At 35.3% G+C, this 57,671-nt stretch carries 59 protein-coding genes and 2 tRNA genes (2 of these 61 cut by a window edge); 53 read left to right on the top strand and 8 right to left on the bottom strand.

The genetic code is table 11. The features are described from left to right. From F5ESL0237_RS06220 to F5ESL0237_RS06205, 4 genes are all read left to right on the top strand, one after another. Positions 1–66, top strand: the final stretch of a protein-coding gene (locus F5ESL0237_RS06220) for a hypothetical protein (RefSeq protein WP_122024920.1). The gene continues 246 nt to the left of window position 1, outside the view; only the last 66 of its 312 coding nucleotides appear in the window; its start codon lies off the left edge, out of view; it ends in the stop codon at positions 64–66. Positions 67–102: 36 nt separating this feature from the next. Further along, a complete protein-coding gene (locus F5ESL0237_RS06215; protein ID WP_122024919.1) occupies positions 103–411 on the top strand; it encodes a hypothetical protein in 309 nt (102 codons plus the stop codon). Further along, on the top strand, positions 404–1,498 hold the full coding sequence (locus F5ESL0237_RS06210; RefSeq protein WP_158592432.1) for a restriction endonuclease subunit S: 1,095 nt from the start codon (positions 404–406) through the stop codon (positions 1,496–1,498). Before F5ESL0237_RS06215 ends, F5ESL0237_RS06210 begins: the two co-directional genes overlap by 8 nt. A gap of 348 nt (positions 1,499–1,846) precedes the next feature. Continuing rightward, entirely contained in the window at positions 1,847–2,035 is a 189-nt protein-coding gene (locus tag F5ESL0237_RS06205; RefSeq protein ID WP_122024917.1) for a hypothetical protein, read from the top strand. A 215-nt stretch (positions 2,036–2,250) separates the two neighbouring features. On the opposite strand, the gene F5ESL0237_RS06200 is transcribed toward F5ESL0237_RS06205, so the two are convergent. From F5ESL0237_RS06200 to rpe, 3 genes are all read right to left on the bottom strand, one after another. After that, a complete protein-coding gene (locus F5ESL0237_RS06200) occupies positions 2,251–3,276 on the bottom strand; it encodes a LacI family DNA-binding transcriptional regulator (protein WP_090092403.1) in 1,026 nt (341 codons plus the stop codon). 67 nt (positions 3,277–3,343) lie between these two features. After that, entirely contained in the window at positions 3,344–3,838 is a 495-nt protein-coding gene (gene rpiB, locus F5ESL0237_RS06195) for a ribose 5-phosphate isomerase B (protein WP_122024916.1), read from the bottom strand. 2 nt (positions 3,839–3,840) lie between these two features. Continuing rightward, positions 3,841–4,491 carry a ribulose-phosphate 3-epimerase gene (gene rpe, locus F5ESL0237_RS06190; protein WP_122022170.1) on the bottom strand — a complete coding sequence of 217 codons (651 nt, stop codon included), beginning with the start codon at positions 4,489–4,491 and terminating at the stop codon, positions 3,841–3,843. A 366-nt stretch (positions 4,492–4,857) separates the two neighbouring features. Here rpe and F5ESL0237_RS06185 point away from each other — a divergent pair, with 366 nt between their 5' ends. The 4 genes from F5ESL0237_RS06185 (at position 4,858) to F5ESL0237_RS06170 (ending at position 8,540) form a co-directional block, all read left to right on the top strand. Further along, positions 4,858–5,811 carry a sugar phosphate isomerase/epimerase gene (locus tag F5ESL0237_RS06185; protein ID WP_233551944.1) on the top strand — a complete coding sequence of 318 codons (954 nt, stop codon included), beginning with the start codon at positions 4,858–4,860 and terminating at the stop codon, positions 5,809–5,811. A 33-nt stretch (positions 5,812–5,844) separates the two neighbouring features. Next, positions 5,845–7,218 (top strand): PTS transporter subunit EIIC, encoded by a 1,374-nt coding sequence (locus F5ESL0237_RS06180; RefSeq protein ID WP_122024914.1) that lies wholly within the window; start codon positions 5,845–5,847, stop codon positions 7,216–7,218. A gap of 68 nt (positions 7,219–7,286) precedes the next feature. Beyond that, on the top strand, positions 7,287–8,039 hold the full coding sequence (locus tag F5ESL0237_RS06175; RefSeq protein ID WP_122024913.1) for a DeoR/GlpR family DNA-binding transcription regulator: 753 nt from the start codon (positions 7,287–7,289) through the stop codon (positions 8,037–8,039). A gap of 15 nt (positions 8,040–8,054) precedes the next feature. Next, positions 8,055–8,540, top strand: coding sequence for a PTS glucose transporter subunit IIA (locus F5ESL0237_RS06170; RefSeq protein WP_122024912.1), 486 nt, complete (start codon positions 8,055–8,057; stop codon positions 8,538–8,540). Between the two features lie 272 nt (positions 8,541–8,812). On the opposite strand, the gene F5ESL0237_RS06165 is transcribed toward F5ESL0237_RS06170, so the two are convergent. Continuing rightward, complete coding sequence (locus tag F5ESL0237_RS06165) at positions 8,813–9,436, bottom strand: hypothetical protein (protein WP_122024911.1); 624 nt, start codon at positions 9,434–9,436, stop codon at positions 8,813–8,815. A 176-nt stretch (positions 9,437–9,612) separates the two neighbouring features. Beyond that, complete coding sequence (locus tag F5ESL0237_RS06160; protein ID WP_122024910.1) at positions 9,613–10,914, bottom strand: APC family permease; 1,302 nt, start codon at positions 10,912–10,914, stop codon at positions 9,613–9,615. 210 nt (positions 10,915–11,124) lie between these two features. On the opposite strand from F5ESL0237_RS06160, the gene rbsK reads away from it, so the two are divergent. The 7 genes from rbsK (at position 11,125) to alr (ending at position 17,984) form a co-directional block, all read left to right on the top strand. Further along, complete coding sequence (rbsK, locus tag F5ESL0237_RS06155) at positions 11,125–12,036, top strand: ribokinase (protein WP_122025072.1); 912 nt, start codon at positions 11,125–11,127, stop codon at positions 12,034–12,036. 36 nt (positions 12,037–12,072) lie between these two features. Continuing rightward, entirely contained in the window at positions 12,073–12,981 is a 909-nt protein-coding gene (locus F5ESL0237_RS06150; protein ID WP_122024909.1) for an L-lactate dehydrogenase, read from the top strand. Positions 12,982–13,162: 181 nt separating this feature from the next. Then, complete coding sequence (locus tag F5ESL0237_RS06145) at positions 13,163–13,411, top strand: type B 50S ribosomal protein L31 (RefSeq protein ID WP_090092385.1); 249 nt, start codon at positions 13,163–13,165, stop codon at positions 13,409–13,411. A 120-nt stretch (positions 13,412–13,531) separates the two neighbouring features. Then, on the top strand, positions 13,532–14,899 hold the full coding sequence (gene murF / locus F5ESL0237_RS06140) for a UDP-N-acetylmuramoyl-tripeptide--D-alanyl-D-alanine ligase (protein ID WP_122024908.1): 1,368 nt from the start codon (positions 13,532–13,534) through the stop codon (positions 14,897–14,899). A 9-nt stretch (positions 14,900–14,908) separates the two neighbouring features. Continuing rightward, the gene (locus tag F5ESL0237_RS06135) at positions 14,909–16,408 is read left to right on the top strand and encodes a DEAD/DEAH box helicase (protein WP_122022160.1); all 1,500 of its coding nucleotides are present in this window, start codon (positions 14,909–14,911) and stop codon (positions 16,406–16,408) included. Positions 16,409–16,483: 75 nt separating this feature from the next. Then, on the top strand, positions 16,484–16,837 hold the full coding sequence (gene acpS / locus F5ESL0237_RS06130) for a holo-ACP synthase (protein WP_122024907.1): 354 nt from the start codon (positions 16,484–16,486) through the stop codon (positions 16,835–16,837). 1 nt (position 16,838) lies between these two features. Beyond that, complete coding sequence (gene alr, locus F5ESL0237_RS06125) at positions 16,839–17,984, top strand: alanine racemase (RefSeq protein ID WP_122022158.1); 1,146 nt, start codon at positions 16,839–16,841, stop codon at positions 17,982–17,984. Positions 17,985–18,029: 45 nt separating this feature from the next. On the opposite strand, the gene cbpA is transcribed toward alr, so the two are convergent. Further along, positions 18,030–18,737, bottom strand: coding sequence for a cyclic di-AMP binding protein CbpA (gene cbpA, locus F5ESL0237_RS06120; protein ID WP_090092378.1), 708 nt, complete (start codon positions 18,735–18,737; stop codon positions 18,030–18,032). Between the two features lie 227 nt (positions 18,738–18,964). Between cbpA and pth the strand changes: the two genes are divergently transcribed. The 17 genes from pth (at position 18,965) to F5ESL0237_RS08535 (ending at position 35,724) form a co-directional block, all read left to right on the top strand. Continuing rightward, positions 18,965–19,531, top strand: coding sequence for an aminoacyl-tRNA hydrolase (pth, locus tag F5ESL0237_RS06115; RefSeq protein WP_090092376.1), 567 nt, complete (start codon positions 18,965–18,967; stop codon positions 19,529–19,531). Between the two features lies 1 nt (position 19,532). Then, positions 19,533–23,024, top strand: a complete 3,492-nt coding sequence (mfd, locus tag F5ESL0237_RS06110) for a transcription-repair coupling factor (protein ID WP_122024906.1) — start codon at positions 19,533–19,535, stop codon at positions 23,022–23,024. Positions 23,025–23,040: 16 nt separating this feature from the next. Continuing rightward, positions 23,041–23,283 (top strand): RNA-binding S4 domain-containing protein, encoded by a 243-nt coding sequence (locus F5ESL0237_RS06105; protein WP_118896006.1) that lies wholly within the window; start codon positions 23,041–23,043, stop codon positions 23,281–23,283. A 79-nt stretch (positions 23,284–23,362) separates the two neighbouring features. Then, positions 23,363–23,749 (top strand): septum formation initiator family protein, encoded by a 387-nt coding sequence (locus tag F5ESL0237_RS06100; protein ID WP_122022155.1) that lies wholly within the window; start codon positions 23,363–23,365, stop codon positions 23,747–23,749. Continuing rightward, positions 23,746–24,111, top strand: coding sequence for a S1 RNA-binding domain-containing protein (locus F5ESL0237_RS06095; protein ID WP_122024905.1), 366 nt, complete (start codon positions 23,746–23,748; stop codon positions 24,109–24,111). Before F5ESL0237_RS06100 ends, F5ESL0237_RS06095 begins: the two co-directional genes overlap by 4 nt. Then, positions 24,101–25,360, top strand: a complete 1,260-nt coding sequence (gene tilS / locus F5ESL0237_RS06090; RefSeq protein WP_122022153.1) for a tRNA lysidine(34) synthetase TilS — start codon at positions 24,101–24,103, stop codon at positions 25,358–25,360. The genes F5ESL0237_RS06095 and tilS overlap by 11 nt, the downstream gene beginning before the upstream one ends. 102 nt (positions 25,361–25,462) lie before the next feature. Next, positions 25,463–27,643 (top strand): ATP-dependent zinc metalloprotease FtsH, encoded by a 2,181-nt coding sequence (ftsH, locus tag F5ESL0237_RS06085; RefSeq protein WP_122024904.1) that lies wholly within the window; start codon positions 25,463–25,465, stop codon positions 27,641–27,643. Positions 27,644–27,688: 45 nt separating this feature from the next. Next, positions 27,689–28,555 (top strand): Hsp33 family molecular chaperone HslO, encoded by an 867-nt coding sequence (gene hslO / locus F5ESL0237_RS06080; RefSeq protein ID WP_122024903.1) that lies wholly within the window; start codon positions 27,689–27,691, stop codon positions 28,553–28,555. Positions 28,556–28,672: 117 nt separating this feature from the next. Beyond that, positions 28,673–29,296 (top strand): histidine phosphatase family protein, encoded by a 624-nt coding sequence (locus tag F5ESL0237_RS06075; RefSeq protein ID WP_090092363.1) that lies wholly within the window; start codon positions 28,673–28,675, stop codon positions 29,294–29,296. A 106-nt stretch (positions 29,297–29,402) separates the two neighbouring features. Beyond that, on the top strand, positions 29,403–30,425 hold the full coding sequence (dusB, locus tag F5ESL0237_RS06070; protein ID WP_122024902.1) for a tRNA dihydrouridine synthase DusB: 1,023 nt from the start codon (positions 29,403–29,405) through the stop codon (positions 30,423–30,425). 20 nt (positions 30,426–30,445) lie between these two features. Further along, entirely contained in the window at positions 30,446–31,984 is a 1,539-nt protein-coding gene (gene lysS / locus F5ESL0237_RS06065; protein WP_122022149.1) for a lysine--tRNA ligase, read from the top strand. A gap of 275 nt (positions 31,985–32,259) precedes the next feature. After that, positions 32,260–32,433 carry an adenine-specific methyltransferase EcoRI family protein gene (locus F5ESL0237_RS06060; RefSeq protein ID WP_233551942.1) on the top strand — a complete coding sequence of 58 codons (174 nt, stop codon included), beginning with the start codon at positions 32,260–32,262 and terminating at the stop codon, positions 32,431–32,433. Between the two features lie 327 nt (positions 32,434–32,760). Then, positions 32,761–33,708, top strand: coding sequence for an ATP-binding cassette domain-containing protein (locus F5ESL0237_RS06055; RefSeq protein ID WP_122022148.1), 948 nt, complete (start codon positions 32,761–32,763; stop codon positions 33,706–33,708). After that, a complete protein-coding gene (locus F5ESL0237_RS06050) occupies positions 33,695–34,378 on the top strand; it encodes an ABC transporter permease (RefSeq protein WP_233551940.1) in 684 nt (227 codons plus the stop codon). The genes F5ESL0237_RS06055 and F5ESL0237_RS06050 overlap by 14 nt, the downstream gene beginning before the upstream one ends. 67 nt (positions 34,379–34,445) lie before the next feature. After that, positions 34,446–35,213, top strand: coding sequence for an ABC-2 family transporter protein (locus F5ESL0237_RS06045; protein WP_233551937.1), 768 nt, complete (start codon positions 34,446–34,448; stop codon positions 35,211–35,213). A gap of 21 nt (positions 35,214–35,234) precedes the next feature. Beyond that, entirely contained in the window at positions 35,235–35,399 is a 165-nt protein-coding gene (locus F5ESL0237_RS08405; RefSeq protein ID WP_158592404.1) for a hypothetical protein, read from the top strand. Positions 35,400–35,589: 190 nt separating this feature from the next. Beyond that, positions 35,590–35,724, top strand: a complete 135-nt coding sequence (locus tag F5ESL0237_RS08535) for a site-specific integrase (RefSeq protein WP_233551660.1) — start codon at positions 35,590–35,592, stop codon at positions 35,722–35,724. Between the two features lie 144 nt (positions 35,725–35,868). Here F5ESL0237_RS08535 and F5ESL0237_RS06035 read toward each other — a convergent pair whose 3' ends face one another. Then, positions 35,869–36,681 (bottom strand): DUF2785 domain-containing protein, encoded by an 813-nt coding sequence (locus F5ESL0237_RS06035; protein ID WP_122024900.1) that lies wholly within the window; start codon positions 36,679–36,681, stop codon positions 35,869–35,871. A 155-nt stretch (positions 36,682–36,836) separates the two neighbouring features. Between F5ESL0237_RS06035 and F5ESL0237_RS06030 the strand changes: the two genes are divergently transcribed. The 5 genes from F5ESL0237_RS06030 (at position 36,837) to rpoC (ending at position 47,632) form a co-directional block, all read left to right on the top strand. After that, positions 36,837–36,908, top strand: a tRNA-Gly gene (locus tag F5ESL0237_RS06030). 43 nt (positions 36,909–36,951) lie between these two features. Continuing rightward, positions 36,952–37,025, top strand: a tRNA-Pro gene (locus F5ESL0237_RS06025). A gap of 582 nt (positions 37,026–37,607) precedes the next feature. Then, a complete protein-coding gene (locus F5ESL0237_RS06020; protein ID WP_122024899.1) occupies positions 37,608–40,103 on the top strand; it encodes an ATP-dependent Clp protease ATP-binding subunit in 2,496 nt (831 codons plus the stop codon). A 209-nt stretch (positions 40,104–40,312) separates the two neighbouring features. Then, positions 40,313–43,954: a DNA-directed RNA polymerase subunit beta gene (gene rpoB / locus F5ESL0237_RS06015; protein WP_122024898.1), complete on the top strand. Its 3,642-nt coding sequence runs from the start codon at positions 40,313–40,315 to the stop codon at positions 43,952–43,954. Positions 43,955–43,969: 15 nt separating this feature from the next. Then, the gene (gene rpoC / locus F5ESL0237_RS06010; protein ID WP_122022141.1) at positions 43,970–47,632 is read left to right on the top strand and encodes a DNA-directed RNA polymerase subunit beta'; all 3,663 of its coding nucleotides are present in this window, start codon (positions 43,970–43,972) and stop codon (positions 47,630–47,632) included. 48 nt (positions 47,633–47,680) lie between these two features. Here the strand turns inward: rpoC and F5ESL0237_RS06005 are convergent, their stop codons facing one another. Beyond that, complete coding sequence (locus F5ESL0237_RS06005) at positions 47,681–48,367, bottom strand: A24 family peptidase (RefSeq protein ID WP_122022140.1); 687 nt, start codon at positions 48,365–48,367, stop codon at positions 47,681–47,683. Between the two features lie 180 nt (positions 48,368–48,547). Here F5ESL0237_RS06005 and rpsL point away from each other — a divergent pair, with 180 nt between their 5' ends. The 16 genes from rpsL to rplX all read left to right on the top strand — a co-directional run. Then, positions 48,548–48,955, top strand: a complete 408-nt coding sequence (gene rpsL, locus F5ESL0237_RS06000; protein WP_090092326.1) for a 30S ribosomal protein S12 — start codon at positions 48,548–48,550, stop codon at positions 48,953–48,955. A 14-nt stretch (positions 48,956–48,969) separates the two neighbouring features. Next, complete coding sequence (gene rpsG, locus F5ESL0237_RS05995) at positions 48,970–49,440, top strand: 30S ribosomal protein S7 (protein WP_090092325.1); 471 nt, start codon at positions 48,970–48,972, stop codon at positions 49,438–49,440. 21 nt (positions 49,441–49,461) lie between these two features. Further along, positions 49,462–51,555 (top strand): elongation factor G, encoded by a 2,094-nt coding sequence (gene fusA, locus F5ESL0237_RS05990; protein WP_122022139.1) that lies wholly within the window; start codon positions 49,462–49,464, stop codon positions 51,553–51,555. Between the two features lie 436 nt (positions 51,556–51,991). Further along, positions 51,992–52,300, top strand: coding sequence for a 30S ribosomal protein S10 (rpsJ, locus tag F5ESL0237_RS05985; RefSeq protein ID WP_046327486.1), 309 nt, complete (start codon positions 51,992–51,994; stop codon positions 52,298–52,300). Positions 52,301–52,325: 25 nt separating this feature from the next. Then, positions 52,326–52,955, top strand: coding sequence for a 50S ribosomal protein L3 (gene rplC, locus F5ESL0237_RS05980; protein WP_122022138.1), 630 nt, complete (start codon positions 52,326–52,328; stop codon positions 52,953–52,955). Between the two features lie 14 nt (positions 52,956–52,969). Further along, on the top strand, positions 52,970–53,602 hold the full coding sequence (rplD, locus tag F5ESL0237_RS05975; protein WP_122024897.1) for a 50S ribosomal protein L4: 633 nt from the start codon (positions 52,970–52,972) through the stop codon (positions 53,600–53,602). Continuing rightward, entirely contained in the window at positions 53,599–53,904 is a 306-nt protein-coding gene (rplW, locus tag F5ESL0237_RS05970; protein ID WP_090092319.1) for a 50S ribosomal protein L23, read from the top strand. The genes rplD and rplW overlap by 4 nt, the downstream gene beginning before the upstream one ends. 15 nt (positions 53,905–53,919) lie before the next feature. Next, on the top strand, positions 53,920–54,756 hold the full coding sequence (gene rplB / locus F5ESL0237_RS05965; RefSeq protein ID WP_090092317.1) for a 50S ribosomal protein L2: 837 nt from the start codon (positions 53,920–53,922) through the stop codon (positions 54,754–54,756). Between the two features lie 18 nt (positions 54,757–54,774). Beyond that, positions 54,775–55,053, top strand: coding sequence for a 30S ribosomal protein S19 (gene rpsS / locus F5ESL0237_RS05960; RefSeq protein ID WP_090092316.1), 279 nt, complete (start codon positions 54,775–54,777; stop codon positions 55,051–55,053). Between the two features lie 19 nt (positions 55,054–55,072). After that, a complete protein-coding gene (gene rplV / locus F5ESL0237_RS05955) occupies positions 55,073–55,426 on the top strand; it encodes a 50S ribosomal protein L22 (RefSeq protein WP_090092314.1) in 354 nt (117 codons plus the stop codon). Positions 55,427–55,439: 13 nt separating this feature from the next. Further along, positions 55,440–56,111 (top strand): 30S ribosomal protein S3, encoded by a 672-nt coding sequence (gene rpsC / locus F5ESL0237_RS05950; protein WP_090092312.1) that lies wholly within the window; start codon positions 55,440–55,442, stop codon positions 56,109–56,111. After that, the gene (rplP, locus tag F5ESL0237_RS05945; RefSeq protein ID WP_090092311.1) at positions 56,111–56,551 is read left to right on the top strand and encodes a 50S ribosomal protein L16; all 441 of its coding nucleotides are present in this window, start codon (positions 56,111–56,113) and stop codon (positions 56,549–56,551) included. Before rpsC ends, rplP begins: the two co-directional genes overlap by 1 nt. Further along, positions 56,541–56,738 (top strand): 50S ribosomal protein L29, encoded by a 198-nt coding sequence (gene rpmC / locus F5ESL0237_RS05940; RefSeq protein ID WP_090092309.1) that lies wholly within the window; start codon positions 56,541–56,543, stop codon positions 56,736–56,738. Before rplP ends, rpmC begins: the two co-directional genes overlap by 11 nt. Before the next feature lie 18 nt (positions 56,739–56,756). Then, positions 56,757–57,023 (top strand): 30S ribosomal protein S17, encoded by a 267-nt coding sequence (gene rpsQ, locus F5ESL0237_RS05935; RefSeq protein ID WP_090092308.1) that lies wholly within the window; start codon positions 56,757–56,759, stop codon positions 57,021–57,023. A gap of 31 nt (positions 57,024–57,054) precedes the next feature. Next, positions 57,055–57,423, top strand: a complete 369-nt coding sequence (rplN, locus tag F5ESL0237_RS05930) for a 50S ribosomal protein L14 (protein WP_090092306.1) — start codon at positions 57,055–57,057, stop codon at positions 57,421–57,423. Positions 57,424–57,440: 17 nt separating this feature from the next. Further along, positions 57,441–57,671, top strand: partial view of a 50S ribosomal protein L24 gene (gene rplX / locus F5ESL0237_RS05925; protein ID WP_090092305.1) — the 5' portion only. 18 nt of this gene lie beyond the right edge of the window; only the first 231 of its 249 coding nucleotides appear in the window; the start codon lies at positions 57,441–57,443; the stop codon falls past the right edge of the window.

Below are 57,671 nucleotides of genomic sequence, written 5' to 3'. Positions count from 1 at the left end.
CCTAATGATTTGTTTTCTGGAAAAGCGTCAGTTCAAGTTGCTATTTATGTATTTAAGGTTGCTTAACCACATAATGAAGATAATTTAGTTACTTTTGTAGATATGCCTGAAGATGGTTACACGTGTCAAAATCGTAAAAAATCTAATTTACGTGATACAGATCATGCAAAGGAAAGATATGCTGAAGTTGAAGCGATTATCTTAGGTAAAAAAACAAAAACAAACTATTATACTAAGGAAAACGGTAAAGTTGTTCGTGATACTATTAATTTGAAAGGTCAAGATTGGACTTTTAGACAACATCAAGTAATTGATACGACACCTACGGAAAAAGATTTTAAAAAAGTAGTCGCAGAATATTTAAGCTGGAAAGTAAGTAATTTGCTGAAAGATGGTACTAAAAATGATTGAGTTTAAAAAAGTAAAGATTTCAGAAGTACTAGAAAAAGTTGATGTATCTAACGTTGAAGGAAATGCACATGAATATCCTAGTACTCCGGATAAAATTAATGATACCCCCTTACTTGCAGCCGGAATTTATAATCAAGGATTAGCACGATATGCGCCCAAAGATAAGTGCTCAGTAATTTTAAGTAATGTAATTAGCGTATCGGCTAATGGTGCTAATAGTGGGGCTGTTTTTTATCAAAGTGAACCTTTTTCAATTTTGCAGGATGCGTATGTAGTGAAAATTAAAAATCATGTTTTTGACAATAAGGAGCAAGGACTTTACATTACAGGTGCATTACACAAATCAATCTATGCAAGCCATAGCTGGACAAATAAAGCTATATGGAATCGAATAAAAGAGCAATATATTACTTTGCCATTTACAGACAATGAGCTGGCATGGGAATATATGGAAGATCAAGTGAAGGCACTTGCTAACTATTTAACTGTTACTGGCTTAGATAATTATGAATTAACAGGTGAAGATAAAGAAGTATTAGCATATAAGCCTAAGTTTAAAAAATTCAAAGTAGAAGAAATATTTTCTACACCTGGAAAGGGGAACATTGATCTTCAACAGAAAGATCTTAATGGTAGAGGTGAATATTTTATAAATAGTGGAAAAACAAATCTAGGTATAAAAGGGAAAACAGATAAAAAGGCTAAAATCTTCCCTGCTAATACTATAACCATAGATTTTTTTGGAAATTCTTATTACAGAGATTTTAGGTATAAACTTGCTACTCACAATCATGTTTTTTCATTTGATGACAAAATAATAAAAAATAAAGAAGTGGCGCTGTATTTGTTAGGTTCGTTTCAATTTTTGCAACGAAAATTTTCCTATTCTAATATGATGACATGGGATAAGCTAAAAACTTTAAATGTAAATTTACCGGTAGTTTTAGATACTGAAAATATAGATTTTGACTATATGGAAAAGTATATCAAGGTAATTCAAAAAGTGACTATCAAAGATGTTGTTAAATATAAAGATAAAGTTATTGAACAATCTAAAAAAGTTGTGGAAGATGACAGTAATTATTAGTAACAATATAACTATTATTTAATATATATGCTTTGTAGTTTGAGATTATAGTATGGAGTGCGTGAAGGTAACTGTTTCTTAAAAGCTTATTGTGGTATAGAATTTTTGGATTTTTGTATGTCGATAGATATAGTTGGTATACAAGCAATTTTATATGTATATAATAATTTGTTGTTTTATGTAAAAATAAGTAAAATAATCTTTAAGACTAATAGGAGATATTGATATTATAAACTTGAGCAATTTTGGTTTTTGATAGTGTCTCCTTTTTTGTTTTTTAAAATATTATAAAAATGCTGTTTTAAAGGTAATTTAATATTTATTATTTATTTGTATTGGAGGTGAATTATGGCTGGAGAGTTAAAGCACTTAAGTGATTTTCACTTTTTCGATAATAAAGGGTTCTTTGAATCTAAAAAGTTAATACTGTCCTCAAAAGAAGAACGGATTGATTTTAAAACTAAAAAGTCTAAAGGAATTAGACTTAATGTTGTTATTATGGAAGACAATTTAAAGTATAATGATTTTAAATTTTAGTAAAGTTGGTAAAATTCTTAGTTGTAAAGATTAAAGGTTTACAAGTTAAATCTGAGTACCCAGGCTTAGTAGCTTTAAAAAAACCTAAAGTTACTATACTACGATGAATATAACAATCAATTATCCGTAGTGGCAGATGGATTCAGCTACATTAAAATTTATTATAAGACAAAAAGTAGGTACATATTTTATACCTACTTTTTTAATTTTGATAATTATAACGTTGATCGTTCAATCAAATTAACCGGAATGATATCATGCTCGCTTGAAACTAATTTAGTATCTTCACTTTTAATTGCTTTAATTAGATGCTGACTAGCTCGTAAGGCAATTTCTGCAACATTTTGTCTAATAGTAGTAAGTTCAGGAAATGAATATTTGGCAATTGGAGCATCATCAAAGCCAATAATTTTTACATCTCCCGGAATATTTAAGCGAAGGTCGCGTGCAGAAACTAGGATATCGGCAGCTAGAGTATCGCTTGTAGCAAAAATGCCCAAAGGTAATTTTTGTTTTTGAACTAAGTCTCGTAGAATAGTTCTAATTTCTAATCTTCGTTCGTCTGAGCCTTGCTTATAAGTACTGTTAAGGTAGAAAATTGAATTATCAATTTTACTATTTAAATTAAGTGATTTAATAGTATCCTTAAAGCCTTTTATTCGATGCTTAATAGATGAGGAGCTACCAACTATTGTAAATAGTAATGGTTGGGTATCAGCTTTGATTAGAGTTTGGGTAGCTATTTTAGCTCCCATATAATGATCTGACCCTACATAGATTGTATCTTGATTTTTAGGTTCACGGTCAATACAAACAACTGGAATATCTCGGCTAAGAATTTTAGTATTAAAAGGATTATCACCAGAAATTACAATTAAGCCATCAATCTGTTTTGATTCTAACATTTGGAGGTAAGTCATTTCTTTTTGAGAATTACGTCCAGTATCACAAATAATAGTGGAATAATTATTAGAAAAAAAGTTGTTTTCTATTTTTTCAACTAGTGAAGAAAAGAAAGTATTTGCTAAGTCTGGCACAATAATTCCAATTGTATTTGAGCGTTGCATTCTAAGACCTTTGGCAAAGCTATTAGTTTGATAATTATATTTTTTAATGGTTGCAAGTACGCGTTGCTTTGTCTCTTCAGAAAAGCGCCCATTATTGTTAATGACGCGTGAGACAGTTGAAGCTGATACACCACTTAATTTAGCGATTTCTTTGATAGAAACTTTATTACTCACGATTAATTTTAATTCTCCTAAATCATTAATTAATGTGAGCTATTATGACCAATCATTAATTAATTTTTTATATCTCAGTAATATTATTTTTTATTTTATCAAACTTTTGGTTATCGTGTGCATCTTCTGCAGCTAGTTCGTCAATTCGTCTTTGGTGCCTGCCACCTTCAAATTCTGCAGCTAACCAAGATCTTACAATCATTTTTGCTAATTCAGATCCAACAACACGTGAACCAAAAGCTAAAATATTTGAATTATTGTGACGTCTTGATAATTCAGCTGAATATGGGTCACTAACACATGCCGCACGAATACCAGGAACTTTATTAGCAGCAATTGAAATACCAACCCCAGTTCCACAAATGACAATTCCTAAGTCATAATTACCAGCAGCTACTTCTTCACCAACTTTTTTACCATAAAGCGGGTAATCAGTTCGTTTATTCGAATAAGTACCAAAATCATAAATTTCATAACCAAGTGACTTAACATATTCCATAATTACAGGTTTTAGTTCGTAGCCAACATGATCAGAACCGAATGCAATTTTTAAGTTTTTCATAATTATTCTCCTCGTAATTTTTTGATGATTTCAGAATAATTTTCTTGTTTTCCAAAAAGAGTTGACGTTCCCAAAATAAAACCATCGACACCAATAGCTGATAATTCTTTGATTTTTCCTGGTGAAATAGCGCCATCAACCATTAAAGTAAAATCTTTTTCTTGCTTTTGTTGTGCTAGATTTTTAATCTTAGGAATGACAAAATCTAAAAATTTTTGACCTGCAAATCCTGGATTGACAGTCATGACCATTACATAATCTGCAAGAGGTAATAGTTCTTTAATTGTTTCAATTGAAGTACCAGGATTAATTGCAATCCCGGGACGCTTACCTAAACTTCTTATTTTCAATAATGTGCTAGTAGGAATTGGATCTGCTTCTGGATGAATATAGATAATATCAGCCCCAGCATTACTGAATAAGTTAATATATTGATTTGGATTTTTAATCATCAAGTGAGCATCCATAGGTAAGGAGGTCAGGCTACGAATTGCTTTATAGTCTTCTAAACCTAAAGCAAAGTTAGGTACAAAAATACCGTCCATAATATCCATATGGAAAATATCAACGCCAGCTTTAATTAAATTAGAGACCTCAGATTTAATGTTGGCTAGATTAGCGCACATCATTGACGGACATAGTAATCGTTCCATAAATTATTCTCCTTTTTGAACAATCGTTTTCTCAGAAATGAATTTAACATTGAATTAAATAATAGTCAACCCGAACATTTTTGTTTGTTATATCAGCATATTCATAATTGCTATTTAGGTTGATGGTTGACAAATTAAAAAAGCATGCTAATATATCATTTAAATTAGAGAAAACGTTTGCTCAAAAAATATCAAGGAGGATTAACCAAATAAAAAGAAAAGTTAATTAATAACTAGCGTGTCTGTTTTGCAATTCATGATATTTTTTTGTAATTTTTTGAAAAAATATGAAAAATAATTATTGAAATATGAAAATTATTGATTATAATTGAAAATGTAAACGATAACAATTATGGATAAGATGAAATGAAAGGAATCTATCACATGGAATTAAAATTAGCTACAAGATTAAATGCATATCTACCCCACTATAATAATGATCTGGAAAAAGTCTTTGAACAATTAGAAAAAGTAGGTATCAACTATGTTGATATTAATTTTCCACAACAAACTCTTGGCATTACTCCAGAACATATGAAAGAGATGCTTGATAAACATAATCTACAGCCAAATGGAATGGAGATGCGTTTTGAAACACACTATTTGACTGGAGATTTGGGTAATCCAGATGAAAAACTTTATCAAGATGCCATCAAAATGTGTAAAGAAGCCGCAGATTATTGCCATGCAATTGGTGGATCAATGATTAATATTTGGAGTGCGCATGATGGCTTTGATTATAGTTTTCAAATAGATTACGTTGAATATTGGAATAGAATTGTCAAAGCGTGTCAAGAAGTTGCAGATTATGCTCCTGACATTAGATGGAGTATTGAATATAAGCCATATGAACCTCGTGGCTATGCTTTCGTTGATAGTATGGGAATAGTAGAAATGATGCTCCATGATATTAACCGCAAAAATTTTGGAGTTTTACTAGATTATTGCCACATGTTGATGAAACATGAAAATCCAGCAATGGGTACTGCACTCTTTTGTAGTAGAAAACAACTTTTTGGCGTCCACTTAAATGATGGATACGGAGTGCATGATGACGGATTAATGGTTGGTACAGTAACACCTTTTAAGACACTTGAATTTTTATATTATATGAAAAAATATAATTTTGACGGCATGATTTACTTTGATACAGAACCTGTGAGAGAAGATCCTTCAGATGAAACAAAATCAAATATTGAAATGCTCAAGTATTTATTAGATTTACTTGATCAAATAGGTATGGATAAAATTCAGCAGGTTATTGACTCTAATGATGGAGTGAAGGCAAGAAATTTAATGCTTGAATTTTTACAAAAATAGATTTCTAATTTGTAAGTAAGAAGGTGCAAATCTATGGATTATAAAAAAACTGCGCAGGGAATACTTCAAGCAGTAGGTGGATCAAAAAATATCACAAATATGACACATTGCGCTACCAGACTAAGATTGACTTTGAAAAACGACAATGTAGATGATACTAAGGTCAAAGCAATTGATGGAGTAATAAATGTTGCCCGTGGAGGTGGTCAATATCAGGTTTTAATAGGTCTTGATGTTCCTAAAGTATACGATGCCTTTGAAAGTCTAGTGAACGGTTCAGGAAATACAAACGTTGAAACTAAACCAGAAATTCATGGTTTAAAAGATTGGATAAATAATTTGTTTACGGCTATTGCGGGAATATTTGCCCCATTATTACCGGCATTGGCAGGTTCAGGAATCCTATATGGATTATTACTTTTGAGTAGTCAGCTAGGATTAGTAAGTCAAAAAAGTGGTACTTTTGTGATTTTAACTGCTGCTTCTAAGGCAGTATTCTATTTCTTGCCAATTCTATTAGCTTTTTCCGCATCTAATCGGTTTAAAGTCAGTCCATATATTGGTGCTTTAATTGCGGGGGCCTTGTTATTTCCAGATTTTATCCAGCTGATGGGTAATCATGGTAATGGTGCGATGTCATCTTTTATGGGAATACCCGTAGTTTTAATGAATTATAACTCAACAGTTGTGCCAATTTTGATTTCCATTTGGGCATATTCATACCTATATAAATGGCTGGAAAAGCATGTTCCAGAAAATTTACAGTTAGTTATTACACCCTTAATTTCTTTATTAATAATGGTTCCATTAACAGTGATTGTTATTGGCCCATTGGGAGTATACGGTGGTCAAATTGTCGGTGATGCTGTCAATTGGTTAATTAAAAATGCCCCAATTCTTTGTGGCATTGTAGTTGGTGGCGGGTGGAGTTTCTTAGTATCTTTTGGTATTCATTGGGCGGTTAATCCAATCATGATTAATAATATTGCTACTAAGGGATTTGATTATATTTGCCCGTTGACGTTTGCTTGCAATTTTGCTGTTATTGGTACTGCCTTTGGCGTTTGGTTAAAAACGAGAGATAAAGAATTAAAAAATTTCTCTATAACTGGTATCATTACAATTTGTTTATCGGCAATTATTGAACCAACTTTATTTGGTTTGTTAGTTAAAAACCGAAAGATTTGGTTAGCACAAATAATAGCTGGAGCAGTTGGTGGAGCTTATCTTGGTTTAACTAAAGTATTTACTACGGCATTTGTATTTGGTAGTGTAACTACTTTTCCAGCATTTATCTCTAAATCAGGTGGCAATTTTATTAATGCAATGATTGGACTTGGGATTTCTACAGTAGTAGGTATAGTTCTAGGGTTCTTAGTTACAAGTAGAGAAGAAAAATTGGCGTAGGAAATTTTTGATAGTATAATTGAAAGGAAGTGAAAGAGTTATTAAGTATTAGTTATGGAGAAAAATATTTGTTACCTGTTGAGAGACAAAACAAAATTTTAACAATTTTAAAAAATAATAAAATGATTAAACTTGATGAATTGCATCAACAAATTCCTGAAGTATCATTATCTACGCTAAGAAGAGATATTAAAGTTCTTGAAAAAAAGGGAAAGATTGAGTACCTTTTTGGTGGAGCGATTCAGCTAGTATCAAAGATTGGTGAAATATCTTTTATAAAAAAAGCAACGATGCATTTACAAGAAAAAGAAGAAATTTGTAAATTAGCTTCAAGCATTATTCAAGATCATGACACGATATATATTGATTCAGGATCGACGTGTACACTTCTTTTAAAGCAAATAGTTAATAGACAAGTTGTTATCTATACTACTAATACACAGGTTTGTAGTATTTTAGGTAATTTAGTTGCTGATGTTGTTTTAATTGGCGGTAATTATAATGGTTTTACCTCGTCTTTGACTGGTTCCTTAACCGAGGCAACCTTAAAAGATTTACATTTTGACAAAGCCTTTTTTGGCATCAGTGGTGTAAATGTTGAAACAGGTTATATGACACCATCAATTGAAGAATCTTCTAAAAAAAGAATAATTAGTCAACGGTCGATTCAATCTTATATTTTATGCGATAGCAGTAAGTTTGGTGTGACATCAATAGTGAGTGCTTTACAATTAAAGGAGGCAACTTTGATTTCTGATCAGTTTGATAGTGAAATTGCTGAGGGTACGCAGATGGTAGTTCCTAAGACTTTTAAGTCGTAAAAAGGGAGGATAAATGTGTTTAAGTTATTTTCCAGAAAAGTAAAAGCTGAAATAGTTGTTCCAATTTCAGGTAAGTTAGTAAAGATAACTGATGTAAAAGATGATATATTTTCGCAAAAAATGATGGGTGATGGTTTTGCAGTTATCCCTAGTGGTGATACAGCTGAAATAGTTGCTCCAATTGATGCAGAAATAATTATGATTCCAGAAACGAAGCATGCAGTTGGTTTAAAGAGTAAACAAGGATTAGAAATTTTAATACACATTGGGTTAGATACTGTTAACCTTAATGGAAAGGGATTTGAGCTACTTGTAAATCAAGGAGATAAAGTAACTAAGAATCAACCTTTGATTAAAATTAAACCAGATTTTTTTGAAAAACAAGGTTATGATCCAACTACGATAGTTGTATTTACTAAAGGGTTTGACAGAGAAATAGTTCCGGTTCCTGAGTACGGCTCACTAATTAATGCAGGCGAAGTTGTGCTTGAATCACTATAGTGTCAATAATAAGCTTAATATTTTTTTAATGAACATATATAAAAAGCTTAGAAATTGTTAATATTTCTAAGCTTTTTGTTTTTTTAAAATATAAATAAAAATAGTTAGTGCATTCACTAATATTAAGTCCAACTAATGTGAGGCTAGCTTTAATTTATCTTATAGCCATCTTTTTTATGTGATATGTGAATTGAATTATTAAGATAATAAAAAGCAATATTCTTCATTATCATAATGAAGAATATTGCTCTAAAATCTATTTAACTAAAAAATTATTTTTTGTTTTCAGGAGCTTTGTCCGTCTTGCTTGGTGTATCTACTGGGTGATCAGTTGGTACATCAGGTAGTGGATTAACAATTTTAGCTTGTTGTTCCTTTTCAACAATTGGCTTTAACCAGTTAATTTCTGCTTTTAAATAAGCACGATATTTTTTAGCATAACTAGCATGATTCTTAGAAAAGTGCTTCAAAGTATCAGTATATAGGTTTAAACGCTTTAACTTAGAAAGTTTGCGTCCCTTCTTGATAGCAGCATTGTAATATTTATTGGCAGCTTTCTGCTTTTTGGACCATTTAGCACTAGTTTTAATTAACTTAGCTTTTGGTTCTTGAGTCTGGGCTTCTTCTTTAGGCTTTTGTGCATCAGCATTCGGGTTTGGTGCAACAACTTTGTTGTCTTCTTTAGGCTTTTGTGCATCAGCGTTAGGTGCAGTTACCTTGTTGTCTTGACTAGCATTTGAATTGTCAGTAGTTGCAGTATTGGCATCAGTTTTTGCAGTATTGTTAGTTATTTGATTAGTAGTATCAGCTAAAACAAGTGCAGATTGACTAATAATTGGGGAAACGGCAGTAATACCTGCTACAGCAAGGGTAATTATTTTTTTATTAAATTTCATAATTTTACCTCTCTAATTAATAAATACCTATGTATTTTAACACAGAACATATTAAGGATTATAAATTAATTGTTAAGTTATGGTTACAGAAAGTAAAAATTCTCATCATTTTTGTAAAATTATAAAGTTTAGCGGACAGGGAGTAATTAACTAGTTAAAAATAGCTCCAATTACTTCTATTTATTTTGATGCTGGACATAAAGGTACACAGGCCAGCCACTCAGAGTGAGTAAAATACCGGTTAAAGCTAAAATGGGTTGGGTAAGGGTGGTACTAATGACGATAAAACTAGCGCCAATAATAGCTAGAATAGGTGGTAGTGGATACCAGGGAGTCTTATATGGTCGCTGGAGGTTAGGCTTTTTAATTCGTAAGAGCAAGACGCCAATAAATAATAAAATTGAGAAAATCCAAGAAACATAAACTAGCATATCAGTTAGTGAGTCAAAAGTTCCGGAAAAAATCATAATGGTCGCGACCAAACACTCAAACAGCATGCTATTTGTGGGTACTGCTGTTTTTTGATTTAGGGTGCCGAAAAATTTGGCACCAGGTAATTTGTTTTCTTTCCCAAGAACATATGGCATCCTTGATCCTAACAGTAGGTGACCATTAATTGCTCCGGAAATTGAAACTAAAATTCCAAAACTAATAATGATACTCCCAAAATTGCCGAACAACTGTTGCGACGTCAAAAGCGCCGTTGCTTGATTGCCCACAATCAGTTTCCAAGGAAGTATTTTGATGAAGCTCCAATTAAGCAAGGTATAAATGACAGTTACCCCAAATAATCCCCAAATGATTGCTTTAGCAAGTGTTTTGGCTGGATTTTTAATCTCACTAGCCAAATTACCAATGCTTAACCAACCGTCGTAAGCAAATAAAACTGCTAACAAAGCTTGGCCAAAGGCAACAGCACCACTTGCAGATGAAATTTGTGGTCGAGGAGCTGAAACTAAATGGTTTTGATTGCTAATGACGGCTAATACAATGATAGCTAGAATGGGAATTAATTTAATTATCAAAGCAATTTTTTGAACTTGTCCACTTAATTTAGAACCAAGCCAATTAATAGCAAGAATTATAAGCATGACAATCAGTGCAATTGCTGTAATTGAAAGGTGACTAAAGCCAGGAATTGCTTTAAGTTGAGTTGCAAAAACGATAGCTAAAGCGCCAATGTTAGCTGGATAATAGATAATAATTAATGACCAACCAAATAAAAAAGCAACTTTGGGACCATAAATTTTTTCGAGGTATTTAACCGGACCACCTTCTTCAGGGAAAATTGCAGCTAATTCGGCGATGCTTAAGCCCGCCATCAGCGTGATAAATCCAGCAAGTGGCCAAACAAGAATACTCAGCCAAGGGTTATGGGTAAGTGTAGAAGTATTAGCAATTTTAAAAAAAGCACCACCGCCAATCATTGTCCCCATGACGGTTGCCAAAGCTGCGAAGAAGTTTAATTGTCTTTTCATTGTTCAATACCTTATTAAATCAAAATTAAATTTATCATTGTAATTATAGGATAAGGTTTGCAAAATAAAAAGATTATTTGTAAAAGATAATTAATAAACTTAAAGGAAATAGAAAATATTTACTTCTTGCATACTTGAAGGCAATTACGTGTTATTATTTGGAGGAAATAATGTTGATGATCTTTCTTTTATATGTATAAAGGAGAAAAAATGAGTAAAGTTACAGTAGTCGGTAGCCTTAATTTTGATACTAATCTACGAGTAAAGCGGATGGCAAAACCTGGCGAAACAATCCATGCTAAAGATCACTATTCTGCTGCCGGTGGGAAGGGTGCTAATCAAGCAGTTGCAGCAGCTCGAGCTGGTTGTACTGTGAAATTTATTGGTGCTGTTGGTAATGATGCACCAGGTAAGGAATTGCTTGCCGCACTTAAACAGGAAAAGATTGATACAAGTGGAGTTATGACAGTTGACCAAGAATCAACGGGGCAAGCCTACATTACTGTTGATGATGCTGGGCAGAATTCAATTACAATATATTCTGGTGCCAATTATCGCTTTGACCAAAATTATGTTAGTCAGAATAGATCATTACTCACTGATAGCGATTTTGTTGTGGCTCAATTTGAGACGCCAATTGCGGCCACTATTACAGCTTTTGCAATAGCTCATCAAGCTGGGATTAAAACCATTTTAAATCCTGCTCCTGCAATGGAAGAAATCCCTTCAGAATTGCTTAAATTAACAGATATAATTATTCCTAATGAAACAGAAGCTGCTACAATTACTAATGTACAGGTTGTTGATGAAGCTAGTGCTAAAAAAGCCGCTGAAAAATTACATCAGCTAGGTGTGGCTACAGTCATTATCACTATTGGCTCCAAGGGAGCTTTTTATGATTTTCAGTCTAAGAGTGGGTTAGTTCCAGCATATAAAGTCAAGGCTGTCGATACCACTGCTGCGGGTGATACCTTTATTGGAGCACTGGCAAGTACTCTTAAACCCAATTTAGTTAACTTAAGTAATGCAATCAATTTTGCTAATAAAGCTTCGTCACTCACTGTTCAAAGATATGGTGCACAGCCTTCAATTCCTTATCTTAAAGAAATCGAAAAAATTTAAGTAAAGTTATTAAGCAAAGAAAAAGAGGTAGGTATTATGACAACAAAGATTGGAATTATTGGTGATGGTCATGTCGGCTGTACTGTAGCACATCAATTGATCATTTCAGAACTAGTTGATGATTTAGTAATGATTGATGTTAATGAAAAAAAGGTCAAAGCTGATGCAGTTGACTTTGAAGATGCTATGGCTAACTTGCCCAATCACGTAAATATTAAGGTTAATGATTACTCAGCTTTAAAAGATGCTCAAATTGTAATTAGCACCTTAGGCAGGATTTCGCTTGAAACTAAAGGCGATCGTTTTGAAGAACTAGAATTCAATAAAAAACAATTGAAGCCAATTACTGATGCAATCAAAAAGAGTGGCTTCGATGGAATTTTGTTAGTTATATCTAATCCAGTCGATGCAATTACTAATCTATATCAACAATTAACGGGATTACCTAAAGAACATGTGATTGGAACAGGTACTTTACTTGATACTGCACGTATGAAAAAAGTAGTAGCACAAAAATTTGATGTTGATCCACGTTCAGTAAGTGGTTTTGCTTTAGGTGAGCATGGCAATTCACAATTTACAGCTTGGTCGACTGTAAAAGTTTTGCAGCAACCAATTTCTGAATTTACACAAGATGGATCTTGGCGAGTAGAGGATCTTGATAATGAAATTAAAGAAGGGGGTTTTACGGTTTTTAACGGTAAGGGTTATACTAATTATGGTGTTTCAGCTGCGGCTGTTAGAATTGTTCGGACAATTTTAACTGATGCACGCACAGAATTACCAGTGTCGAGTTTTCAAGAAAAATATGACACTTATATGTCTTATCCAGCTGTTGTTGGGCGAGAAGGAATAGTTGCTAAAATTAACTTAAAACTAACAGCAGCAGAAGAGGAATTGCTACAAAAATCTGCTGAAACAATCAAAGAAAAATCGCAAGCATAATTTATAGTGAGCAAAAATATCTAATAGTTATGTGATCCTAAATCTAGGAATCATTGTTTTAAATTACTAAGCCTGTTATAATTATTAAGGCTTGAAATTTAACATTAAAAATGTTATTGTATTTAGCGTTAATCGATTAATCTATGGTTTGCAATAAAGCCATGGCAAAGGAGTAATAAACATGAAACAAGGCATTCATCCAGATTACCAAGAAGTTGTCTTTATGGACTCAGCAACAGGTGCTAAATTTGTTGCAGGTTCAACTGTAAAGTCAAAAGAAACAGTAGATTACGAAGGTAAGACTTATCCATTAATTCGGGTTGAAATCACTTCAGATTCTCATCCATTTTACACTGGCAAGCAAAAGTTTGCTCAGGCCGATGGTCGAATCGAAAAATTCAACAAGAAGTATGGTATGAAAGAGAAGTAGTATCTTTGATCTGGTGGAAGCAGTCCCATTGGGGCTGCTTTTTTATGTAAAGCCTATGGCTTATTTAAAATTGGATTAGGATGCTTTACCCAAATTTCTTTTTAGCTAGGAGAAAAATAGATGAAAATGCAACTGGCAGAAATTGCCAAGGCAATTAATTCAACTTGTGAGGGCAACGAGCAAACTGTTATTACTTCTGTTGTCTTTGATTCAAGAAAAATTACAGCTGGCGGCTTATTCGTCCCATTGAAAGGAGAAAGGGACGGACATGACTTCATTGATAACGCAATCAACAATGGGGCCAGTGCCACTTTATGGCAAAAGGGTCACCCCAATAAGCCTAATAATATTGCAATTCTAGAAGTTGAAGATCCTTTAACTAGTATGCAACAGCTAGCACAGTATTATCTTAATAAAGTTAATCCAACTGTAGTTGGAATAACTGGTTCTAATGGCAAAACTACTACCAAAGATATGACCTCAGCTGTTTTGGCTAAAAGGTTTAACGTTCATAAGACTGATGGGAACTTTAATAACGAAATTGGTGTGCCAATGACTATTTTGGAAATGAAACCTAATACAGAGATTCTGGTTTTGGAAATGGGAATGGATCATGCAGGGCAATTACATTTATTAAGTGAGCTTACTCATCCGGATGTTGCTGTAATTACAATGATTGGGGAAGCCCATATTGAATTTTTAGGCTCGCGGGCAGCAATTGCTGATGCGAAGATGGAAATTACTGATTTTTTGCGTGAAGACGGCGAACTTATCTATAACGGTGATGAACCGCTTTTGCAAGCGCGAGCTAAGAAAATTAACCAAGCAAAAGTTACCTTTGGCCTAGCAAAAAATGATACAGTTTATATGACAGGTTATCGAAGTTATAAGCGTCATGCTACATTTACGGTTAACAATTCTGATAATCAATTTACTATTCCCATGATTGGTAAACATAATGTTTCTAATGCACTATCGGCTTTGTGTGTAGGGCGTTATTTTGGTGAAAGTGATGAAGAAATTGCAGCGGCTTTGGCTGGCTTTACGCCTACTGCTAACCGAATGGAGTGGGAAAAAGGCGATGTAGGCGAAGACATTATGAGCGATGTCTATAATTCAAACCCGACAGCTGTACGTGCTGTTTTAACTAGTTTTGGTCAAATTGAAGTACCAAAAGATAGTAGACGGATTGCCGTTTTAGGCGATATGTTAGAATTGGGGCAGCAGTCGGATAGTCTCCATGCTAAATTAGCGGATTGTCTTGACCCACAAGTAATAAATGAAGTATATTTATTTGGCTCAGAAATGAAGAATTTAGCAAATGTTCTCAAGGGAATATATTCCGATGAGCATTTGCATTATTATACAAAAGATCAGATGCAGCACATGATTGCTGATTTGAAAAATGATATTAAGCCGCATGATATAGTTGTTCTTAAGGGATCGCATGGCATGCATCTGGAAAAGGTACTAGAGCGGCTTAGATAGGAGAATTTAGTGAAATTTTCGGAATTAGGATTAAATGATGAGCTTTTAAAAGCTATTAAACGTTCAGGCTTTGAAGAAGCGACACCAATCCAGGAAGAGACAATTCCCCTTGCTTTAGCAGGCAAGGATGTAATTGGTCAAGCACAAACAGGAACAGGTAAGACTGCTGCTTTTGCTTTACCAATCTTACAAAATTTAGACAAAGATAAGAAGGTAATTCAAGCCTTAATTATTGAACCGACTCGCGAACTGGCAATTCAGACGCAAGAAGAGCTTTTTCGCTTAGGACGTGATGAACGTGCCCGTGTGCAGGTCGTATATGGTGGGGCGGACATTAGTAGACAGATTCGTTCACTTAAGAATCATGTACCAGCGATTTTAGTTGGTACCCCCGGAAGACTACTCGATCACTTAAAGCGTAAGACAATTAATTTAGCAGATGTTAACACTATTGTTTTAGATGAAGCTGACGAAATGCTTGATATGGGTTTTATTCAAGACATTGAAAGCATTTTAAGTTATGTTAAAAATCGCAAGCAGACTTTACTTTTCAGTGCAACTATGCCTAAGCCAATTATGAATATTAGTGAAAAGTTTATGGATAATCCAGAAATAGTCCGAATTAAGACTAAGGAACTAACTGCTGATTTGATTGATCAATATTATGTTAGAGCAAAAGACTCTGAAAAATTTGACATTATGTGTCGGTTAATTGATGTTGAAAGTCCTGATTTAGCAGTGGTTTTTGTGCGAACAAAGCGACGTGTTGATGAGGTTACACGAGGCTTGCAAGCCCGCGGCTATAATGCAGCTGGAATTCATGGCGATTTATCACAGGCACGAAGAATAAGTGTTTTAAAACGCTTTAGAGCTAGTAAACTTGATATTCTAGTTGCTACCGATGTTGCTGCGCGTGGGTTAGATATTTCAGGCGTAACGCACGTTTACAACTATGATATTCCGCAGGATCCAGATTCATACGTCCACCGTATTGGACGTACGGGTCGGGCTGGTCAAAATGGGAGCTCTATTACCTTTGTTACACCAAATGAATTGGGCTATATGAGAACAATTGAGCAATTAACCAAGAAGAAGATGACCCCGCTTGCTCCACCTTCAGATGATGAAGCTTTAAGAGGCCAGTTGAAACTTGCTAAGACTAAGGTTGAGGATTTGCTAAAGGAAGACTTGACTAAATATGCTGCTGATGCTGCTGAGTTATTAGAAAATTATTCGGCTATTGATTTAGCAAGTGCCTTACTTAAGAATTTATCAAAAGATTCTTCTAATGTTGAAGTCAAAATCAGTTCCCAAAAGCCATTGCCATATAAAGGTGGCGATGGGCGTCGCAGCGGAAACAGAAGTCGCGGTCGTGGTAATTACCGTGGTGGAAGCCGAGGTCATAGTAATTATCGTGGTGGTAATCGTGGCCATGGTAATTATCGCGGTGATCGTTCACATAAAGCAAATAGCAGTCATAGTTTTGTGATTAAAAGTAAAAAGGATTAATGATTTACAAAATAATGAGTTGGCCTGATGTACAACTCTTTTTTTGTATTATACTTTTTTATATGAGGTAAAAAAATGATTGTAGGCGTAGGTATTGATGCTATTGAAGTTGAACGTGTGGCAAAAATTGTGACCAAGGGCGATTCTTTTGCAAAAAAAGTTTTAACGCCTAAGGAATTTGCTCAATATCAAAAGATGGTTAATAAGCGAAAAGTAGAATATTTAGGTGGTCGTTTTTCAATAAAAGAATCTTTTTCTAAGGCCATGGGGACTGGACTTGGAAAAGAAATTGGATTGCAAGATGTTGAAACGCTGTGGGATAAGGTAGGGCATCCGGTGACAACTTCACCAAAGTTTACTGGTAAAATTTGGTCGAGTATTACCCACGACAATGATGAAATAGTCACATTAGTTGTTTTGGAGAAATAAAATGATTCCAGGAATACATCGTCCGGCTGCTGTTTGTGTTGATTTGGCAGCTATTAGGCAAAATATAAAAGAAGAAATAAGACATTTAGAACCGGGGCAAAAATTGTTTGCGGTTGTTAAAGCTAATGCGTATGGACATGGGGCTGTACAAGTTGCTCAAGAGGCAGTAAAAGTTGGTGTGAGTGGTTTTTGCGTGGCTATTTTAGATGAGGCCTTAGAGTTGCGTCAAGCAGGGATTGTTCAGCCAATTCTAGTCTTGGGTGTAACACCACCTAAATTTGTCTCGCTAGCTGCTGCTAATGATATTTCCCTAGCAGTTCCCAATTTAGCGTGGTTAGAAGATGCAGAAAAAATCTTAGTAGCAGAAAATGCAGATTTAGTTCTTAAAATACATTTGGCGATTGATTCTGGGATGGGGCGAATTGGTTTTAGTGAGGATGCTGAATTTCTCAACGCTAATAATTTTTTATTAAATAATCCTAATTTTTTTGTTGAAGGACTATTTACTCATTTTGCTTCAGCTGATAGTAGTGATGATACTTACTTTAAAAGTCAAGTTCAGCGCTTTAATCATTTAAAAAAATTGCTTAAAGTAAAGCCCAAATGGATTCACGTGGATAATACGGCAGCTAGTGTTTTTAATAAGGGTGTTCATAGCGATTTAGTGCGCTTTGGAATTGGAATTTATGGTTTGAATCCATCCTCAAATCCTACTAGTCCAGATTTGTCACTAACAATTAAATTAAAACCCGCCCTTTCATTTGAAAGTGAACTAGTGCAGGTGCACACCATTCATGCCAATCAGGGGGTAGGCTATGGTTCAACTTATGTTGCAACTAGTGATCAAATAATTGGCACGGTACCAGTAGGATATGCTGACGGTTTTATTCGTAAGTTTCAGGGCTTTAAAATAAAAGTAGGAAACGAATATTGCCCAATTGTGGGACGAATATGTATGGATCAATTAATGGTGCGATTGCCTCATGAAATGCCCGTGGGTACAGAAGTAGTGCTGATTTCTAATGACCCACTAGCTCCTAATAATATTAAGGCGGCAGCTGATTATGTTGATTCAATTCATTATGAAGTAGCTTGTTTATTAGATGATCGCTTACCGCGTAAATATTACGGGCAATTGAATTGCTAATCAAAAAAAGACATTGCAAAAGCAATGTCTTTTTTGTCAATGAAATTAATCATTAATTGGCTTATTGAGATAAACTCCTGGATTTTCATCGCTCATAATGGTCATGCCAGCTTGTAAATCTTCAATTTCTGCAACTACGTAACCCTTATGTTCTAATTTACCAACAATAGTTTTCAGTGTTTCTTCACTCACACCAGCTGGAAGAGTAAATAAGATTCGGCGAACGAAATTATGACTTTGCTGAGCAGTAGATGCATCTAAACTCATTGTTCCAGCGATATTAGAATATTTATTAATAATTTTTGCCATTTTTACTAAATTACCATTTGAATTATCGGTTAAAACGGTGAGGACATACGAACCGGTTTTAAGATTCCATGCATCAGATAACATGTCTAATAAGCGAGAGTGTGTTAAAATACCATAGAACTTACCGCTTTCATCTAGAACAGAGATGTAAGGTAGGTCTTTTATTGTGAAGAATACTTTAAAAAATGGTGAATTAACTTTAATTGTTTTAGTTGCGTTTTTAAGTAGATGTGTTACTGGTAAATCCATATCTTTTCCTTGAGATTTGTGGCGGTAAATATGCATCTTATAAATATTCCCACGAAAAATAGTTCCAGTATCATCTAAAATAGGTACACATCTGTAGCCCGAATCTTCTAAAGTTTCCAGGGCTTCAGCTAATGTAGCATGTTCGTTGACTGTTGTTAGATAATCTTTTTTGATAACTAAAGATTTAATAAGCATGAAACTGCCTCCATTATAAAAATTGTTCTAGATAATTATAACATAATAGTATATTAATTAGATAAGTATTAAAATTAAATATTGGATAAATAGAGTTTAGCACGTACAGGATAATTAAAAAAGATTTTTACTTCACATGTACATGTAAATGTAAGTATGCTTATTAATTATCCTATGAGGTGGCTATACTATTCATTAAATACGATTAAAAGTAAGGGGAATTACTAATGAAATTAATTGTTGGTTTAGGAAATCCAGGTAAAAAATATGATGGTACCAAGCATAATACAGGCTTTATGGCGCTAGATTATTATTTAAAGCAAGGTTCCCTTCAGCTTGAGCGCGAAAAGTTTGAAGGCAGATATATTAAACAAGTTATTAAGGGTGAAGATGTTATTTTTCTTGAACCACAAACTTTTATGAATGAATCTGGCCGCTCAGTTGCCCAATTTGCCCACTTTTTTAAAATTAAGGCACAAGATGTTTTGATTATACAAGATGATATGGATCTACCATTAGGAAAAATTAGAATTCGGGCAACTGGTAAATCTGGTGGGCATAACGGAATTAAAAGTATCATTCGCGATCTTGGCACTAGTGATTTTAACCGGCTCAAAATCGGTATCAAACATCCAGCTAATGTTACTGAAGCTAGTGTTATTTCGTGGGTTTTATCCAAATTTAGTATGGAGCAACAAAAATTAATGGATAATGCTTTTGAAATTAGTAGTGATGTAATTACTGATTTTATTACTGGTAAGGGTTGCCAATTTTTGATGAATAAATATAATTGATATGCGTTTAACTAATTTAATTGAAAAAGATCAAGAATTAACTAATTTTATAGCTAAAACAGTTAATGTGAAAAATTCACTCATCACCGGTGCCAATGCTGGTGCTTTTAGTGTACTTTTATGTCAGCTAGTAAGTGAGCTTGACCGACCAATAATTTTAATTGAAGAGAATGAAAACAAGGTGCAAAAGCTCTATGGTGAATTAAAGCAGTTAATGCCAGATGGTAGAGTACAGCTTTTTCCATTGAATGCAACGATTGCTACCCAAGCAGCAGTTAGCTCACCGGATGAACTGAGTAGTCGAATACAAGCACTTAACTTTTTATTAACTGGTGAACAAGGAATTGTGCTAACTACCCCACAAGGGATGCAATACAAATTGTCTAATCCTAAAGAATATCAAGCTGTAAGGCAAGAATTTAGGGCTGAAGCTGAGTACGATTTAGCTGATTTAACAAGTTGGTTGGTTAGTTCAGGGTATCGACGGGAAAATTTAGTAGCTAAACCAGGAGAATTTGCTTTACGAGGTGACATTTTAGATATTTATCCTCTAGATCGTGAAAATCCAGTTAGAATCGAATTCTTTGGTGATCAAATTGATACTATGCGCGAATTAGATTTAGCTAGTCAGCGTAGTCAAAAAGAAATTAAGGCTTTAACAGTAGGACCAGCGCAGGATCATGTTTTTACTGCACATAACTTTAAAAGTGCAGTTAAGCAAATTGAAGTTGCAATGGCCGATGCTCCAGCACCGAAAGAAGAAGTGGAAAATCATTTTACTTCAATTTTAGCGAATTTGAATGATAATAATTTACCCCAGAACTATTCTTTTCTAATTGACTTCTTACTTTCTAATTCAAGTAGCATTTTAGATTATCTAACTAAAGATGGCTTAATTGTATTGGATGATTGGTCTTTAATTAATCAGTCAATTAAAACAGTAGATCAGCAAAATGCAGACTTTATTGCTGACGAATTGAAGACCGGTGCAATGTTGCCAGGGCAAGTAGTGCGCAGTGATTTTTATAAAAATTGGGCTATAGACGGGCACCATCATGTATATTTTTCCCCTTTTCAAAGGAGTATTGGTCGAGTTCGGTTAGGGCAACTCCTTGATTGGCAAACTAGACAGCCTCAAGAGTTCTTTAGTCAGATGCCGCTGTTGAAAACTGAAATTGAGTCTTATCAAAAAAAGAAACAAACGGTTATCTTGCAAGCAGATAATATTCAAAGAGCACAGCAAATTAAGCAGACTTTAGCTGAATTTGGTTTAAATGTTCCCATAGTTGAAGCTGATCAGTTAATTGAGCAACAAACGCAAATAATTGTTGGCTCATTTATGCGTGGCTTTTCTTTACCTAATAGTAAGTTAGTTTATTTAACTGAACAAGAATTATTTAATAAACCCACTCACCAACCCTCAAAAATTAAAACATTAGAAAATGCACAGCGTTTACGTAATTATACTGAGTTAAAACCAGGCGATTATGTTGTGCACGTCAATCACGGGATTGGCCGTTTTGAAGGAATTAAGACGCTAGAAAACCAAGGAATTAAGCGCGATTATATTACTATAACTTATCAACATGGTGATCAGTTATTTGTTCCAGCTGATCAATTAAAGTTGGTGCAAAAGTATGTTGCTTCAGAAGGAAAGCAGCCGCATATTAATAAATTAGGTGGCAGTGAATGGGCTAATACCAAGCGTAAAGTTCAGTCTAAAGTTGAAGATATTGCAGATGACCTGATTGAACTTTATGCAAAACGTGAAGCAGAAAAAGGTTTTGCTTTTGCTCCGGATGATGAATTACAACAGCAGTTTGAAGCTGCTTTTCCTTATGTTGAAACAGCTGACCAGTTACGCTCGACTAAAGAAATCAAGCATGATATGGAACAAGAGAAACCAATGGATCGTTTATTAGTTGGTGATGTAGGTTTTGGTAAAACTGAAGTGGCATTACGGGCTGCCTTTAAAGCGATTGAAAGTGGTAAGCAAGTGGCTTTTTTAGTGCCAACAACTATTCTGGCTCAACAACACTTTGAAACAATTCAAGATCGATTTAAAAACTTTCCAGTTAATTATGCAGTCTTATCAAGGTTTCAAACTGCAAGTGAAACCCAAAAAATTATTGCTGAACTTCAGGCGGGTAAGCTTGATTTAGTTGTAGGTACGCACCGACTTTTATCTAAAGATGTGCAGTTTAAAGACTTGGGACTGCTAATTGTTGATGAAGAACAACGATTTGGCGTTAAGCACAAAGAACGTCTAAAAGAACTAAAAGCTAATATTGATGTATTAACACTAACAGCTACGCCAATTCCAAGGACCCTACATATGTCAATGGTTGGTGTACGTGATCTTTCGGTGATGGAAACACCGCCTTCTAACCGTTTTCCAATTCAAACTTATGTCATGGAGGAATTGCCAAGCGTGGTCAAGGATGCCTGCTTGCGTGAAATGCAACGCGATGGGCAAGTCTTTTATTTACACAATCGAATTGGTGATATTGATGATGTGGTAGTCAGGTTACAAGAGCTATTGCCTACGGCTCGAATTGCTAGCGTACATGGTCGAATGAGCAAAAATCAGATGGAGGATATTTTATATCGCTTTTTAAATCGCGAATTTGATATTTTGGTCACAACTACAATTATTGAAACAGGTATTGATATGCCTAATGTAAATACGATGGTCATTGAAAATGCCGACCATTATGGTTTAAGTCAGCTTTATCAGTTGCGCGGACGAATCGGGCGTAGTGCAAGGTTGGCTTATGCCTATTTCTTATATCAGCCTAATCGAGTGTTAACTGAAGTGGGTGAAAAGCGCTTAGAAGCGATTCGTGATTTTACTGAATTAGGTTCAGGCTTTAAAATAGCAATGCGTGATTTGTCAATTAGGGGTGCTGGCAATATGCTTGGAGCACAGCAACATGGCTTTATTGACAGCGTAGGGTATGATTTATATTCACAGATGCTCAGCGATGCAATTGATAACCGCAAGGGTAAGCATAAAGTCAAAAAGAGTAATGCGGAAATTGAGCTAGATTTTGAAGCTTATATTCCCGAAAGTTATATTAGTGACCAAGAAGAAAAAATTGAATTTTATAAAAAAATCAAGGCTGCTAATTTTGATGAAATTCAGGAAATCCAGGATGAATTAATTGATCGTTTTGGTGATTATCCTGAACCAGTTGAAAATCTTTTGGCAATTTCAAATTTAAAACTTGAAGCTGACTTAGCCCAAGTGTTGAGTATTATTAGAGTAAAGCAACAAATAAAAGTTGAATTTGATGTTTCAGCTAGTAAAGAATTGACTGGACCTAATATTTTTAAAGCTTTAGAACATGTTTCCTTAAAAGTCAAAATTAATTTAAATCCACAAAAGCACTTGGTTGTGCTGTTGACGCTTTTAGATAATATGTCTAAGAGACAGTTGATTAATGAACTAATTAAATTTATGAGTGCAGCAAGTGATATTATTCAAAGATAAGAATTGAGGCAGAACAATGAGAATTGATAAATTTTTGAAAGTTTCCCGTTTAGTTAAAAGACGGCCAATTGCTAAAGAAATGGCTGATCAAGGACGAATTAGGGTAAACGATAAAGTAGTGAAGTCAAGTTACGAGGTAAAACTTGGTGACCTGATTGAGGTTGGTTATGGTTCCAGAACAGTTAAAGCAAAAGTGTGTGCTATTCGAGAAACAACTAAAAAAGCTGAAGCAAGTGAACTTTATGAATTAGTTGATTAAGCAACTTAGATATATGACATTTATTTTAGTCATTGTTATAATTGAATTAGGATTAATTTAATTTATATAGGGGAAAGCCATGAAAGGACCACGTATTTACAATTCGCCAGGTGAAAAGGAGCAACTAGCTCTTCTAGTAAAAAAGCAGCGGCAGCGTGAAAAATATATAAAACATGTTCATCGAGTTCGGCGTAGGCTAATTGCTGGTGGTTTTGTGATTTTATTTGTGTTGTTGGGTATGCAAATAATGCATACGTATATGCAAACAAAGCAAATAAATGATCAAGTGCAGACCTCTAAGCAAACACTTAGCGAACTTAATGAGCAAAAACGTAGTTTATCGATTAAACGAGATAACTTGAAAGATTCAGATTATGTAGCTAAATTGGTTCGTTTTAAATTTTTATACTCTAAGCCAAATGAAACAATTTATAATTTACCTGAGGAAAAAAATAAGGATCAATGAAGTATCAAGTAGGACAGCGTATTACAGGTGTGATCAATAAAATTACAGATTTGGGTATATTTGTGACACTACCCAAAAACAAGTTTGGACTGATTTATCATAAAGATTTTGGGGCTAACTGGTTACACGAACGGCAAAATTATCACAGTGGTCAAGCTATAAGGGTGGTTGTTATCCACAATTATCGCGGGAAAATAAGTCTGTCAAAAATGCGGGTAAATGATTCACAGCTGATTGATCAGACCAATGATTTTTTGCAAACAAAAAAGGAAAATTTTTTATCTGTTTTGGCTGAGACCGTAAGTAATAGCCAGACAGAAATCAAAAAATTAGAACAAGAACTGGTTATCTATGCAAATTGAAAATTTTTTTAATCAAAGAAAAATTTCTTTATCTGCTAAAACTTTAGTTGTCGCCACAAGTGGTGGGCCAGATTCAATGGCATTACTGGATATGCTCTATAAATTAAGGGGTAAGTATAATTTTAGATTAGTTGCGGCACATCTAGACCACCAATTAAGACCTGATGCTCATCGTGAAATTGAGGTAATTAATAACTATTGCCAAAATAAAGAAATTGCAGTAGTAAATGAGTATTGGCCAGTTGAAATGCATCCGGAAAAAGGCATAGAGGCAGCTGCCCGTGCGTACCGCTATTCATTTTTGTTACGAACAGCTAGAGCTAGACATGCTGATTATTTGCTAACAGCGCATCATTTGGACGATTTAATAGAAAATATTTTGCTTAAATTTATTCGTTCAGGGAATCCAAGTGAAATGAATAATTTGCAGGCTATAAGTCATTTTCAAGAATTTCTGTTATTGAGGCCCTTGTTATCAATGGAAAAGGCGGCTTTATTCGCCTATGATAAGGCTAATCATATTCCTTTTGTGATTGATCAAACTAATGACCAGGATGATGTTTTACGGAATCGCTTACGTCATAATGTTGTTCCGCTTTTAAAAAAAGAGAATCCATTAATTGGACGTAATGCGTTGCGATTTAGTAACCAAATTAATTTATTGCTTTCATTAGTTGCCCATCGATTTGATCAATTAGTACAGCCAGAACCTTTTGTTGGGGTATCATATCGCTTACCGATAAGTACTTTATCCACTTTGTCTAGGGCAGAACAAATTTCTTATTGGCAATATTTTATTTGGCGCACTTGGCATAGACGTGTTAATGAAAACTTATCTGGCTTTAAACTTATTAGTTACCAAGGCTATTTTTATTTATGCAAAAACAAGCTACCAGTATTAGAAAAGAGCAAATCGATTAAGATCGATTATGAGTTTTCCTTTAATCAGCGCCGCTTCATAATTAGTAGAAGCAAACCGGAACATGGAACTTTAATTGATTGCTTTAAAGCGCCAGCTAAAGCTAAATTTAGTGTAGGACTTTTAGCTCAAGGTAAAAAATTGCCTTTAAAGAATGGCCATCATGTGCTAAGTAAAAAAAAGTTTGCGGAAAACAGTATCCCTAACTTATTACGGCCATATTGTTTAAGCGTATATGCAAATGGTGTTACTGTATACGTGGAACATACGTATCACAATCAGTTGGTTAGTGAAAATGAACAAAAATATTACATATATGCGATCAATTGATTATGCAATCAATTGATAAGAAATTTTAAAAAGATAGAGCATTAGTGAAATTTGTGATAAACTTTTATTCGTGTATCTATAGAAACTTTGCGGAGGTTTTTTATGAAGAATAACCGGAATCGGCTGTTTTCAAATGGTTTGTTCTATTTAGTTGTTTTCCTTTTGTTAGTAGCGGGAATCAACTGGGCACTTGGTGGATCTAATAGTTCTGGTGGTAGTGAAAATATTAGCTATTCAGAATTTGTAAAAGATTTAGATCAAGGTAAAGTTAAAAGTTTTAACGTTCAGCCTGCCAATGGTGTGTATACGATTTCAGGAAGCTATAAGGAAGCACAAAATAGTAAAGAAAAATCAAGTTTTGATTTTTTTAATGATAAATCTGTTGCAAAAGTAGATCACTTTTCTACAACTATGCTTCAGAATGATTCAAGTGTGTCTAAAATACAAGATTTAGCTCAACAAAATGGTACAAAAATGACCACTCAGGGTGAGTCACAATCTGGTAACTGGATTTCTACTATTGTAATGCTAGTGCCGACAATTCTCTTTATCGTTTTACTTTGGATGATGATTAGCCAAAGTGGCGGTGGTCGAGGTGGCAATGGCGGAATTATGAATTTCGGTCGCTCACATGTTAAACCAGAGGATCCAAAGAAAAATAAAATTCGTTTCTCTGACGTTGCAGGTGAAGAAGAAGAAAAGCAAGAGTTAGTTGAAGTAGTTGAATTTTTAAAAAATCCAGCTAAGTTCACTAAACTTGGAGCAAAAATCCCATCTGGAGTTTTATTAGAGGGTCCTCCAGGTACGGGTAAAACTTTGTTAGCCCGTGCTGTAGCGGGTGAAGCCAATGTGCCGTTCTTTTCAATTTCAGGTTCTGATTTTGTGGAAATGTTTGTTGGGGTTGGGGCCAGTCGTGTGCGTGATTTATTTACTAATGCGAAAAAGAATGCCCCAAGTATCATTTTTATTGATGAAATTGATGCGATTGGTCGTCGCCGTGGTAGTAATGCCAGTGGTGGTGGTAATGATGAACGCGAACAGACTTTAAACCAGTTGTTAGTGGAAATGGATGGTTTTGAAGGAAATGAAGGCGTAATTGTTATTGCTGCCACTAACCGGTCAGATGTTTTAGACCCAGCGTTATTGCGACCTGGTCGTTTTGACCGTAAGATTTTAGTGGGTTCACCAGATGTACGTGGACGTGAAGCAATTTTGCGGGTACATGCTAAAAACATGCCACTTGCAGATGATGTTGATTTAAAAGAAATCGCCCGGCAAACTCCAGGTTTTGTTGGTGCTGATTTAGCTAACCTATTAAATGAAGCTGCTTTATTAGCTGCTAGACGTAATGGATCAGAAATTACTGCTCTTGATTTAGATGAAGCTGAAGATCGTGTTATTGCTGGTCCAGCTAAGCGTAATAGTATGATTTCACAAAAAGAAAGACAACGAGTTGCCTTTCATGAAGCGGGGCACTCAATTTGTGGTTTGGTTTTAAGCGATTCACGTACTGTACGCAAGGTTACTATTGTTCCCCATGGTCGTACTGGTGGTTATAATTTAATGATGCCTAAAGATGATCAATTCCTTCTGACTAAAAAGCAATTAATGGAACAAATTGTTGGTTTAATGGGTGGACGTGCCGGTGAAGAAGTTGTTGTAGGTGATCAATCAACTGGAGCATCGAATGACTTTGAACAAGCAACTGCAATTGCTCATAGTATGGTAGTTAATTATGGTATGACTGATTCTTTAGGAATGGTTGAATTAGAAAAAGAGGGTGAAACCAATCCATATGGCTTAAAGCCGTATAGTGAGGCTACTTCGGCTAAAATTGATGAAGCAGTCAGAGAAATACTTGATGAAGCTCATACTCAGGCGGTTGAGATTGTAAAGAATAATCGTGAAAAACACCGCATTATTGCTGAAGCATTACTTAAATATGAAACGTTAGATGAAAAGCAAATTATGGCACTCTATACCACTGGTAAGATGCCAGAAAAGACTGAGCAAGAATATCCTAGCGAATCTAAAGTTTTAACTTATGAGGAAGCTAAAGCTGCGGCTGAGAAGAAAGACAATCATAAGGAAATTATGGCTGATGGTAAGTCGGAAACTCCCGCACAAAAAAACCAAGAAGTAGAAGCAAGAAATCCTGAAAATCCGGTGAAAGCCAAATCTTCACTTGAGTCTAAGGAGTCTGATTCTAATAAGTCTGAGTCAGTTGCAAAAACTGATAAAAATAAAAATAAAAAGGCTTCGGATAATCATCCGCAAGACTAATTACAAATAGGGCCTAGCTAGGCTCTATTTTTTTAGGAGAATACAATGAGCGATTACTTAATTAAAGCAATTGACAAAACAAAAAATTTACGGTTATTAACCATTTCGGCTAAAAATTTAGTGCAAGAAGCACAGACTAGACATAATACTTGGTCAGCCGCTTCTGCTGTTTTAGGACGAACTTTACTTGCAGGTGAATTACTTGCAGGAGCTCAATTAACGGATCAGGAAGAGCTCACAATCCGCTTACTTGGCGATGGTCCCGTTGGGCCTACAATTGTTACAGCTAAATCTGACTTAACTGTTAAGGGGTATGTAAAAAATCCGCATATCGCTTTGCCTGCTAAAGCGGGTGGGCATATTGATGTTAAAAAGGCAGTTGGTCAAGGATGGCTTGAAGTGACAAAGGACTTAGGGTTAAAAGAACCCTATACTGGGCAAGTTCCTATTGTATCTGGTGAAATTGCGGAAGATATTGCCTATTATTTAACCAAGTCAGAACAAATTCCTTCTGCAGTAGGGCTTTCAGTTTTTGTTAATCCTAATAATACAATTGGTGAAGCAAGTGGATTTATGCTTCAAGCATTGCCTGGGGCAAGTGACAGCCTGATTACAAAAACTATTGAGCGAATTGATCATTTACCAGCTTTGTCAACCGCTTTTTTGGCTGGAATGACACCAGAGGAATTGGCAGAATCGATTTTAGGGAATGATTGTAAAATATTAACTAGGGAAGATGTGGCTTATAAATGTGACTGCTCAAAGGAAAAATATTGTCAGATTCTGGCAACATTAAAAACAAGTCAAATTGAAACGATGATTAAAGAAGACCATGGTGCTGAATTAACGTGCAATTTTTGCGGCAATAAATATCAATTTACTGAAAAAGAATTAAGGAATATTATTCAATAAATAAAAGCACAATATTTTAAAGTATAGTTGCATGTTAATAAAAATAGAGATGCGATATCGTATGGTTTTTATTATAATGAAAGAGTTAATCTAAATAAGAAAGCGAGGATCAGCCCAATGCTAAATGTTTATATTGTACGGCATGGCCAAACTGATACTAATAAAACTTTTGCCATTAATGGTGCCGGTACTAATTTACCTTTGAATGAAACAGGAATTAAACAAGTTACAGCTTTAGGAGATAGTTTTGATATAGAAAAAATTGATTACGTCTATGCTAGTCCCTTAATTCGTGCAAAGCAGACAGCTGAAATTTTAGATCGTGGCAAGCACGATATTATTTACGATGACCGCTTAAAAGAGATTGACTACGGCAATTGGGATGGGAAACCAGCTCAAGAACTACTTGCCAAGTACCCCGAAGCATTTGACGAGTTAGGCTATTTTACAGAAAATTATACTAATTTCTGTTCGGGTGAAAGCTATCAGCATTTAAATGAGCGCTTGATGGAATTTTGGCAAGATCTTGTACACAGACATGTCAATGAAACAGTACTTTTGGTATTTCATGGCACAGCTTCAAGGGCATTAGTTCAAAACATATTGCATACGCCTAACATTGCAATAATTGGTGAAGCTAAAAATGCAAGTGTTACCAGAATTTCTGTTGCTGATCATAGTAAGCAGCCCTTTTTACGTTATTATAATCGGGTGGCACCAAGTGATTTCTTCTCTGATTAATTGGTAAAAAAGCCCTTCTATAGTATTTTTTAATTAATGCTACAATGAAATTTTCTTTAGGGGTTTGTTTTTGTTATGATATTAGAGTATTTGAAAGGATGATTGTGTGGACAATAGCTGGAAAATTGGTGATTTAACCATTCCCAACCGCGTGGTAGTCGCTCCAATGGCAGGAGTTTCTAATTCTGCCTTCAGAATGATTTGTAAAGAATTTGGGGCAGGACTAGTTGTATGTGAAATGATTTCTGATCACGGTATAATTTATCGTAATAAAAAGACGATGTCGATGATGAAAGTTGATCCGCGTGAACATCCGATGAGTATTCAGATTTTTGGCGGTACTGAAGCAACACTCCTGGAAGCGGCGCAGTATATTGACCAACACACTGCTGCTGACATTATTGATATTAATATGGGGTGTCCGGTACCTAAGGTAACTAAAACTGATGCTGGATCAAAATGGTTGCTTGATGCCAATAAAATTTATCAAATGGTGCATAAAGTTGTGCAAAATGTTTCTAAACCAGTTTCAATTAAAATGAGAATTGGTTGGGATCGGAAGCATATTTTTGCGGTTGAAAATGCTTTAGCTGCCCAAGAAGCTGGTGCCAGTATGATTGCGATGCATGGTCGGACCCGCAAGCAGATGTATGCAGGTGAAGCAGACTGGGAGACTTTGCATGATGTAGCTCAGGTACTAGATGTACCCTTTGTAGCTAATGGTGACATTACTACACCTGAGTTAGCTCAAAAAGCCCTGAATGAAATTGGTTGTACTGCAGTCATGGTCGGACGAGCAGCACTTGGTAATCCTTGGATTCTAAAAGATATGGTGCATTACTTAGAAACGGGTGAAAAACTACCCGAACAGACAGTAGGAGAGCGTGTTGAGACAGCTAAGCATCAGCTTAAGGGGTTAGTCGAACTAAAGGGAGAAAAAATTGCAGTTCCAGAATTTAGACAGCAAGCTGCCTATTATCTAAAAGGAGTTCCCCGTTCAGCCCGAACTCGTGCTAAAATAAATGAAGTTTGGACTGCCCAAGAAGTCTATGATTTGCTTGATAATTTTGTGACAGAATATGAAAAATGGCATGCGCAAAAAGCGGTCAAAAATGAAATTAAGCTATAAATATAATGGAGGAAAAGTAATTGGCTAAAAATGAAATGAATGATCAGTTAATTGTTCGTCGCCAAAAAATGGAAGAGCTACGTGATAATGGGATTGAACCATTTGGTATGAGAAAATTTGCTCGAGCAGATTTAGCCCGAACTTTGAATGAAAAGTATGCTAATACTGACAAAGATGAATTAAATGCTGAATTGCCAAAGACTAAAATTGCAGGTCGTATGTTGGCTAAAAGAGGAAAAGGTAAAGTTGGTTTTGCAGATTTGTACGATCGAACTGGTAAAATTCAAATTTATGTACGTAAAGATGCAGTTGGTGAAGAAAATTATCAAATATTTAAAAAGTCAGATATTGGTGATTTCTTAGGCATTGACGGTGAAGTTATGAAGACTGACACCGGTGAATTAACAATCCGTGCCACGCATATTACCTTCTTATCTAAGGCACTAAGACCATTACCAGATAAATATCATGGCTTAAAAGACGTTGAACAAATTTATCGTCAGCGTTATCTTGATCTTATTTCTAATCGTGCAAGTTATGAACGTTTTGTTAACCGGACTAAGATTATTCAAGCAATTCGTGATTTCTTAAACCAAAAAGAATTTTTAGAAGTTGAAACGCCAGTTTTACATAATATTCCTGGCGGTGCTGAAGCGCGTCCATTTATTTCACATCACAATGCATTAGATATTGATTTATATATGAGAATCGCGCTTGAATTACCACTTAAACGTTTAATTGTTGGTGATATGGAGCGAGTTTATGAAATTGGCCGTGTATTTAGAAATGAAGGTTTAGATACCCATCATAATCCAGAATTTACTGAACTGGAAACGTACGCCGCATATTGGGATTTTCATGATGTGATGGATGAAGCAGAAGGAATTATTCGTGCGGCTGCTAATGTGGTTACAGATGACGGTAAGGTTACTTATCAGGGAACTGAGATTGACTTAGGTAAGCCATTCCGTCGGGTTCACATGGTTGATTTAATTAAAGAAAAAACTGGAGTTGACTTCTGGCAAAAGATGAGCATTGAAGATGCTATTCAAATAGCTAATGAGCATAACATTCAGGTTGAAAGTTTTTGGAAAGTTGGTCACATTATTAATGCCTTCTTTGAAAAATACTGTGAAGAAACAATTGTTGATCCAACTTTTGTTTATGGTCATCCAGTTGAAATATCGCCACTTGCCAAGAAGAATGCCGATGATCCTCGTTTTACTGATCGTTTTGAAATTTACATTATGGGTGAAGAATATGGTAATGCCTTTTCAGAATTAAATGATCCTGATGATCAAAGAGAAAGATTTGAAGCCCAAATGGCTGAGCGAGAAGCCGGTAATGATGAAGCTGATATGATTGATGAGGACTACTTGCGAGCTATGGAATATGGTATGCCACCAACTGGTGGTCTAGGTATCGGGATTGATCGCTTAGTAATGCTTTTAACTGATGCTCCAGCAATTAGGGATGTACTACTCTTCCCAACAATGCGTCCAGAGCATATTGAAAGCGTCGAAGCAGAAGTTAAGGCTGATTTAGCTAAAAAAGGCTAAGAAAGACTAATATTAGGCTTCTAGAGTGTTTTAGCAATAAAGTTTAGGTTTACTTTTAAATCCTTAAATTATTTAAAAATGATGGTGTCTACACCAAGAATACATCAATTTTGAAACTAATTTGGTAAAAGGCTGACGAAAATCAAATCTCATATTTATGTTTTTAAACATAGATATGAGATTTTTTTATAAAATATAATTACAATAATTTTATAAGGTGTTTAAATAGCAAAACAGTGCATAACAAATGCAAAAAAAGGCCAAAGAGGATTGATTTGATAGATGATCCGTTTGAAAGTAATTTCTTTAAATATTTTGTAGTTTACTTTAACGATTATGTCTTAAAGAAATTAATTGCTACAAGCCATGATTCAAGTCCAGTCGTTAATCAACAGCTTTCTTTATTTGGTGATGATGAAGAAGAAAAGATTACGGGAAAAAGTATATAAGATAGAATCAACTCATGTAGATGATTTCGTTTTTCCATCATATTTTTATGCTTAAAATTAATTGAAGCCTATCAGATTAGTACTTAAAAGGATTAATTTGATAGGCTTTTTACTCGTTTTTAAACAAAAAATTATTTTAAATAGGCACACAAAGTGATTTTAGTAGTTGAAATTAAGATTTTGAGAGTGCCAAAAAGGCTTAATGGTGGGCTTTATGTTCACTTTTTGTGAAATAAAAAGTAATTTTTAAAAATAGGCTATCTAAAATGTTCACATTAAGAATAATATGAGTATAATATTAATTATTGATGAAATGAGTGAGGAAAAATGATCAGACTAGATAATGTTTCATTCGATTATGTAACATTTGAAAAAAATCCTGGGTTAATGGGTTCAGTGCACGACTTTTTTAAACGCAAGAATCAAAAAAAGCGGGCAATTGATACATTAAATTTAAACATTCCTGATGGTGAATTAATAGGATTGATTGGACCTAACGGGGCAGGGAAAACTACTTTTGCAAAATTATTAACGGGGATAATAGAACCAACTGAAGGCGATATTAGGGTTGATAATATGAATCCAGCTTTGCACCGGAGATCATTTTATCAAAATATTGGTGTAATGTTTGGCCAAAAGACCCAGCTTTCTTGGAACTTGCCACCTATAGATACTTTTAATATGCTCAGTGCGATTTATCAATTAAATGATGAAGATTATGAAAAAAGATTAAATTATTTAATAAAAGTGTTGAATTTAAAAGATATCATTAAAATCCCTGTTCGAAAATTATCTTTAGGTCAGCGGGTAAAATGTGAGTTGCTATGTACACTTATTCATTCACCTAAATACTTATTTTTAGATGAACCTACTTTAGGCTTGGATATAGGGACTCAAAAAAATATATATGATTTTTTACTTGAAGAAAATAGGGTAAATCAAACTACGATTATATTTACGTCACATAATTTACGTGATATTGAAGCGATTTCTAAGCGATTACTTATTTTAGCTCAAGGACACATTATTTTTGATGGATCTTTAAATTCGTTACCAGTGGATATAAACGATCATCAAAAATTTAAAGTTAAATTCTTGGATCCAAATAACAATATGGTTTCTAAAGAAAAAGTACTATCAATTTCAGAATTACAGAATGAAATTGATAGTGTAGGAGAGCAAAACATAATATCTATTAATCGGCAAGGAATGACAATCGAAGATTTGGTTTTATCAATATATAAAGAATGGGATAAAGCTAATGAAAAAAATTGAAAAATATATGCCTGTTTTATATTTAGGGATGAAGGATAATTTGGTCTTTCGCTCTAATATAATCCTTACAATAATATTACAGGTAGCTAACTTGGCAGTATCTTTATGGATATGGAATTTATTACTACCACATTCTGATTTTATAAACATGGCCAGATATTTGATTCTTACTAATACAACTGCCTTGATATTTACAACTACTCCACTTTATTATTTAGCGGGTTTAATCAGTTCTGGAAGATTATCAATGTATATAACTAAACCTATATCACTTTTTTGGTATATTTTTTTGTATAGCTTTGGCAGGCAATTTTATATACTAATATTCTATTTGGTCTTACTAGTAATACTCTCTAACAATTTTCTTATAATTGTTTTTTTGTTTTTCTATTTTATAGTTGCAAATTTTATGTTTTTTAACTTGATGTTGTTACTTGGAGAATTAAGTTTTTGGATTATTAATATGTGGCCCTTACGTAACGGCATAAACGCAATTTACTTACTTCTGGGCGGATTGTACTTTCCCTTAAATATGCTGGATAAAAGAATTTATAGTTGGCTGCAATATAATCCCTTTTCTTTGGTTACTGATGTACCTGCAAGGTTGATAATTAGTGGGGGCAATAATAATGCGATTATTAAATATTTTTTTGTAGTTTTTTATGGCTAGTTGGTTTTAATTTCCTTAGAAAATATATTTTTAAAATAGGAATTAAAAAGTATGAAGGTGTAGGTGCATGATAAGAATTGGTAAAACAATCTGGAAAAAAAGTATTGAAGAATTCTTGATTTATAGAACAGCAAGTATTATAACTTTTGTTTTAGCCTTGATATTTTTGATTATTGAATTAGTAACAGGAAATATTTATTATGCTGATAATCGGAGTATTCCCGGTTGGACTGAAAATCAATATTTTATTTTAATAACTTTTGTTAACTCTTCTACATATGTCTATAATATATTTTTTATATTAGGACATGAAGAACTAAATGATGATATCTTAGAAGGTAATTTAGATTATATTCTAATCAGACATAGTTCTTCGTATTGGCTATCTGCAATTAGAGGTATAGATATTCCAAGTATTTTTAATTTTATAATTACATATATTTTGCTAATCATTTTTCTAAATAAAGAAGTAATAACACAATTTCAATTTATAGTTGTTAATATTTTAATAATTACAACTGCTTTGATGATTTTTGTCTTGAATCAAATATGTTTAACTTTTTTATTTTGGTTTAACGGATTAGTAGGATTAGGTGGAGTTGTTGAAGATTTATTCAATTTTGCATCACGGCCTACAAAAATATTTCCTAAAATAATACAAAATATTTTTGTATTCGTGATACCTATATTATTAGCAACGAATATCACTAATGAATTTTTGAAATATGGAATACAGTCATATTTTATTTATTATTTGATTTTATTGGTCCTTTTTTATGTAATTTCTAGATTTTTATGGAGATTAGGAATAAAAAAGTATGTTTCGGCTAATTAAATTTTAAAGTAAGTGAGTGACATGGGACGTACAAGATTACAGCATACTAAGCTAGATGTAACCCCATCGTTTATTTTTAATAAAGATGAATTGGCTTTCTTTAATCATGTAGAAGAAAAGCTAACTTATATTCGTAAGTCATGTAAGTCAGGTAATCCTGAATTAGGTGAAAATGTTAGAGTTTAAATAAAGAGCCTGTAGTCAAGCACTTGTGTTCTATGATTGTTCAAAAGCTAGGCAAAACTGGATATGGCATTAATACACCTTATTAGGGATGCTAATTTCAACGCTTTAAGTAAAAATCCTATTAAATAAAGTAAAAAATTTATTACTTAACTTTAGTTGTCATACATTACGGCATATATTTACTACTAGATTGATTGAATTTGGAATAAATATAAAAGTTATTCAAGAAGCTTTAGGACATTTGGACATTCAAACAAATTTAGGTATATATGTTGATGTAACTAAGGATCTGAAACCAGAACAGCTCATACAGTTTGAAGATTAATGAGCAGGCTAAAAACTCTTCCTAATAATGTTTCCAGAGCATCTTGAAGATATTTAACGTTAAGTTGAAGAAAACTTAGCTAAAATAAGCCTATCAAAAAACAGATATGACATTGTCATACCTGTTTTTTTGATAGGTCAACGTTTATTTATAAGCATCATAATATTTTTTAATTAAATTAGCAATTGGCACTTGTAATTCAGGCCTTTTTTCTAGGAGAAAATACCAACTTTGAAGCATTGCTAACCAAGTACTCAATTGATGCCAGCCGAGTAAATTGTCATTGGCTAATTTTTGGTAGCGTTCAGTATTAAATTCATTAATGAATTCAATAAAAGTAGAAGTAGAAAATTTCTGAGTCTTAAGCCCTTGAAAAAAAGCATAAGCCAAGCGTTTCTCTTCATCATCAACAAAGGTAGTTTGCATATTGTTAAAAATTGTTCGGATTAAATTTAAAAGATCTATTTGGTCTTGAATGATAAATTTGGGATGTTGCAATGTTGCAGCTAAAAAGTCACTACCATGTGCGATACTATGCGCCCAACCTTTATTTTTGACAAAGCTGCGATGATCCTTTTCTAATTCTAAATATGTAATACTCCAGTTGAACATTGTTTGCCGTTCATCGTTGGTTAAAACCGTCTGGTCGCTATCCATTGCCAAAATTAGTGCTCCCAATAGGGCAGTGAATGTGCGCAAAAAAACAGCATCATTCTCAGGTTCAGTAATTTGATGAAACAAGGTCTTTTTATTAATAAAAAAATCGATAATTATTCTAAGTTGCTCTTTGTTAAAGGAATTTTCCTGAAAACCACGTGCTAAAAGACTGTAACTAAGGTTATCGCGAAGATGTGGATCAATACTACCAAGATTATTTAAGAGTATATATACATGTTGATCAGTAAAGGATAGTTGATTTTTTGGTAAGTACAATAAATTTTCTAGTTCATTTTGCATGGCTTTTCCCCCTTTTTTAATTATTACTTGGTAAAAAGTATACCTAATTTTTACTAATATATAATAATCTTTTGTTTTATAAAGTAATTAGCTAGTTAGATTTTTTAAAAAAGGGTTGAAAAACTATATCTGTCTGCTATAATAATAGATGTCTTGCGGAAGTAGTTCAGTGGTAGAACATCACCTTGCCATGGTGGGGGTCGCGGGTTCGAATCCCGTCTTCCGCTCTATAATAAAGACTCACCACTTTAGGTGAGTTTTTTTATTAAACGGGAAATAGCTCAGTTTGGTAGAGCGCTACGTTCGGGACGTAGAGGTCGCAGGTTCGAATCCTGTTTTCCCGATAATGAAGATTTGTCTTAGTTTCAATTGGCTTCAAATGTTGATTCTAAGGCATTTTTATTTTTTTCTGATTTTTTTGAAATTACCTGAAATTAGGCTAAAAGACTTCATATTTTATAAAGATACAAAATTACCTAAAATAGGCCGCTATCATGTATCTGTTTTTTTAGTTATTAACAGGTTGATTATTAGTTTGTATTGTTTAAATTTTTATTTAAATAAGGGTTAATTTAACAGTGGAACCAGACTAAGCTTATTTATCTTCTGGAATAATTTCTAAAGTTATATGAGCTCAATTTTGTTTGTTTAACAGAAACTGAAATAAATTAGTGAAGCTGTTTTCTTGCCACTAGAACAAACACGGGAAAAGACTTATAAAGGAATAGTTAGCGATTTGCTTAAGATTACGGTAAGACACATGGTAAACATAATGAAAGAGATAGGAAAGTTAGCATCACAGTACAGTCTTTGCTATAATAATTGCGATGTTTAACGTGAACTAATATATTCTTGAAACAAAAAAATTTACAATTCAGCAAAAGAGTATATAGTGAATACACGTCATTTATAAAGGTGGTGCTATGATGAAAAAAACTTATACTAACAGTGCAAATCAAGTTTTAGAAATTGCACGTGAACAAGCACAAAATTTTCACCATCGCTTAATTGGTACTGAACATGTGCTATTGGCGATGGTAATTGAGTCTGATGGTGAAGCTGGCAAGGACTTAAGATCTTGGGGAATAACTTCAACAGCAGTTCGTGAAGAAATCGAACGCTATACTGGTTATGGTTCAGCTGGTAAAGCTACTTATATGGAAATGTCGCCTAGATTAACTATGGTTTTAGCCTATGCCGCTACGTTAGCAGGACGTGAAGGGGCTACTAAAATTAAAACTAGCCATATTCTTTTAGCACTTGTCTTTAATGAACAAGTTTTAGCGTCAGTAATTTTACGCAATCTAAATGTAGATATTGATGGCTTAAAAAATGATATTTTACATAGTTTAGGGGAAGACGACCAACTGCTTGATTTGAATGAAAATGATGACAAGGGCTGGTCAAATTATGGTAATGTAGAGGCTAATGATAAAACTAACAGTACTACTCCAACCTTAGATCAAGTATCAGTAAATCTAAATGAGCGCGCAAAAAATGGTCAAATTGATCCAGTTATTGGGCGTGATCGGGAAGTTGCTCGCGTAATCGAAATTTTGTCCCGGCGTAATAAAAATAATCCAGTCTTGATTGGTGAACCAGGAGTGGGGAAAACGGCTGTGGCAGAAGCAATCGCAACTGCAATTGTAAGTAAGCAAGTACCGCATGACTTATTGGATAAACAAGTGATTTCTTTAGATTTGGGTGGCTTAGTTGCTGGAACGAAGTATCGGGGTGAATTTGAAGACCGCCTCAAAAGAATTATTAAGGAAATTACTAATGATGGTACAATCATTCTTTTTGTGGATGAAATGCATACCTTAATTGGTGCAGGTGGTGCTGAAGGTTCAATTGATGCTGCTAATATTTTAAAGCCATCGTTGGCCCGCGGTGATTTACAAATGATTGGTGCTACAACTTTTGACGAATATCAAAAATACGTTGAAAAAGATCAAGCATTAGCTCGGCGCTTTCAGATTGTACGTTTAACTGAACCATCACGCCAAGAAACTTTCGCTATTTTATCCGGGTTAAAACCTAAATATGAAAAATTTCATCATGTTAAAATTGATAAGGCAGCGTTAGAAAATGCAATTGACTTGTCTAGTCGATACATTTCTAATCGTTATCTGCCTGATAAAGCAATTGATCTAATTGATGAAGCTAGTGCATCTGTTAAAATCAAAGCTGGTACAGGTACAAATAATCAATTAGTTCAAATTAGTGATCAACTTAAAAAAGTAATTGAACAAAAGAATCAGGCTGCAGTTAATCAAAACTTTGTGAAGGCAGCGCAATTACAAGAACGACAAAATAGTCTGCAAGTAAGGCAAGATCAAATTTATAGTCGTATGAAAAAATCAGAGAAAAATGGGGCAATTGTTCATCCTGAAGATATTGCCAAGGTGGTATCTAATTGGACAGGTGTTCCAGTAACACAAATGAGTCGAAATGAAACCAAACAATTAGCTAATCTTGAAAATAATTTACACCAACGAATTATTGGTCAAGATAAGGCTGTTTCGTCAATTAGTAAGGCAGTTCGTCGTAGCCGTAGTGGTATTAAAGATGAGAATCGTCCAATTGGTTCATTTCTTTTCTTAGGGCCAACTGGTGTAGGCAAAACCGAACTTGCTAAAGCTATTGCTGCTACCGTTTTTGGCTCAGAAAACAATTTAATCCGAATCGATATGTCAGAATATATGGATCAAATTGCTAGTAGCAAATTGATTGGTTCAGCTCCTGGGTATGTCGGTTATGATGAAGGTGGGCAGTTGTCTGAACAAGTTCGGCGTCATCCTTATTCTGTAGTTTTATTAGATGAAGTTGAAAAGGCGCACCCTGATGTATTTAATTTGCTATTGCAAGTCCTTGATGATGGCTTTTTAACCGATTCAAAGGGACGTAAAGTTGATTTTAAAAATACCATTATTATTATGACCTCCAATCTGGGTTCACGCTCAATCTTTGAAACCAAGGCTGTTGGTTTTAGTGCTGATAATTCTAACCAGGTAAAATTACGTCAAGATCGGGTAAAAGAAGCACTAAAACAATTTTTTAGACCAGAATTTTTGAATCGAATTGATGAAAGTATTATCTTTGACGAACTTGATCAAAAACAATTAAGGCAAGTGGTAACTTTACTTACGCGTAAATTAATTGAACGTTTGAATAAACAGGGGATTCAACTTAAAATATCGCCTGCGGCTCTTGATAAAATTGCTCAAGATGGTTATGATCCAGAAATGGGTGCTAGACCATTGCGGCGAGCAATTCAAAAAGATATTGAAGATCAAGTTGCTTCAATGCTAATTGAGGGAGACTTGCAAAGTGGTGATACTTTGAAAATAGGATGTAATAGGAAAAAATTGAAGTTTGATTTAATTAGGACAACAAAAGATAATTTGGCCAATGTTAAGTAATAACATTGACATCTAATTATTTGTTCGCTATACTTAATCGTGATTAAAAAGCTGATTTTCAGAATTTTGCTGATATATTGTCCAGCAAAATAATAAGGACAAAAATGACAGTAGTCGTTTTTGTCTTTTTTATGCTTAAAATTCTAGCTTTTTGAAATTGTAATCAAAATGTAATACTAGCTTTCTCTGACAGAAAGGATGTTTTCTCCTTGTTAAATGGACACGTAGTGAATTTTGGTAAACATCGAACAAGACGTAGTTTTTCACGCATTAAAGAAGTGCTAAAATTACCTAACTTGACTGATGTCCAAACTGAATCATATAAATGGTTTTTGGATGAAGGTATTAAAGAAGTTTTTGACGACATTATGCCAATTAGTGACTTTTCAGGCAAGCTTTCTTTGGAATATTTGGGTTATAAACTCCAGAATCCAAAGTATACTGTTGATGAAGCACGAGATCATGATGCGACTTACGCTGCACCAATGCATGTTACCTTAAAGTTAACTAATCAAAAAACTGGTGAAATTAAGACTCAAGATGTATTTTTTGGCGATCTGCCATTAATGACAGAATCTGGCTCTTTTATTATTAATGGAGCTGAGCGGGTTATTGTTGCCCAATTAGTTAGATCACCTAGTGTTTATTATTCTGGTGATTATGATAAAAATGGGCGTCAGATTTTTGGCACGACAGTTATTCCTAATCGTGGTGCCTGGCTTGAGTATGAAACTGATGCCAAGAATGTATCATATGTTCGTGTTGATCGGACACGTAAGTTGCCATTGACGGTAATTATTAGGGCTTTAGGTATTGGTTCAGATGATGAAATCATTGATCTTTTTGGTCAAAGTGATACTTTACAGTTTACTTTAGAAAAAGATGTACACAAGAATCCAGCTGATTCGCGGGTTGCAGAAGCCTTGAAAGATGTTTATGAACGCTTACGTCCTGGTGAACCTAAAACAACTGATTCTTCACGCTCCTTGCTATATGCGCGCTTTTTTGATCCACGCCGATACGATTTAGCAGCCGTTGGTCGCTATAAGGTTAATAAAAAATTATCTTTGAAGAGTCGGTTATATGGGCAAACTTTAGCTGAAACTTTAGCTGATCCTGATACGGGCGAAATTGTTGCTAAAAAAGGTACCATAGTTACCCACGAAGTAATGGATACTTTAGAAAATTATCTTGATCGTGATGATTTCAAGATGGTTACTTATCAACCTTCAAAAGAAGGTGTTTTACCAGATCCGATTACTGTTCAAGAAGTAAAAGTATACTCAAAAGTTAATCCTGAACGAATAGTTAAAATCATTTCTAATGGTCATATTGACAAAGATGTTAAATATTTAACTCCTGCAGATGTATTGGCATCAATTAATTATTTCTTTTTGTTACAAGATGAAATCGGTAATATTGATGATATTGATCACTTGGGCAACCGGCGAATTCGCCGGGTTGGTGAGTTATTACAAAATCAATTTAGAATAGGTTTAGCCCGAATGGAACGTGTTGTGCGTGAAAGAATGTCAATTCAAGATCCGTCAACCGTAACACCACAACAGTTAATCAATATACGGCCAATTGTAGCTAGTTTGAAAGAATTTTTTGGTTCATCGCAATTATCACAATTTATGGATCAGCACAATCCATTGGGTGAATTAACTCATAAGCGGCGCATGTCTGCTTTAGGACCTGGTGGACTGACTCGTGATCGTGCTGGATATGAAGTTCGTGATGTGCACTATACGCAATATGGTCGTTTATGTCCAATTGAAACCCCAGAAGGTCCTAATATTGGATTGATTAACTCCTTAGCAAGTTATGCTGTTATTAACAAATATGGGTTCATTGAAACACCTTACCGGCGTGTTTCTTGGAAGACCCATAAAGTTACGGATAAAATTGATTATTTAACTGCTGATGTTGAAGATAATTACATTATAGCTGGTGCTAATACTCACTTAAATCCAGACGGTTCGTTTAAAGACGATCTGATTTTGGCTCGTCATAAGGAAGATAATGTTGAAGTTAGTCCAGATAAAATTGATTATATGGATGTTATTCCAAAGCAAGTCGTTTCTGTGGCATCAGCATGTATTCCATTTTTAGAAAATGATGACTCTAACCGGGCTTTGATGGGTGCTAACCAGCAGCGCCAAGCTGCACCACTGATTAATCCGCATAGTTCTTTAGTTGGAACTGGTATGGAATATCGTGCTGCGCATGATTCTGGTGCTGCTATTGTAGCCAAAGCAGCTGGAACAGTTGAATATGTTGATGCTAACACAATTAAAATAAGACGTAATGATAATACTTTAGATAAATATACGCTTGAAAAATATCGTCGTTCGAATAATTCTAAGTCCTATAATCAAACACCGAATGTTAATTTAGGTGACAAGGTTGAAGAAGGGGAAGTAATTGTAAATGGTCCAACTATGGATCATGGTGAGCTAGCTTTAGGTCAAAACCCAGTGATTGCTTTCATGACTTGGAATATGTATAACTATGAAGACGCAATTATGCTTTCAGAACGTTTAGTTAAAGAAGATGTCTATACTTCAATTAGTATAGAAGATTATGAATCTGAAGCTCGGGATACTAAACTAGGACCTGAGGAAATTACGCGAGAATTGCCTAATGTTGGTGAAGATGCCCTTAAAGATCTTGATAAACAAGGTATTGTTCGGATTGGCGCTGAAGTTCATGATGGTGATATCTTGGTAGGTAAGGTAACGCCTAAGGGTGTGACTGAATTATCCGCTGAAGAAAGATTACTTCATGCAATCTTTGGAGAAAAGGCGCGTGAAGTTCGCGATACTTCTTTGCGTGTGCCACATGGTGGCGGCGGAATTGTGCGTGATGTTAAAGTTTATACACGAGAAAATGGTGATGAGCTTTCGCCAGGCGTAAATACTTTAGTTCGCGTTTATATTGCGCAGAAGAGAAAAATCCAAGTTGGGGACAAAATGTCTGGTCGTCATGGTAATAAAGGTACGGTTGCCGCTGTTGTTCCAGAGGAAGATATGCCATACTTGCCAGACGGTACACCAGTAGATATATGTTTGAATCCAATGGGTGTTCCTTCACGTATGAATATCGGTCAGCTATTAGAGCTACACTTAGGTTGGGCAGCTAATAAGTTAGGTATACATGTTGCTACGCCTGTATTTGATGGTGCAAGTGAAGACGATGTTTGGGATACTGTGCATGAAGCTGGTATTGATAAAGACGGTAAGACTGTTCTTTATGATGGGCGCACAGGTGAGCCATTCCACAACCGTGTATCTGTGGGTATTATGCACTACTTGAAATTAACGCACATGGTTGATGATAAAATTCACGCTCGTTCAATTGGACCATACTCTTTAGTTACTCAACAGCCACTTGGTGGTAAAGCACAGTTTGGTGGACAGCGTTTTGGTGAAATGGAAGTTTGGGCACTTGAAGCCTATGGTGCGGCATACACACTTCAAGAAATTTTGACTTATAAGTCAGATGACGTTGTGGGGCGTGTTAAAGCCTATGAAGCGATAGTTAAGGGTGAAAGAATTCCTAAGCCAGGTGTTCCTGAATCTTTCCGTGTTCTTGTCAAAGAGCTGCAATCATTAGGATTGGACATCCGTGTGCTTGATATGGATCATAATGAAATTGAATTGCGCGACATGGATGATGATTCAAGTGAGCATTTAAATATTGATACTTTATCCAAGATGGCAGAAGAACAGCAAAAGAAAAAACTAGCTGAGGAAGCGGTGAAGTCTGGAGCAGAAACAGCTGAAATACCAACTAAGAGTGAAACTCTGGTTGATGAGTCCGATGATGATCACAAGATTTCTAAATAGTAGGAGGTCAAACTTTTGATTGACGTTAATAAATTTGAAAGTATGCAGATTGGTCTTGCATCCCCGAATAAAATTCGGAGTTGGTCATACGGCGAAGTTAAAAAACCCGAAACGATTAATTATCGTACTTTAAAACCCGAAAAAGATGGTTTATTTGATGAAAGAATTTTCGGGCCAACTAAAGATTGGGCTTGTGCATGTGGTAAGTACAAAGGCGTAAGATATCGTGGTATCGTTTGTGATCGCTGTGGGGTTGAGGTTACTTCATCTAAAGTAAGAAGAGAACGGATGGGTCATATTGAATTGGCTGCTCCAGTTACTCATATTTGGTACTTTAAGGGAATACCATCAAGAATGGGATTAATTCTTGATATGTCACCAAGGTTATTAGAAGAAGTAATTTATTTTGCTGCTTATATTGTAATTGATCCGGGTGATACCGACCTTGAATTCAAACAATTGCTAACAGAAGTTGAATATCGAGAACAAAAAGCTAAATATGGTAGTCGATTTGAAGCTAAGATGGGGGCAGAAGCAATTCGTGATCTGCTACGTAAAGTTGATTTGGCCAAAGAAGTTACTGATTTAAAGAAAGAATTGGCGACTGCTACTGGTCAAAAACGTGTTCGTGCAATTAGAAGACTAGATATTTTAGATGCTTTTAAAGATTCTGGTAATAAACCAGAATGGATGGTTATTGATGCCGTACCAGTTATTCCACCGGACTTGCGTCCAATGGTTCAACTAGAAGGTGGTCGCTTTGCTACTTCTGACTTAAACGATCTTTATCGTCGAGTAATTAATCGGAATAACCGGTTAAAGAGATTACTTGACCTTAATGCTCCTAACATTATCGTACAAAATGAAAAGCGGATGTTGCAAGAAGCTGTTGATGCTTTGATTGATAATGGTCGTCGTGGTCGCTCAGTTGTCGGTCCAGGCAATCGACCATTGAAGTCTTTATCACACATGCTGAAAGGTAAACAAGGACGTTTTCGTCAAAACTTACTTGGTAAACGTGTTGATTATTCTGGTCGTTCAGTTATCGATGTTTCACCAAAATTGAAATTTTATCAGTGTGGTGTTCCACGGCCAATGGCACTTGAATTATTTAAGCCATTTGTGATGCACGAACTAGTTAAACGCAAGATTGCATCCAATATTAAGAGTGCAAAACGCAAAATTGATCGTGAAGATGATGAGGTTTGGGATGTACTTGAAGATGTAATCAAGGAAAGAACAGTTCTACTGAACCGTGCTCCTACCTTGCACCGTTTAAGTATTCAGGCATTTGAACCTGTATTAGTGCCAGGTAAATCTATTCGCTTACATCCATTAACTTGTGAAGCTTATAATGCTGACTTTGATGGTGACCAGATGGCTATTCATGTTCCACTATCTGATGAAGCAGTTGCGGAATCAAGATTATTAATGCTAGCAGCGCATCATATCTTGGCACCTAAAGATGGTAAACCGATTGTTACACCTTCGCAGGATATAGTTTTAGGTAACTATTGGTTAACACAAGCTGAAAAAGGTCGTGAAGGCGAGGGAATGATTTTCAATTCCCCAGATGAAGCAACTATTGCTTACAATAATGGTGATATTCATTACCATACAATTATTGGTATGGCTGCTGATTCAATGCCGGAAAAAGCATGGCCGAAGGGCTGTGAACACGGTATTTTTATTACGACATATGGTCGGGTAATTTTTAACCAAATTTTTCCAAAGGATTACTTCTATATCAATGAACCAACTGAAGAGAATTTAAATAATCCTTTAGCAGAAAAGTATTTCTTACATTCAGGAGAAGACATCAATCAAAAAATCGATGATATTGCTGATGAATTAATTTCTACACCATTTAAGAAGTCATTTTTATCAGATTCGATTGCAACAATTTACAAGTATTATCGGGTTCAAAGAACTTCAGAGTATCTTGATGACTTAAAGACTCTTGGTTATACAAGTTCAACCACTTCTGGTATTACTATTGGAATGACTGATGTTCCGGAAATTGATGATAAAGATGAAAAGGTAGCCAAAGCGCACAAGCAAGTTGATGTTGTTTCTAAGCAATTTAGACGTGGGCTAATTACGGAACAAGAACGACATGATCGTGTGATTAGTATCTGGAATGAATGTAAAGATCAAGTTCAAAATGAAATTGCCCAAATATATGATCCACGTAACCCAATTACAATTATGGCTGACTCAGGTGCTCGTGGTAATATTTCTAACTTTACACAGCTTGCTGGAATGCGGGGGTTAATGGCCACACCTAACGGTGGACTATTTGAAATTCCAGTTACTTCAAACTTTAAAGAAGGGCTATCTGTACTAGAACTGTTCATGTCAACTCACGGTGCACGTAAAGGAATGACCGATACAGCGTTGAAGACGGCTCAGTCAGGTTATTTGACTAGACGTTTAGTAGATGTTGCGCAAGATGTGATTATTCGTGAAGAAGATTGTGGTACTGATCGTGGAATTGATGTTCATGCTATTATGGAAGGCGATGAATTAATAGAACCACTCTATGATCGTTTACTTGGTCGATTCACTGCCGAAACGGTTAAAGATCCACAAACTGGTGAAGCAATTGTAGGGCCAAATGTAATGATGGATGAAAATCTGGCGCACCAAATTTGTGCTGCAGGAGTTACTAATGTTAAAATTCGTTCAATTTTAACTTGTGATACATCACATGGTGTTTGCCGCAGATGCTATGGTATGAATTTGGCAACTGGTGAAGCGGTTGAAGTTGGTGAAGCGGTTGGTACTGTTGCGGCGCAATCAATTGGTGAACCGGGTACTCAGCTAACTCTACGTACTTTCCACAATGGTGGTGTTGCTGGTGCCGAAGATATTACACAGGGTCTTCCTCGTGTGCAAGAATTGTTTGAAGCGCGTAATCCTAAAGGTCGGGCTGTTATTTCTGAAGTTGATGGAATAATTGATTCAATTCAAGAAAATCCAGCAGAACACACTCGTGAAATCACAGTTAAAGGTAAAATTGATACCAGAAGTTACAGCGTACCATACACAGCATCTGTTGCAGTTGCTGAAGGTGATGAAGTGAAACGAGGAGCTAAGCTGACCCTTGGTTCAATTGATCCGAAAGAATTAATCCAAGTTACAGATACTTTAACAACTGAAGAATATATTTTAGTTGAAGTTCAAAAAGCTTATAGAATGCAGGGGGTTGATATTTCTGATAAGCACGTTGAAGTTTTAACTAGACAAATGCTTCAAAAAGTTAGGGTTCTTGATCCTGGTGAAACTAACTTGTTACCAGGTGAAATTATGGATATTGGCCAATTTAAGGAACGTAACACGTCAGTAATTATTTCTGGTGGCATCCCTGCAACCGCTCAAAGTGTGATTTTGGGAATTACTAAGGCAGCATTAGAAACTAATAGTTTCTTGTCAGCTGCATCATTCCAAGAAACCACTCGTGTTCTTACCGATGCTTCAATCAGGGGTAAAAATGACCCACTTCTTGGTTTGAAAGAGAACGTTATTATTGGTAAAATTATACCTGCTGGTACTGGTCTCCCAGTTTATCGTAATATGGAACCTGAAGCAGATGTAGCTAAGCCAAAGTCTGTTTATTCAATTGCTGATATTGAAAAACAAATGAAGGAAGCTGACAAGCTAAAGGATCCACAATAATAAATTTTAAAAGAGCTTAATTTCTTATTATAAGAAATTAAGCTCTTTTTAGTTAAGAATCAACTGTATAACTAAACCTAAAAAAAGATAGGGAATAAAAGGTATAGCTTGTTTTTTTGAAAAATTTTTCTTTTCAAGGATGAATTGTGAAAGTAAAAAAATAGAGCCGAATAAAAAAACTTGATTAGCAAAATGCGCATTAAAATATAGTATTAAAATTAAATAGATAATTAAATCGCCGCTACCAAGTTTTTTCTGAAAAATATAGATAACAAGTAAAATTAAAATTGGGAATGCCTCGATATAATCTAATAATTCAGCTTTAAATAAATTGTTAATATGATAGCTTATAGAAAAAAGGGCTGGTAAAAGCATGACGAGGTGAAACTCAGAATGTGTCGCATCATAAATCGCAACAAGCAATAAGCTAAAAATTAAAATAGCTGTTAGCTGTCCTTCAACTTTACTAAAGTCAATCTGAATATAGGCAAAACCACCAATAACTTCGATTAAAAAAAGATGGGCAGAAATTTGTCCATGACAATAACGACATCTGCCACGTAAAAAAATGTAAGAAATAATAGGAAGTTCATCTAGTAAGCTTAATTCACTGTGGCAAATGGTGCAGTGTGATCTAGTGAAGATAAAGTCACTTTGGTTATAATGCTCACAAATTACAGCTGCATGAGAAGCTAAGCAACTTCCAATTATAAAATTGGTTAATAAATAAATCATTTTATAAATTCACCTCAATTAATAATACGTAAAAATAAGTGAAATTTCTTAATAGAATGGATTGATTTTTAATTAGAAGCGTGTAAAATAATCTGTGTGCATTTTGAAGTAATGTTCAGGATAAAAAAGAAACTCCTGGATGTGTGAACAAAATAAACGATTTATAGGAGGAAAAAGTTAATGCCAACCATTAATCAATTGGTAAGAAAAGGTCGTCGGACTAAGACGACTAAGTCAAAGTCCCCAGCTTTAAGCTACGGCTATAACAGTATGAAAAAAGAATTAGTATCTAACCCAGCACCACAAATGCGTGGAGTTGCTACTCGTGTGGGTACTATGACGCCAAAGAAACCAAACTCAGCTTTACGAAAGTATGCTCGTGTACGTCTTTCTAACTTAATTGAAGTAACTGCTTATATTCCTGGTGAAGGTCACAACTTACAAGAGCACTCGGTTGTTTTAATTCGTGGTGGTCGTGTAAAGGACCTTCCTGGTGTGCGTTACCATATTATTCGTGGTGCTCTTGATACTGCTGGTGTTGATGGCAGAAAACAAGGTCGCTCTAAGTATGGTGCCAAGAAAGATTAAGGAGGAGTTAAATAATGCCTAGAAAAGGACATGTAGCTAAAAGAGATATCTTAGCAGATCCAGTATACAACTCAAAGCTTGTTACCAAGTTAATTAATCACTTGATGATTGATGGTAAAAGAGCTAAGGCATCTGCAATCCTTTATGACGCTTTTAATATTGTTAAAGAAAAGACTGACAAAGAGCCACTTGATGTTTTTGAAGAAGCAATGAATAACATTATGCCAGTTTTGGAAGTTAGAGCTCGTCGTATTGGTGGATCAAATTATCAAATTCCAGTTGAAGTTCGTCCAGAAAGAAGAACAACTTTAGGCTTAAGATGGTTGGTTTCATATGCCCGTTTGCGTAATGAGCACACAATGGATGAGCGTTTAGCTAATGAAATTATTGATGCTTCAAATAACACTGGTTCAGCAGTTAAGAAGCGTGAAGATGTTCATCGCATGGCAGAAGCTAACCGTGCCTTTGCTCATTATCGTTTCTAATTTTTTAAGGAGAGAGAATTTATGGCTAATAAACGTGAATTTCCATTAGAAAAAACACGTAATATTGGTATTATGGCCCACATTGATGCGGGTAAAACCACCACTACCGAGCGTATACTTTACTACACTGGTAAAATCCATAAAATTGGTGAAACACATGAAGGTGATTCCCAAATGGACTGGATGGAAGAAGAAAAAGAACGTGGTATTACCATTACGTCCGCGGCCACAACTGCTCAATGGAATGACTACAGAATTAACATTATTGATACCCCAGGACACGTTGACTTTACAATTGAAGTTGAGCGTTCCCTTCGGGTTCTTGATGGTGCGGTAACTGTTCTTGATGCTCAAGCTGGTGTTGAGCCACAAACTGAAAATGTTTGGCGCCAAGCTGAAACTTACGGTGTTCCTCGAATTGTTTTCATTAACAAGATGGACAAGATTGGTGCGGACTTTGATAAGTCTGTAAAATCTTTACATGAACGTTTAAACGCCAATGCTTTAGCTGTGCAGATGCCGATTGGTTCTGCTGAAACATTTGAAGGCGTCATTGATTTAATCGACATGGTAGCTGATGTTTATGATGAAGACAAGCTTGGGGCTAAATGGGAAACAATTCCAGTTCCAGATGAATACAAAGAAGAAGCAGAAAAGCGTCGTGCTGAATTAATTGAACAAGTAGCTGATGTTGATGACGACATCATGGATAAATACCTTAATGGTGAAGAAATTTCCATTGAAGAATTAAAAGCTGCTATTCGTAAGGCAACGCTAGATTTGAAAGCTTTCCCAGTATTTGCCGGTTCAGCATTTAAGAACAAGGGTGTACAAATGATGCTTGATGGTGTTGTTGATTACTTGCCATCACCACTAGATGTAAAACCTTATGTTGCTCATGATCCTAAATCTGGTGAAGAAGTTGAATTAATTGCTGGTGACGACAAGCCGTTTTCAGCATTAGCTTTCAAGATTGCAACTGATCCATTCGTTGGTCGTTTAACTTATATTCGTGTCTATACTGGTTCACTTGAATCTGGATCTTATGTTTTAAATGCTTCTAAGAACGGTCGTGAGCGTGTTGGTCGTTTATTACAAATGCATGCTAATTCAAGAAGTGAAATTTCTGAAGTCTTCTCTGGAGATATTGCGGGAGCAATTGGCTTAAAGAATACCACTACTGGTGACTCTTTGACTGATCCAGATCACCCATTGATTTTGGAAAGCCTAGAAGTTCCAGATCCAGTTATTCAAGTTTCAATCGAACCAGAATCAAAAGCAGACCGTGATAAGCTTGACGTTGCTTTGCAGAAGTTAACTGAAGAGGATCCAACCTTTAGAGCAGAAACTAATGCAGAAACTGGACAAACTTTAATTTCTGGGATGGGTGAATTGCACCTTCAAATTATGGTAGAACGAATGAAACGTGAATTTCACGTTGAAGCCAAAATTGGTGAACCACAAGTTGCTTATCGCGAAACCTTTACTAAGGAAGCACAAGCACAGGGTAAATTTGTTCGTCAATCTGGTGGTAAAGGTCAATATGGTGACGTTTGGATTGAATTCACACCAAATGAAAGAGGTAAAGGATATGAGTTTGAAGATGCCATTGTCGGTGGTGTTGTTCCTCGTGAATTTATCCCTTCAGTTGATGCCGGGTTACAAGAATCAATGAAGAATGGTATTTTAGCAGGATATCCATTAATTGATGTCAAGGCTAAACTTTATGATGGTAGTTACCATGAAGTTGACTCTTCAGAAGCAGCCTTCAAAGTTGCCGCTTCAATTGCTTTGAAGAATGCAGCTCCTAAGGCTGGTGCGGTAATTCTTGAGCCAATTATGAAAGTTCAAGTGATTACACCCGAAGAATACTTAGGAGATGTAATGGGTTCGATTACTGCTCGTCGTGGTACAATGGACAATATGGTAGACCGCTCGGGTGCTAAAGTATTGAATTCAATGGTTCCACTTGCTGAAATGTTTGGCTACGCAACTACTTTGCGGTCATCAACTCAAGGCCGTGGTACTTTCACAATGGTCTTTGATCACTATGCAGCTACTCCTAAGTCAATCCAGGAAGAAATTATTAAAAATCGTGGCGGTAACGCTGAATAGTAATTTTGTCCTAATGTAAAGATCGAGTTGTTGATAAATTTAATAATTCTTTATTTTAATTAGGCTTAAAAGCATCAAACTACATGAGTAGTTTGATGCTTTTACTTTGAGCCCAATAAAATTCAATCAGTTTAAAAATTAATTTTTACTTTTATTAATGGATTTTTATATATAATAGCTATTTTTTATCAAACAAATTTCGTCTAAATTAATGCTTTAATTTAAATAAAAATAACCCTAACCCTTGATATTTAAGCGTAAAGTAGGTACAATAGTCTTTGTGCATTTAGGGCTTATTCTGCTCTAAAGCACATCTTTGTTGTAGAGCGTTGATGCAAAAGGTTGCGGCACACCAGGATGCATTGCCACAGAAGTGTGCTGGGAATTTTTGCGGAAGCTAGTCATCTTTTAAAGAGGACGTTAAGGAGGTAATTTAATGGCAAGTCAATCAATTCGTATTCGACTAAAGTCATACGAACATGGTATTCTCGATGAATCAGCTGCTAAAATCGTAGCTACTGCAAAGAGGACTGGCGCTGAAATTTCAGGTCCAGTTCCTTTGCCAACAGAAAGGGTTTTATTCACAGTTTTACGTTCACCACATAAGAACAAGGATTCTCGTGAACAGTTTGAAATGCGGACACATAAACGTTTAATTGATATTTTAAATCCAACACCTAAAACTGTTGATTCTTTAATGAAGCTTGATTTACCAAGCGGTGTTGACATCGAAATCAAACTATAAATTTTAAAAAGAAAGAGGTGTAAACATGACCAAAGGAATCTTAGGAAGAAAAGTCGGTATGACTCAAATATTCACTAAAGATGGTATCCTTGTTCCTGTAACTGTTGTTGAAGCAACACCTAATGTTGTTATGCAAGTTAAGACTGTTGAATCAGACGGTTACGAAGCAGTTCAATTGGGCTATCAAGATAAACGTGAAGTTTTGAGCAACAAACCAGAAAAAGGTCATGCTGCAAAAGCAAAGACGTCGCCTAAGCGCTTCATTCGTGAAATCCGCGGAGTAGAGCTTAAGGACTACGAAGTCGGCTCAGAAGTTACTGTGGACACATTTAAGGAAGGCGACGTTGTTGACGTTACCGGAATTACAAGAGGTCATGGATACCAAGGTAACATTAAACGTTGGGGTCAATCACGTGGACCTGAAACTCATGGTTCAAGATACCATCGAATTCCTGGTTCAATGGGTTCCATCATTAACCGTGTACCTAAAGGCAAGCGCTTGCCAGGTCACATGGGTGTGAAAAAAGTTACCATTGAAAACCTAGTAATTGAAAAAGTTGTGGCAGATAAGAATGTTTTATTAATTAAAGGCAACGTGCCTGGTGCTAAAAATTCATTAATTACTGTCAAATCTGCTGTTAAAAATAACGATTAGGAAGGAGGACTAGAATGGCTAATTTAAAAGTTATCGATCAAAAAGGTAAAGATGCTGGTGAAGTTTCTTTAAAAGATGAAGTTTTTGGTATTGAACCAAATGAGAGCGTAGTTTTTGATGCAATCATCAGACAAAGAGCTGGCAAGCGTCAAGGCACTTCAAAAGTGAAGAATAGATCTGCTGTTCGTGGTGGTGGTAAGAAGCCATGGAAGCAAAAGGGTACCGGGCGTGCTCGTCAAGGTTCTATTAGATCACCTCAATGGCGTGGTGGTGGTGTAGTCTTTGGACCTACTCCACGTTCTTATGCATATTCAATGCCAAGAAAGCAACGTCGTTTGGCTATTAAGTCAGTTCTTTCTCAAAAATTAATTGATAATAATTTGATTGTTTTAGATCAGTTGACTATGTTAGCACCTAAGACAAAAGAATTCAAAGCAATACTGGACAGCTTAAATGTTGCAGGCAAAGTGTTGGTTGTTTCAGAAGATAGAAACGTGCAACTTTCAGCTAAGAATTTGCCAAACGTTAAGGTAATCACTATTAATGGTGTTAATGTTGAAGACGTTGTCAATTATGACAAATTAATCTTGACTAAGGATGCTATTGAGAAGATTGAAAAGAATGTTGAGGGGGCTGCAAAAGAATGAGTGCACACGATATCATTTTAAGACCTGTCATTACTGAAAAGTCTACGAATTTAATGGATGATAAGAAGTACACTTTCAATGTGCTTTTAACTGCAACCAAGACTCAAGTTCGTAACGCTGTTGAAGAAATTTTTGACGTTAAAGTTAAAAAAGTTAACATTATGAATGTTCGTGGTAAGGATAAACGAGTTGGGCGCTATACTGGTAAAACTGCTCGCACACGTAAAGCAATTGTTACTTTAACTAACGATTCAAACGACATCAAAATTTTTAAAGACGAAAATACAGAAGAGAATAAGTAATAGGAGGTCAGTCAATTGGCTATTAAGATTTATAAGCCAACCACAAATGGTCGCCGTAATATGACTTCTTCCGACTTCGCTGAGATTACTACAAGCAAGCCAGAGCGTACTTTGCTTGAGTCACAATCACATACTGCGGGTCGTAACTCATATGGTCATATTACTAGTAGACACCGTGGCGGTGGACATAAACAAAAGTATCGTATCATTGATTTCAAACGTAACAAGGACAACACAAAAGCCGTTGTTAAAACTATTGAATATGATCCAAATAGAACTGCTAATATCGCACTTCTTCACTATACTGATGGTATTAAAACTTACATTTTAGCACCTAAAGGATTAAAAGTTGGTGATATAGTTGAATCAGGTTCTAATGCAGACATTAAGCCAGGTAACGCATTACCATTAAAAGATATCCCTACTGGTACTTCAATTCATAACATTGAGTTGAGACCTGGTAGAGGTGGTCAATTAGTAAGAAGTGCGGGTACTAGTGCTCAAGTTTTGGGTAGTGACGGCAAGTATACGTTAGTTAGATTACAAAGTGGCGAAGTTCGTAAAATTTTGTCAGCTTGTCGTGCAACTATTGGTGTTGTTGGCAATGAACAACATTCATTAATTCAAATAGGTAAAGCTGGTCGTAGCCGTTGGCTAGGCAGACGTCCACAATCCCGTGGTTCTGTAATGAACCCTAACGATCACCCACATGGTGGTGGTGAAGGTAAGGCTCCAGTCGGACGTCCACAACCTATGACTCCTTGGGGTAAGAAAGCTCGTGGTATTAAGACTAGAAATAGTAAGAGAGCCAGCGAGAAGTTAATTATTCGTCACCGTAAAGGTAGCAAGTAATAGAAGGAGGGTTAATTAATGAGCCGTAGTATTAAAAAAGGGCCTTTTGCAGATGCATCATTGTTAAAGAAAGTTGATGCACAAGCTGATTCAGAAAAAAAACAGGTTATTAAGACTTGGTCACGTCGTTCAACTATTTTCCCTTCCTTTGTTGGGTTGACTATAGCTGTTTACGATGGTAGAAAACATGTTCCAGTTTATATTACTGAAGACATGGTTGGCCACAAATTAGGTGAATTTGTTCCAACGAGAACTTTCCATGGACACAAAGCATCTGACGACAAGGCTACAAGATAAAGAAAGGAGAAACACTTAAATGGCAGAACAAATTAGTTCAGCTAGGGCTGAAGCAAGAACTGTTCGGATTACTGCAAGAAAAGCACGTTTAGTCGTTGATTTGATTCGCGGTAAAGATGTTGCTGAAGCATTGGCAATCTTGCAATTTACGCCTAGAGCTGCTTCCCCAATCGTTGAAAAAGTTTTACGTTCAGCAATTGCAAACGCAGAACACAATTACGATCTCGAAAGTGCAAATTTATATGTATCAGAAGCATACGTCAATGAAGGAGCAACTTTAAAGAGATTTAGACCACGTGCCAAAGGTATGGCTTCTCCTATTAACAAGAGAACTAGTCATGTAGTTGTAGTAGTTTCAGAAAAGAACGATTAAGGGAGGTATATTAATGGGTCAAAAGATTAACCCAAATGGTTTTCGTCTCGGCGTAATTCGTGATTGGGAATCTAAATGGTATGCTGACAGAGGATACAAGGAAACCTTAAATGAAGACCTGCGCATCAGACAATTCATTTCTAAGAAATTAAAAGATGCCTCTGTTTCTACTATTGAAATTGAACGTGCAGCAAATAGAATCAATGTATCGATTAATACTGCTAAGCCAGGAATGGTAATCGGTAAAGGTGGTTCTGAAGTTGAAGCTTTAAGAAAAGAGTTAAATGCTTTAACTAAGAAGCAAGTTCAAGTAAATATTGTTGAGATTAAGAAGCCAGATTTAGATGCTAAATTAGTAGCTGAAAGTATCGCTAGTCAATTAGAAGCACGTATTGCATTTAGACGTGCAATGCGCCAAGCTACTCAAAGATCTATGCGTGCAGGAGCCAAAGGAATCAGAGTTCAAACTTCTGGTCGTTTAAATGGTGCTGACATGGCAAGAAGAGAGTGGCATACTGAAGGTCGTGTTCCATTACAGACATTGAGAGCTGACATTGACTATGCTTGGGTAAACGCATTTACCACTTATGGTGAAATTGGTGTTCAAGTATGGATTAACCGTGGTGAAATCTTACCTTCAAAGAGTAAGACACCTCGAAAAGCTGTGAAAGGAGGAAACAAATAATGCCTCTAGTACCAAAGCGAGTAAAACACCGTCGTGAATTCCGTGGAAAAATGCGCGGTGCTGCTAAAGGTGGAAAAACCATTGCTTTTGGTGAGTATGGTTTGGAAGCCCTTGAATCACATTGGATTACTAATCAACAAATCGAAGCTGCTCGTGTTGCGATGACTCGTTACATGAAGCGTGGTGGTAAAGTTTGGATTAGAATTTTCCCTCAAAAGTCATACACTGCTAAAGGTGTTGGTGTACGTATGGGTTCTGGTAAAGGTGCACCAGCCGGTTGGGTAGCTGTTGTTAAGAGAGAAAAAATAATGTTTGAAATTGGTGGTGTTAGTGAAGCAACCGCTCGTGAAGCTTTAAGACTTGCAGCAACTAAATTACCAATTAAGTGTAAATTTGTGACTAAAAGTTCGGAAGTAGGTGGCAATTCTAATGAAGGCTAAGGATATCAGAGCACTAACCAATGATCAGATGTTAGATAAGGAAAAGCAATATAAAGAAGAACTTTTTAATTTGCGTTTTCAACAAGCAACGGGTCAATTAGAAAATACCGCTCGCCTAAGTAAAGTCCGCAAAAATATCGCTAGAATTAAAACAATTCTTAGCGAAGAAGCATTAAAAAACGATTAGTGGAAGGGAGTTATTAACTTGAGCGAATCAATCGAAAGAAATCGTCGTCACGTATATCAAGGTCGAGTAATTTCTGATAAGAATGATAAAACTATTACTGTAGTAGTTGATACTTACAAGAATCACCCTGTATACAAAAAGCGTACAAGATATTCAAAGAAATATTACGCACAAGATGAAAATAATGAAGCTAAAGTTGGCGATACTGTTCGTATCATGGAAACTCGTCCATTATCTCGTACAAAACGCTTTCGTTTAGTTGAAATTGTTAAGAAATCTGTTTAACTTGCGGATTTAGTGAGGGGAGGATTATATAGTGATTCAAAATGAATCCCGTTTGAAGGTTGCTGATAACTCAGGTGCCAGAGAACTTTTAGTTATTAGAGTCTTAGGTGGTTCAAAGCGTAAGACTGGTAACATTGGCGATATCGTGGTAGCAACAGTTAAACAAGCAACACCAGGTGGCGTTGTCAAAAAAGGCGACGTTGTTAAAGCTGTTATTGTTAGAACAAAATCAGGCGCACGTCGTGAAGATGGTTCATACATCAAGTTTGATGAAAATGCCGGCGTTGTAATTAATGCAGATAAGAGCCCACGTGGTACTCGTATCTTTGGGCCTGTTGCACGTGAGTTACGTGAGCACGACTTTATGAAGATCGTCTCTCTTGCTCCAGAAGTCTTATAATTAAGTGAGGTGCACTGATGTTTGTTAAAACTGGTGACAAAGTAAAAGTTATTGCCGGAAAAGATAAGGGTAAAGAAGGTATTGTTCTTTCAGTTAACGTTAAAAAGAACCGTGTGGTTGTTAAGGGCGTTAATACAATAAAAAAACACCAAAAACCTTCGCAAACCAATGCAAATGGTGGTGTAGTTGAATCAGAAGGTTCAATTCATGCATCTAATGTTAAGGTTATTGCTAAATCTGAAAGCAAA

Origin of the sequence: Lactobacillus sp. ESL0237, from assembly GCF_003692985.1 — a bacterium.
Taxonomy (GTDB): Bacteria; Bacillota; Bacilli; order Lactobacillales; family Lactobacillaceae; genus Lactobacillus; species Lactobacillus bombicola.
The sequence above is the reverse complement of the archived record's forward strand: the minus strand, read 5'-3'. Positions and strand labels throughout refer to the sequence as shown.

Bases quoted from the DNA above. Each gene is read 5' to 3' on its own strand.
- rpsJ (WP_046327486.1), top strand. From the start codon at position 51,992: ATGGCAAGTCAATCAATTCGTATTCGACTAAAGTCATACGAACATGGT.
- F5ESL0237_RS06020 (WP_122024899.1), top strand. From the start codon at position 37,608: ATGAAAAAAACTTATACTAACAGTGCAAATCAAGTTTTAGAAATTGCA.
- acpS (WP_122024907.1), top strand. From the start codon at position 16,484: ATGATTGTAGGCGTAGGTATTGATGCTATTGAAGTTGAACGTGTGGCA.
- F5ESL0237_RS06005 (WP_122022140.1), bottom strand. From the start codon at position 48,367: ATGATTTATTTATTAACCAATTTTATAATTGGAAGTTGCTTAGCTTCT.
- F5ESL0237_RS06105 (WP_118896006.1), top strand. From the start codon at position 23,041: ATGAGAATTGATAAATTTTTGAAAGTTTCCCGTTTAGTTAAAAGACGG.
- F5ESL0237_RS06045 (WP_233551937.1), top strand. From the start codon at position 34,446: ATGATAAGAATTGGTAAAACAATCTGGAAAAAAAGTATTGAAGAATTC.
- F5ESL0237_RS06205 (WP_122024917.1), top strand. From the start codon at position 1,847: ATGGCTGGAGAGTTAAAGCACTTAAGTGATTTTCACTTTTTCGATAAT.
- pth (WP_090092376.1), top strand. From the start codon at position 18,965: ATGAAATTAATTGTTGGTTTAGGAAATCCAGGTAAAAAATATGATGGT.
- hslO (WP_122024903.1), top strand. From the start codon at position 27,689: ATGAGCGATTACTTAATTAAAGCAATTGACAAAACAAAAAATTTACGG.
- rplP (WP_090092311.1), top strand. From the start codon at position 56,111: ATGCCTCTAGTACCAAAGCGAGTAAAACACCGTCGTGAATTCCGTGGA.
- rpsL (WP_090092326.1), top strand. From the start codon at position 48,548: ATGCCAACCATTAATCAATTGGTAAGAAAAGGTCGTCGGACTAAGACG.
- F5ESL0237_RS06215 (WP_122024919.1), top strand. From the start codon at position 103: ATGCCTGAAGATGGTTACACGTGTCAAAATCGTAAAAAATCTAATTTA.
- rplD (WP_122024897.1), top strand. From the start codon at position 52,970: ATGGCTAATTTAAAAGTTATCGATCAAAAAGGTAAAGATGCTGGTGAA.
- cbpA (WP_090092378.1), bottom strand. From the start codon at position 18,737: ATGCTTATTAAATCTTTAGTTATCAAAAAAGATTATCTAACAACAGTC.
- rpe (WP_122022170.1), bottom strand. From the start codon at position 4,491: ATGGAACGATTACTATGTCCGTCAATGATGTGCGCTAATCTAGCCAAC.
- rplC (WP_122022138.1), top strand. From the start codon at position 52,326: ATGACCAAAGGAATCTTAGGAAGAAAAGTCGGTATGACTCAAATATTC.
- alr (WP_122022158.1), top strand. From the start codon at position 16,839: ATGATTCCAGGAATACATCGTCCGGCTGCTGTTTGTGTTGATTTGGCA.
- F5ESL0237_RS06095 (WP_122024905.1), top strand. From the start codon at position 23,746: ATGAAGTATCAAGTAGGACAGCGTATTACAGGTGTGATCAATAAAATT.
- rpsS (WP_090092316.1), top strand. From the start codon at position 54,775: ATGAGCCGTAGTATTAAAAAAGGGCCTTTTGCAGATGCATCATTGTTA.
- F5ESL0237_RS06160 (WP_122024910.1), bottom strand. From the start codon at position 10,914: ATGAAAAGACAATTAAACTTCTTCGCAGCTTTGGCAACCGTCATGGGG.
- F5ESL0237_RS06145 (WP_090092385.1), top strand. From the start codon at position 13,163: ATGAAACAAGGCATTCATCCAGATTACCAAGAAGTTGTCTTTATGGAC.
- F5ESL0237_RS06210 (WP_158592432.1), top strand. From the start codon at position 404: ATGATTGAGTTTAAAAAAGTAAAGATTTCAGAAGTACTAGAAAAAGTT.
- F5ESL0237_RS06165 (WP_122024911.1), bottom strand. From the start codon at position 9,436: ATGAAATTTAATAAAAAAATAATTACCCTTGCTGTAGCAGGTATTACT.
- F5ESL0237_RS06180 (WP_122024914.1), top strand. From the start codon at position 5,845: ATGGATTATAAAAAAACTGCGCAGGGAATACTTCAAGCAGTAGGTGGA.
- F5ESL0237_RS06150 (WP_122024909.1), top strand. From the start codon at position 12,073: ATGACAACAAAGATTGGAATTATTGGTGATGGTCATGTCGGCTGTACT.
- fusA (WP_122022139.1), top strand. From the start codon at position 49,462: ATGGCTAATAAACGTGAATTTCCATTAGAAAAAACACGTAATATTGGT.
- rbsK (WP_122025072.1), top strand. From the start codon at position 11,125: ATGAGTAAAGTTACAGTAGTCGGTAGCCTTAATTTTGATACTAATCTA.
- F5ESL0237_RS06185 (WP_233551944.1), top strand. From the start codon at position 4,858: ATGAAAGGAATCTATCACATGGAATTAAAATTAGCTACAAGATTAAAT.
- rplW (WP_090092319.1), top strand. From the start codon at position 53,599: ATGAGTGCACACGATATCATTTTAAGACCTGTCATTACTGAAAAGTCT.
- F5ESL0237_RS06055 (WP_122022148.1), top strand. From the start codon at position 32,761: ATGATCAGACTAGATAATGTTTCATTCGATTATGTAACATTTGAAAAA.
- mfd (WP_122024906.1), top strand. From the start codon at position 19,533: ATGCGTTTAACTAATTTAATTGAAAAAGATCAAGAATTAACTAATTTT.
- rpiB (WP_122024916.1), bottom strand. From the start codon at position 3,838: ATGAAAAACTTAAAAATTGCATTCGGTTCTGATCATGTTGGCTACGAA.
- rplV (WP_090092314.1), top strand. From the start codon at position 55,073: ATGGCAGAACAAATTAGTTCAGCTAGGGCTGAAGCAAGAACTGTTCGG.
- F5ESL0237_RS06075 (WP_090092363.1), top strand. From the start codon at position 28,673: ATGCTAAATGTTTATATTGTACGGCATGGCCAAACTGATACTAATAAA.
- F5ESL0237_RS06100 (WP_122022155.1), top strand. From the start codon at position 23,363: ATGAAAGGACCACGTATTTACAATTCGCCAGGTGAAAAGGAGCAACTA.
- rpsG (WP_090092325.1), top strand. From the start codon at position 48,970: ATGCCTAGAAAAGGACATGTAGCTAAAAGAGATATCTTAGCAGATCCA.
- tilS (WP_122022153.1), top strand. From the start codon at position 24,101: ATGCAAATTGAAAATTTTTTTAATCAAAGAAAAATTTCTTTATCTGCT.
- rpmC (WP_090092309.1), top strand. From the start codon at position 56,541: ATGAAGGCTAAGGATATCAGAGCACTAACCAATGATCAGATGTTAGAT.
- F5ESL0237_RS08405 (WP_158592404.1), top strand. From the start codon at position 35,235: ATGGGACGTACAAGATTACAGCATACTAAGCTAGATGTAACCCCATCG.
- murF (WP_122024908.1), top strand. From the start codon at position 13,532: ATGAAAATGCAACTGGCAGAAATTGCCAAGGCAATTAATTCAACTTGT.
- ftsH (WP_122024904.1), top strand. From the start codon at position 25,463: ATGAAGAATAACCGGAATCGGCTGTTTTCAAATGGTTTGTTCTATTTA.
- rpsC (WP_090092312.1), top strand. From the start codon at position 55,440: ATGGGTCAAAAGATTAACCCAAATGGTTTTCGTCTCGGCGTAATTCGT.
- F5ESL0237_RS06050 (WP_233551940.1), top strand. From the start codon at position 33,695: ATGAAAAAAATTGAAAAATATATGCCTGTTTTATATTTAGGGATGAAG.
- F5ESL0237_RS06035 (WP_122024900.1), bottom strand. From the start codon at position 36,681: ATGCAAAATGAACTAGAAAATTTATTGTACTTACCAAAAAATCAACTA.